The organism is Micromonospora okii, assembly GCF_020884795.1.
Taxonomy (GTDB): Bacteria; Actinomycetota; Actinomycetes; order Mycobacteriales; family Micromonosporaceae; genus Micromonospora; species Micromonospora okii.
In genome coordinates this window covers 205,586-262,781 of record NZ_BBZF01000016.1, presented here as the reverse complement: position 1 = coordinate 262,781, position 57,196 = coordinate 205,586, and the positions used below count along the sequence as shown (strand labels likewise).

The window sequence follows — 57,196 nt, the reverse complement described above, 5'->3', positions numbered from 1 at the left end:
GATCACGGGTTGCAGGTCCTGGCTGCCCCGCATGGTGATCTGCTTGAAGTCGTCCTGGTAGGCGGTCTGGTCGTCGCCCTGGTCGGTGAAGCTGCCGGTGGCCAGGGACTTGTAGAGCACCCCGCTGCCGTCCATCCGGTCGGCGAAGTGCTCGTCCGGGTGCTCGACCAGCAGCCGGGCCGTGGTCGGCCGGTCGTTGACCGTGAACGAGGAGTACGCGTACCGCTGGGCCGCCTCGCCCACGTCGGCGAGCAGGGACAGCGACAGCGCCTCGTTCAGCACGGTCGAGCCGCCGCCCATGCCGGAGACCCGGACGGCCACCTCCCGGTGCCCCTGGTACCGGCGGCCGTCGACGAACTCGTCGAAGCTGATCAGCCAGGGCAGCGTCTCGGGCTCCTCGGCCTTCAGGCCGGCGCGGGTCATCCCGCCGCCGGGCCCCCCACCGGGAAACCCGGCCCCGCCCTGCTGGGGAGCGCCGGTGTCGCCGCCGGTCTGGGGCCGGCCGCCGCCCGGGAAGTTACCCGGAGGGGGGTCGCCCGGCGGGAAGCCACCCGGCGGGAAGTCGCCGGGGGGAGGGCCGCCCGGGCCACGGGGGTCGCCGCCCCTGCGTGGCCTGGACTCGCCCTTCCAGGTCAGGGCGGCCAGCGTCGAGTTGCCCTTGAGCCGGATGCCGACGCTGGGCAGGGTGACGCCGTCGATCGTCACGTCCGCCTCGACGTACTCCTTCTCCCCCTCCTTCCAGTAGGCGTCGAGCATCCGCTCGTAGTCGGCGTCCCGGAAGGTCACCCTGACCGAGTGCGCGACGGTCGCGTCGAACAGGTCCGTCGTGCCGGCGACGTCCACCGTCACCGGGTCCGCCCCGGTGTCGCTGGTGCTGGTGACGTACGGGCGGACGCCCACGGTGCCGAACACCAGGGTCAGCACGGCGAGGAAGGCCGTGCAGGTGGTGAGCAGCTTCCAGTTCTGCCGCACCCGCACGGGCAGCCGTCGACGCAGGCCGGCGGGGAGCAGGGACCGGGTACGGGCTGGCCCGCCCATCACAGGTCCGTCTGGTCGTAACCGGTCAGCACCGTCACCCGCTGGCCGGAGCTCTGCTCGCTGAGCGCCGCGATCAGGTCGCCCGGCTCGGTGCCCTTCTTCAGCCGGACCGTGTACATCAGCTCGGTGAGCGCGCCGGCCCGGATCGACTCCAGGCTGACCAGCTCGAACTCGGTGGTGTAGCGCACCAGCACGTCCTGGATGTCGGCGGTGCGGTTGCCGCCGGCCGGGACCTGGACCTTGACCACCTGCCGCTGCACGTTCAGCGCGAACCAGTTGAAGCGGTACATCACCAGGATGATCAGGCTGATCGCGACGGCCGCGACGATCGCCAGCGTGTAGAAGCGGGTGCCGCAGGCCATCCCGACGCCCATCACCAGGAAGATGAACCCGACGTCCCGGGTCTCCTTGATCGCGTTGCGGAACCGCACCACCGACAGGGCGCCGACCAGGGCGAAGGCCCGCGCGATGTTGGAGCCCACCACCAGCATGATCAGCGAGATCAGCATGCCGAGGATGATCAGCGTCTGCACGTACGACTGGCTGTACGACACGTTGCGGTGGGTGGCCCGGTATACCCAGCCGATCCCGGCGCTCAGCAGGAACGACAGAGCCAGCGCGATGGCGATGTCGCCCACGCTGAACGTGCCGGACAGGTCCTGGAACGTGATGTCCATCGGTGTTCAGACCTCGCTTCTCGGGGTGACCGTCGCCAGGTCGGCGGCGGGGTTGTCGTCCTGGACGTGGAAGATCGAGCGCGGCGCCCGGCCGAACGCCTCGATGCTCTGGCAGTACTTGGAGACCCGCACCACCTGGAGCTCGGCGCGGGCGGTCAGGTCGGTGAGCCAGTAGGGCACCCGCTCGTTGGCCTTGATCTCGACGATCGAGAGCCGGGCCGGGACGATGAGCCGGTTCTCGGCGTCCGCGCCGAGGTGGAAGTCGCGGTCGCGGCCCCGGACCCGCTGGTCGATGGTGACCCGCAGCCCCAGGTCGGCGTCCTGCCCGACGAACGCCTCGCGCTGGTAGCCGGTCATCGCCACCGGTCGCAGGTCGAGCCCGGAGACGAGTTCGAGCACCTCGGAGACGAACGCCCGCTGGGCGGGGTCGTGCTCGACCGTCGTCCGCTCGTCGCAGAGCCGGCGGGCCTCCCGGTACGGCAGGGCGATGCGGCGCTTCTGGGTGACCCGGTTGACCCGCTGCTTGATCTCGACGTACACGGTGGTGTCGTCGTCGACGGTGGAGCGGTCGCCGTAGTGGCGGACCCGCAGCTTGCGCCGGAACTTCAGGCCCTCGATCTTCTCCCAGTAGAACCGCAGGTCGGGAGTGTCGTAGTAGACGCTCCACACGCCGTACCCGCCGTCGGCACCGTGGGTGTCCGGGGCCAGCCGCCCGGCCAGTTCCCGCCGTAGCGCCGCGATCCGCGTCGTGTCGACGAGGTACTTGATCTCGTACCGGTTGAAGGCGTGCAGCTTGCTCGGCGCACGCAGCGCGTGCCCGGCGTGGTCGGGTCCGGGGGTCGGGGGGCCCGGGTCCGGCGTCGGCCCGCCCCGCCCTGCCGGGTCCGGGGGGCGGGCGCGGCGGTTGAACCATGGGCGCATGAGGCTTTCTCCGGTTTCGACGGCCGTTCGGGGTCGAGGACGAAGAAACAGGGCCGATATGGAAACTGCGTGTGAACAACCTGTGGATGGGCTGTGTACGTTCCGGAGGCGGTCGATTCCGCCCGGTGCCGCCGCCCGGGCGTCCCCGGGCATCCACCCGCTGATCGGAATGGCGGTCTCGACCGATCGCCGGTCGGCTGAGAAACTGTGGGCCGGTCAGAAAGTGGGGGTGCGATGAGCAACGGGTGGGTGCTGCCCGACGAGGTGCTGCGGGACGCGCCGGCGTACACGCCGCGACCGGGGGAACTCGCCGATCTCGAGCTGTTGCTCACGGGGGCGTACGCCCCGCTCACCGGCTTCATGACCCGGGCGGACCTGGTGTCGGTCAGCCGGCGGGGGCGGCTCGCCGACGGCGCGCCGTGGCCGGTGCCGGTGACCCTCCAGGTGCCCGAGGGGCTCGCCAGGGGCCTGGACCCGAACGATCCGACGCGCCGGACGCTGGTGCTCGCCGACGGGGAGGGCGCGCCGGTCGCCGCGCTCGACGTGTACGACGTCTGGCAGGCCCGCGAGGGCGTCGCCGGGGTGGGCGGCCCGGTGCGCCGGCTCGGCGACGGCGGGCACGGCCCGTTCCAGCGGCTGCGCCGCAGCCCGGCGGAGATCCGGGCGATGCTGCCCCCGGGCCGGGTGCTGGGGGTCGTCGCCGACCGGCCGCTGCACCGCCCGCAGCTCGCCCAGATCGCCTACGCCTCGCGCACCCTGGGCGCGCACCTGCTGGTGATGATCCCGGTGGGCGAGGGACCGGTCAACGGGCTGCCCTCCGAGGCGCTGGTGCGGGCGGTCTTCGCCGCCCGGGACCGGATGCCCCCGGCGACCCTGGTCGCGGTGCCGCTGTCCCGCCGCACCGACGAGGTCAGCGACGTCCTGCTCCAGGCCCGGGTCTCCGCCGCGTACGGGGTGACGCACCTGCTCTCCAGCGGCGACGACCTCACCTACGCCGGGCTGCGGGTGCTGGTGCCCCGCGAGCTGGCCTACGACAACCGGGACGGGCAGTGGCGCTGGCGGGACGACATCCCCCCGCGCAACCGGCGGCTGGCGCTCAGCCAGGCCGAGATCGACGACACGCTCGACCGGGGCTTCCCGCTGCCCGAGTGGCACACGCCGCCGGCCGTGGCCAAGGAGCTGGTGCGGGCCCGCCCGCCCCGGCGGCACCGGGGCCTCGTGGTCCTGCTCACCGGGTTCTCCGGCTCCGGCAAGTCGACCATCGCCCGGGGGCTGGCCGACCTGCTGCGGGAGAGCGGCGACCGCACGGTGACCCTGCTCGACGGCGACGTGGTGCGCCGGGAGCTCTCCGCCGGGCTGACGTTCAGCAAGGCCGACCGGGACCTGAACGTCCGCCGGATCGGCTGGGTGGCGGCCGAGATCGCCCGCCACCGGGGCGTCGGCATCTGCTGCCCGATCGCCCCGTACGCGGCGGCCCGCGCGACGGCCCGGGAGATGGCCCACGCGGCGGGTGCCGGCTTCGTGCTGGTGCACGTGGCGACGCCGATCGAGGTGTGCGAGCAGCGCGACCGCAAGGGCCTGTACGCCCGCGCCCGCGCCGGCCTACTCACCGGCATGACCGGCATCGACGACCCGTACGAGGTGCCGAGGGACGCCGACGTGGTGGTCGACACCACGCACATCTCGGTCGAGGAGGCGGTGGACGCGGTCATGCACCACCTGACCGAGACCGGCTGGGTGGAGCCCCGCCTCCAGTCGACCTGATCCGCGCCGCCGTCAAGGCCGCCGCCCGGATGGTCGGTGCTCGCCGACCACGCCGGGCGGGACGCGGTCGGCTCGCCGACCACGCCAGGGCGGGGCAGGGTCGGCGTCTCCTCGCACGCCGGGCCGGGCGCGGCCGACGGGCCGGTCGGCGACGGCCGGTTGGCACCGGCCGCCCGGCGGGTACTCGGCGGGCGGGTCGGGGAGCTGCTCCTGGTCGCGCGGGGAGGCGGCACGAGCGGGCCGGCCGTGCCGACGAGGGAGGGGACGGCGGAGTGAAGCGTACGACGATCGAGCTGGCCGACGGCCGGGAGCTGATCTACTTCGACGAGCGGGACGACGCGGTCCGCGACCAGCCGGACCGGCGGGAGCTTCCGCCGCCGCCGCCCGCGTCCCAGCTCCGGTACGACCCGCTGACCGACGAGTGGGTGGCGGTCGCCGTGCACCGGCAGACCCGCACCTTCCTCCCCCCGGCCGACCAGTGCCCGCTGTGCCCGTCCCGGGGCGACCGGCTCAGCGAGATCCCCGCGCCGGACTACGACGTCGCCGTCTTCGAGAACCGCTTCCCGGCGCTGAGCCAGCGCGTCGCCGAGGAGCCGGCGGAGATCACCCCGTTCACGCCCGTCCGGCCGGGCCTGGGGCGGTGCGAGGTGGTCTGCTTCACCGACGACCACAACGCCTCGTTCGCCGCCCTCCCGCCGGGCCGGGTGCGCACCGTGCTGGACGCCCTCGCCGACCGGACGACCGCGCTGTCGGAGCTGCCCGGGGTGGAGCAGGTGTTCTGCTTCGAGAACCGGGGCGTGGAGATCGGGGTGACCCTGCACCACCCGCACGGCCAGATCTACGCGTACCCGTTCGTCACACCGCGCACCCGGGCGATGCTCGGCGCGGCCCGCCGCTACGCCGAGCGCACCGGCGGCAACCTCTATGCCGACGTGCTGGCCGCCGAGCGGGCCGCCGGCACGCGCGTGGTCGCGAGCAACGAGCACTGGACGGCGTACGTGCCGGCGGCGGCCCGGTGGCCGTTCGAGGTGCACGTCGCCCCGCACCGGCCCGCGCCGGACATCCCCGCGCTGGGCGACGCCGAGCGGGACGCCTTCGGCCCGCTCTACCTGGACGTGCTGCGCCGCTTCGACGGGCTCTTCGACGCGCCGATGCCGTACATCGCGGCCTGGCACCAGGCCCCGGTGCGCACCGACCGGGAGCTGGCGCACCTGCACCTCCAGCTCTTCAGCATCCGGCGGGCGAAGGACAAGCTGAAGTACCTGGCCGGGTCGGAGTCCGGTATGGGGGTCTTCATCAACGACATCGCCCCGGAGCGCGCCGCCGAGCTGCTGCGCGCCGCCGCCTGAGCGGGGACGCCGGGCCGGGAACGAGGCACGGGGGCGGAAGCAGGGCAGGGCAGGCGACAGGGCAGGGCCGGCGACAGCGCGAGGGGCGGAGACAGGGCGCGGGGGGCCCGGGACGGGCCCCCCGCAGGGAAGGGACGGCTGGCTGTGTGCGACAGCCGGGAAGGTTGGCTGATCGGCACTCGTGCCGCGAGGCGACCGGCGGTCAACCCTCCTGGACGCGACTGGCACCACGTCCGTCCTACTCAACGACCCACCCCACCCGGGGTGACGGCCCACCCGGACACGACGGAGCCCGCCGGCGGACGGCCGGCGGGCTCGGTCGGTGCTACGGGCGGATCAGGCGGCGAGCCGACGCGCCAGGTTCTCGTCCAGCGCGCCCATGAACTCGTCGGTGGTCAGCCACGGGGCGTCGCGCGAGATGAGCAGCGCGAGGTCCTTGGTCATCTGGCCGCCCTCGACGGTGTCGACGATGACCTGCTCCAGGGTGTTGGCGAACTCGGTGACCGCCGGGGTGCCGTCCAGCTTGCCCCGGTGGGCCAGGCCCCGGGTCCAGGCGTAGATGGAGGCGATCGGGTTGGTCGAGGTCTTCTCGCCCTTCTGGTACTGCCGGTAGTGCCGGGTGACGGTGCCGTGCGCGGCCTCCGCCTCGACGGTGCGACCGTCCGGGGAGAGCAGGACCGAGGTCATCAGGCCGAGCGAGCCGAAGCCCTGCGCGACGGTGTCGGACTGCACGTCACCGTCGTAGTTCTTGCAGGCCCAGACGTAGCCGCCCTCCCACTTGAGCGCGGCGGCGACCATGTCGTCGATCAGCCGGTGCTCGTAGGTGATGCCGGCGGCCTCGAACTCCGCCTTGAACTCGTTCTCGAACACCTCGGCGAAGATGTCCTTGAAGCGACCGTCGTACGCCTTGAGGATGGTGTTCTTGGTCGACAGGTAGACCGGGTAGTTGCGGTCCAGGCCGTACCGGAACGAGGCGCGGGCGAAGTCCCGGATCGACTCGTCGAAGTTGTACATGCCCATCGCGATGCCGCCGCCGGGGAAGTTGGCGACCTCCATCTCGACGGGGGCCGAGCCGTCGGCCGGGGTGTAGGTGATGGTCACCGTGCCCGGGCCGGGGACCACGAAGTCGGTGGCCTTGTACTGGTCGCCGTGGGCGTGCCGGCCGATGATGATCGGCTTGGTCCAGCCGGGCACCAGCCGCGGCACGTTGGACATGATGATCGGCTCGCGGAAGACGACGCCGCCGAGGATGTTGCGGATGGTGCCGTTCGGCGACCGCCACATCTTCTTCAGGCCGAACTCCTCCACCCGGGCCTCGTCCGGGGTGATGGTGGCGCACTTGACGCCGACGCCGTGCTCCTTGATGGCGTTGGCGGCGTCGATGGTGACCTGGTCGTCGGTGGAGTCGCGGTGCTGGATCGAGAGGTCGTAGTAGTGCAGGTCGACGTCGAGGTAGGGCAGGATCAGCTGCTCCCGGATCTGCTTCCAGATGATGCGGGTCATCTCGTCGCCGTCGAGCTCCACGACCGGGTTGTTTACCTTGATCTTCGCCATCCGCCGGCGCTCCTCTCGGGGGGACACGTGCTCAACAGTACGAGCGTACTGGAAACCGCCGGGGGCGCCCCAGCCGGCCTCGCCCCCGGGCGCGGGAGCGCCCGGAACAGGCGCGGTGGCATCCTTTCCGGATGCCACTGACGCACAGGATCGGGTCCGTCACGGTCACCGCGCTGCTCGACGGGGTGGGCCCCTTCTTCCAGCCCCGCGAGGAGGCGTTCCCCGGCGCCACGGAGGCGCAGTGGCGCGAGGCCGACCGGTGGGACCCGGGGACCGTCGGGCCGGACGGCGGCTGGCGGTTGCCGTTCCGCGCCTTCGCGCTGCGCGCCGGCGACGGGCCGGTCACCCTGGTCGACGCCGGCATCGGTCCAGCGGACGCGTTCGCCGCGACCTGGGCACCGGTGCCGGGCCGGCTGCCCGCGGAGCTGGCCGCCGCCGGCATCGACCCGGCGGAGGTGCGCACCGTGGTCCTCACCCACCTGCACACCGACCACGTCGGCTGGGCCGGCCCGCTCTTCCCGAACGCGGACCATCTGCTCCAGCGCGCCGAGCTGGCCGCGCTGGAGCTGTTCCACCCGGAGCTGCCGGCCCGGCTGCTGGAGCCGTTGCGCGCCGCCGGCCGGCTGCGGGTGCTCGACGGCGAGACCGCGCTCACCCCCGGGGTACGCGTGCTGAGCACGCCCGGCCACACCCCCGGCCACCAGTCGGTGCTGGTCGAGGACGGCGACGAGCGGCTCCTGGTCACCGGGGACCTGCTGGTGCACGCGATCCAGCTCGTCGACCCGGCGCTCCCCTACGCCCACGAGGAGGACCCGCCGACGGCCCGCGCCAGCCGCGAGTCCCTCCTGGGCACGCTGTCCCCGCTCCTCCTGGCGACCCCCCACCTGGGCCTGCCCTTCACCCCCCACCCCGAGCCGGGGCGGTCCTGACGTCGGCGGGTTCGGCCTCGGAGACAGCCGCCGACGCCACGATCGACGGGGCCGGGCGGCGGGGCGGGAACGGCGAAGGGGCGGCCGGCTCCCGCCGGCCGCCCCTTCGGCGGTGATGCTCAGGTCAGGTGGCGCTCAGCTCACAGGGAGGCGACGTCGCCCTGCTTGGCGCGGACGGCCTCGGCGGCCTCCTTCAGGGCGGCCAGCTCGTCGGCGTCCAGGTCGGTCTCCACGACCCGCTTCACGCCGGTGGCGCCGATCTCGGCCTCGACGCCCAGGTAGACGCCCGAGATGCCGTACTCGCCGTCGACCCAGGCGCAGACCGGCATGACCTCGCCGGAGTCCTCCGCGACGGCCTTGGCCATCCGGGCGGCGGCGGCCGACGGGGCGTAGTACGCCGAGCCCGTCTTCAGCAGCGCGACCACCTCGGCACCGCCGTTGCGGGTCTTCACGACCAGCTCCTCGATCTGCTCGGCCGGCATGGCCTCGCGCAGCGGCTTGCCGTCGACCGTGCTCTTCGACGGCACCGGCACCATCGTGTCGCCGTGCGAACCGAGGGTCAGCGTCCTCACCGACTTGACCGGCACGTTCAGCGCCTCGGCGACGAAGTTGGTGAACCGGGCGGTGTCGAGCATCCCGGCCTGGCCGAGCACCCGGTTCTTCGGGAACTGGGTGGCGATCTGGGCCAGCGCGGTCATCTCGTCGAGCGGGTTCGACACGACGATGACGACGGCGTTCGGGGCGAACTTGGCGACATTCTCGGAGACCTGCCGGACGATCTTGGCGTTCGTCTCCAGCAGGTCCATCCGGCTCATGCCCGGCTTGCGCGGCAGGCCGGCGGTGATCACCACGACGTCCGAGCCCTCGATGGCCTCGTAGCCCTCGCCGTTGGGGCCGGTGGTGACGCCGACGACCTTGGTCTCGAAGCCCTCTACGGCGCGCGACTGGTTGAGGTCCAGGGCGAGGCCGGCCGGCTTGCCCTCCACGATGTCGGTGATCACGACGGTGTCAAAGACGTCGTACTCGGCCAGGCGCTGCGCGGTGGTGGAGCCGTAGAAGCCGGCTCCGACGACAGTGACCTTCTTACCCATGGTCGTCCCACTCCCTGCTACCAGTCGGTTTTCCGGACCGTATCAGTCATCCCGGCACCGAACAGGGCAGGGTCCGTGACGGTCGACCGGATGGGGCGAACGTCACCGTCGGCCGGCTGCGGCGAGCCGGGCCGACGGGCGGTCAGCCGGCTGCGGCGAGCCGGGCCACAGCCCGGCCGATGGGCGGCGGTGGGCCGGCGGCTCAGCCGCGCTCGGCCCGCTCCACGACGTTGGTGAGCAGCATGGCGCGGGTCATCGGGCCGACGCCGCCGGGCATCGGAACGAGCTTGCCGGCCACCTGGGCCACCTCGGGGTCGACGTCGCCGGTGTAGCGGCCCTTGCCGTCCGCGCCGATCACCCGGGTGATGCCGACGTCGACCACGGTCGCGCCCGGGGTGACCATGTCGGAGGTGAGCAGGCCGGGGACCCCGGCCGCGACGATCACGATGTCCGCCGCGCGGGTGTGCGAGGCCAGATCGAGGGTGCCGGTGTGGCACAGGGTCACCGTGGCGTTCTCGCTGCGCCGGGTGAGCAGCAGCCCGAGCGGCCGGCCGACCGTGTTGCCCCGGCCGACGACCGCGACCTTCGCGCCGCGCAGCGGCACCTCGTGCCGGCGCAGCACCTCGACGATGCCGCGCGGCGTGCAGGGCAGCGGGGCGTCGTAGCCGAGCACCAGGCGGCCGAGGTTGACCGGGTGCAGGCCGTCGGCGTCCTTCTCCGGGTCGATCATCTCCAGCACCCGCTGGGTGTCCAGGTGGCCGGGCAGCGGGAGCTGGACGATGTACCCGTGACAGGCCGGGTCGGCGTTCAGCTCGGCCAGCACGTCGTCGACCTGCTGCTGGGTCGCGTCGGCTGGCAGCTCCCGGCGGATCGAGGTGATGCCCACCTCGGCACAGTCGCGGTGCTTGCCGTTGACGTACGCCTGGGAGCCGGGGTCGGCCCCGACCAGGACCGTGCCGAGCCCGGGGGCGATGCCCCGCTCCGCCAGTGCCTTGACCCGTGTCCGCAGCTCGTCCTTGATCTCCGCCGCGGTCGCCTTGCCGTCCAGGATCGTCGCCGTCACGCACAGATCGTCTCACGTCCGCCGGCCGCGCTCCCCGAGGACCCGCCCCCGGCAGTGAAAGGGGGCGGGCCCGGGGCGGCGGTCAGTGGAAGAAGTGGCGGGTGCCGGTGAGGTACATGGTGACGCCGGCCTCCTTGCAGGCGGCGACGACCTCCTCGTCGCGGATCGAGCCACCCGGCTGGACGATCGCCCGCACGCCGGCTTCGAGGAGGATCTTCGGACCGTCGGCGAACGGGAAGAACGCGTCGGAGGCGGCGACCGAACCGGCGGCCCGCTCGGCGCCCGCCCGGGTCACCGCGAGCTGCGCGGAGTCGACGCGGTTGACCTGCCCCATGCCGACGCCGACGGTGGCCCCGTCCTTGGCCAGCAGGATCGCGTTGCTCTTCACGGCGCGCACCGCCCGCCAGGCGAACGCCAGGTCGCGCAGGGTCGCCTCGTCGGCCGCCTCGCCGGTGGCGAGCCGCCAGTTCGCCGGGTCGTCCCCGTCGGCGTCGACGGCGTCGCGCGTCTGCACCAGCACGCCGCCGGTGACCTGCCGCCACTCCGCCGGCAGCGGGGCGTACGCCGGGGCGCGCAACAGCCGGAGGTTCTTCTTCGCCCGGAGGACCTCCACCGCGCCCTCGTCGAAGCCCGGGGCCACCAGCACCTCGGTGAAGATCTCCGACACCTGCCGGGCCAGCTCCACGGAGACGGGCCGGTTGACCGCGATCACCCCGCCGTACGCCGACACCGGGTCGCACGCGTGCGCCCGGCGGTGCGCCTCGGCGACGTCGGCCCCGACCGCGATCCCGCACGGGTTGGCGTGCTTGATGATCGCCACGGCCGGCTGGTCGGCGAAGTCGTTCGCCGCCCGCCAGGCGGCGTCCGCGTCGACGTAGTTGTTGTAGGACATCTCCTTGCCGTGCAACTGCTCGGCCTGGGCAAGACCGGCGGGGCTGGCCGGGTCGGCGTAGAGCGCGGCGGCCTGGTGCGGGTTCTCGCCGTAGCGCAGCACCGCCGAGCGGCGCAGCGACAGCCCGGCGAACTCCGGCCAGCCGCCCTCGTCCGGGGCCAGGGTGGTCGCGCACCACTCGGCCACGGCCACGTCGTACTCGGCGATGACGGCGAACGCGCGGGCGGCCAGCACCCGGCGCTGGGCCAGGGTGAACCCGCCGTCGCCGAGGGCCGTCACCAGGGCCGGGTACGCGGCCGGGTCGGTCACCACGGCGACGGAGGCGTGGTTCTTCGCGGCGGCCCGGACCATCGCCGGCCCGCCGATGTCGATCTGCTCCACACACTCCTCGACCCCGGCGCCGGAGGCGACGGTGGCCTGGAACGGGTAGAGGTTGGAGACCAGCAGGTCGATCCCCGCGATGCCGTGCTCGGCGAGCTGCGCGGCGTGCGAGTCCTTGCGCAGGTCGGCCAGGAGACCGCCGTGGATGCCGGGGTGCAGGGTCTTCACCCGGCCGTCGAGGATCTCGGGGAACCCGGTCACCGACTCCACCGGGGTCACCGGCACCCCGGCGTCGGCGATCGTCGACGCCGTGCTGCCGGTCGAGACGATCTCCACCCCGGCCCCGTGCAGGGCCCGGGCCAGCTCGACCAGGCCGCTCTTGTCGTACACGCTGACCAGCGCCCGCCGAATCGGGCGGCGGGCGTCCTCAGGGGAACTCACGGAACCGTGACCTTTCTTCCGGTGATCGTCCAACCTTCGCGGACCAGGCGACCGACCTGCTCGACGAGCTGCCGCCGCTCGGCCTCCTTGATGCGCTCCGTGAGCGTCTCCTCGTCGTCGTCGTCGCGCACCGGCACGGCGACCTGGGCGACGATCGGGCCGGTGTCCATGCCGGCGTCGACGAAGAAGAGGGTGGCCCCGGTGACCTTCACGCCGTAGGCGAGGGCGTCCCGGGGGCCGTGGATGCCGGGGAACGCCGGCAGCAGGGTGTTGTGCGTGTTGAGGTAGCGGTCGCCGAACGCGGCGAGGAACTCCGGGCCGACCAGCTTGAGGAAGCCGGCGGAGACCACCAGGTCGGGGCGGTGCGCGGCGACCCGCGCGGTGAGCGCGGCGTCCCACTCCGCCCGGGTCTGGTGGTCCTTCACCCGCTCGACGAAGGTCGGCACCCCGGCGGCGGCGGCCCGGTCCAGGCCGGCGATGCCGTCGCGGTCCGCGCCGACGGCGACGACCCGCGCCCCGTACGCCGGATCGGCGGCGGCGTCGAGCAACGCCTGGAGGTTGCTCCCGGAGCCGGAGACGAGGACGACGATGCGGGCGGCGGACGCGGGCTCGGTCACGCGGTCACCCTATCGGGCAGGCCGGGCCGCCCCCCGCGTGGGCAGGTCGGAGGGGTCGCCAGCAGCCGGAAGCCGGACAATCGGCGGACCCCCGTTGTCACCGCCACCCTGTACGCTGCCGGTCGCTCGGTGCCCGGCGCAGGCCAGGGCCCGCACCCGTCAGTGATCCGACACGCGCGTCGTGTCGACGGAACGAGAGGCTCAGACGATGCAGCCCGGCTACCACTCCCCCCAACCGCAACAGATCAATAACAACATGACGATGTCCATCGTGGCCGTCTTCCTCTTCTGGCCGCTGGCCATCCCCGCCATCATCAACGCGTCGAAGGTCAACCCGGCGCTCCAGCGGGGCGACTACGCGGGCGCCCAGGCGGCGGCGGCCGAGTCGAGGAAGTGGTCCAAGTGGGCCCTCATCGTCGGCATCGCCTGGTACGTGATCACCCTCGTCTGCTGCCTGCTGGGCGGTCTTGCGGGAATCATGGGTTCGGACACCAGCACGTCGAGCTACTGACAGCAGCCCTCAGGCAAGGAGCACCGTATGCAGCCCGGTCAGGACCCGTACGGCCAGCAGCCCCACGACCCGAACCAGCCGCACCACGACCCGTACGCCCCGCCGGCGTACGGTCAGCAGCCCACCTCGGGCCAGCCGTACGGGCAGGACCCGTACGCGCAGCAGCCCCCGTACGGCCAGCCGACCTCGGGGCAGCCGTACGGCCAGCCGACCTCGGGGCAGCCCGCCTCCGGGCAGCCGTACGGCCAGCCCGGCCCCGGGCAGCAGCCGTACGGGCAGGACCCGTACGGCCAGCAGCCGTACGGGGCGGCGCCGACCTACCCGAACGCCGGCTACCCGCAGCAGCAGGGTCAGCAGAACACCCTCGGCCTGGTGGCGATGATCCTCGGCATCGCGTCGATCCCGCTGGCCTGCTGCCCGTTCGTGGGCATCGCGGTCGGCATCGCCGGGGCGATCACCGGTTACCTCGGCCGGCAGAAGGCGGCCCAGGGCCTGGCCAGCAACGACAGCCAGGCCAAGATCGGCCTGATCTGCGGCGCGGTGGGCGTCGGCCTCGGCATCCTGGTGTTCATCCTCAACATCGTGGCGAACGTCAGCCTGCCCACCTCCTGATCCTGGCGGCACGCGAGGGGCGCTCCGGACCCGGGGCGCCCCTCGGCGCGTCCAACCCCGCCCCGCGCACGCCACGCCCACCCCGCGCACGCCACGCCCACCCCGCGCACGCCACGCCCGACCCCGCAGGCCACGCCATCCCGCAGGCCACCTCCCGCACCACGTCGGCCCCGCGCACCACGTCGGCCCCGCGCCCGGGCGGGCCGCGTGCGCCCCGTGAGAAGGGAACCCTTCTCTACCGTGGGGGTTAGGAAGGTGCCCTTCCTTTCCCCAGGGTGTGGGTGGCGGCGGCGCCGATCAGGGCGCCGGCCGAGACGACGGCGGCGGCCACCCCCGCCACCTGCCAGGCGACCGGGCCGGTGTCGGCCAGCCGGCCGCCGCCGAGCGGCCCGCCGGAGGCCGCCGCGAGCGCCCCGAGCAGCAGCCCGGCGACCGGGCCGGCGAGCGCCGCCGGGATCAGCACGGCCGGCCAGCGCACCTCGGCGCGCTCCTCGGCGGCCAGCCGCAGCAGCCGCCGGGCGAGCAGGCAGCCGGCGGCCATCGCGGCCAGCACGGGAACCGCGAGCAGGGCCGCGCCGTACCCGTCGATCGGCCCGCTGGGCAGGCCCGCCAGCAGCGGTACGGGCGGTAGCGCGCCCACGGAGACCTCGCTGGTGCGCACGGCGGTGTCGACGCCGACGGTGAACCCGGGGCCGAGCAGGTAGCTGGCCGACCAGACGACGGCGTTCGGCGCGTAGGCGAGGCTGAGCAGGGTGATGCCGGCCTGTCCGGCGACCCCCGTCCGGTACGCCCCGATCATGTCGGCGGCGTCGCCGCCGCCGGTGGCGACCGCCAGCCCGGCCGCCCCGGCTCCCGCCCCGAGCAGCAGCAGCGCGGCGACCAGGCCGGTGCGCACCCCGTCCCGCGCCGGGGCGGGCAACCGGGCGGCGAGCAGCCCGACCACCCCGGTGGTCCGCACCGCCCCGGCCAGGGCGGCGAGGGTGCCGACGAGTGCGAGGGTCGCCCCGGCGCGCAGCGGGTCGGCGTCGGCCGGCACGGCGGCGAGCGCGCCGAGCAGCGCGTACCCGATGCCGACCGCGACGGCGGCGGTGAGCGCCTGGCGGGGGGACCGTCCGCCGCGCGCGCCGATCGCCCGGCTGGCGTGCACGCCGGCCCGGGTCAGCCGCCACACGGCCAGCCCGGCGAGGGCGAGCGGGGCGAGGCCCAGCGGCCCCGCGTCGGTGTGCAGCGGGACGCCGTGGCCCAGCAGCCAGCCGGCCAGGCCGGCGTGCAGCGCGCCGACGACGGAGCCGGCGTCCTCGCTGAGTTGGACGAGCCCGAGCACCAGGGCGACCGGCAGGTAGGACGTGAGCGCCGCCCAGGTGGCGGCGACGCCGGCCGCCACGACGAGCGGGGCCCGGCCACGGGTGGCCTCCCCGGCCCGGGGCGCGACCGCCCGGGGACGCGGGACGCGGCCGGTGGGCCGGTCGTCGACCCCGGCGGGCGGACGGCGGGGCTGGTCAGGGGTGACGGAGGACATCGGCTCTACTCTGGCACGCCGCGCCGACGGGGGCAGTCCGATACCGCCCCCGACCGGCGGGAAGTTCCGTGATCCACCGACTCACCGCCCCCGATCGGGTCTAGCCTCGGCCCAGGACGCGGACCTTCTGTCGCGGCCGGAACCGCTCGGAGGAAGCCGTGAACGCTCCGTTTCCACCGCCACCGCCGCCGCCCGCCCAGGGCCGGGACCGCACCACGCTGTGGGGCGTGCTCGGCATCGTCCTCGGCCTGATCTGCTGCGGCATCCTCGGGATCGTCTTCGGATACCTGTCGGTCCGGGACGCCAGGCGGTACGGCAAGTCGCCGGTGCTGGGCTACCTCGCCATCGCGTTGGGTGTGATCAACATTATCGGCAGCGTGATCCTCAACGCCACCGGTAACTACCCGTTCTACGACAACAACACCTGACCGGACGGCGCGAGGGGGCCGACCGGCCCGGTCGACCCCCTCGGCGCGTCTCGCGGTGTCAGCGGGTGGACATGATCTCCCGCATCAGGTTGGCGGTCTCGGTCGGCGTCTTGCCGACCTTCACGCCGACGGCCTCCAGCGCCTCCTTCTTCGCCTCGGCGGTGCCCGCCGAGCCGGAGATGATCGCGCCGGCGTGGCCCATGGTCTTGCCGGGCGGAGCGGTGAAGCCGGCGATGTAGCCGACCACCGGCTTGGTGACGTTGGCCTTGATGAAGTCGGCGGCCCGCTCCTCGGCGTCGCCGCCGATCTCGCCGATCATCACGATCGCCTCGGTCTCCGGGTCGGCCTCGAACGCGGCCAGGGCGTCGATGTGGGTGGTCCCGATGATCGGGTCGCCGCCGATGCCGACGCAGGTGGAGAAGCCGATGTCACGCAGCTCGTACATCATCTGGTAGGTCAGCGTGCCGCTCTTGCTGACCAGGCCGATGCGGCCGGAACCGGTGATGTCGGCCGGGATGATGCCGGCGTTGGAGGCGCCCGGCGAGGCGATGCCGGGGCAGTTCGGCCCGATGATCCGGGTCCGCTCCCCCTTGGCCACGTTGTACGCCCAGAACGCGGCGGTGTCGTGCACCGGCACGCCCTCGGTGATCACCACGGCCAGCGGGATCTCGGCGTCGATCGCCTCGATCACGGCGGCCTTGGTGAACTGCGGCGGCACGAAGATGACCGTGACGTCGGCCCCGGTCTGCGCCATCGCGTCGGCGACGGTCGCGAAGACCGGCAGCGCGGTGCCGTCGAAGTCGACGCTCTGGCCCGCCTTGCGCGGGTTGGTGCCGCCGACGACGTTCGTGCCGGCGGCGAGCATCCGCCGGGTGTGCTTGGAGCCCTCGGAGCCGGTCATCCCCTGCACGATGACCTTCGAGTCCTTGGTCAGCCAGATAGCCATTGTCAGACCCCCGCAGCCGCCAGCTTGGCGGCCCGCTCGGCCGCGCCGTCCATGGTGTCGACCCGCTGCACGAGCGGGTTGTTCGCGCCGTCGAGGATCGCCCGACCGGCCTCGGCGTTGTTGCCGTCGAGGCGCACCACGAGCGGCTTGGTGACCTGCTCGCCGCGCTGCTCCAGCAGGGCCAGCGCCTGCACGATGCCGTTGGCGACCTCGTCGCAGGCGGTGATGCCGCCGAAGACGTTGACGAAGACGCTCCTGACCGACGGGTCGGACAGGACGATCTCCAGGCCGTTCGCCATCACCGCGGCGCTCGCGCCGCCGCCGATGTCGAGGAAGTTGGCCGGCTTGACGCCGCCGTGCCGCTCGCCCGCGTACGCGACCACGTCGAGGGTCGACATGACCAGGCCCGCGCCGTTGCCGATGATGCCGACCTCGCCGTCGAGCTTGACGTAGTTGAGGTCCTTCTCCTTGGCGGCCTGCTCCAGCGGGTCCACCGCGGCCTGGTCGACCAGGGCCTCGTGGTCGGGGTGCCGGAACCCGGCGTTCTCGTCCAGGGTGATCTTGGCGTCGAGCAGCAGCAGCTTGCCGTCGCCGGTCTTGGCCAGCGGGTTCACCTCGACCAGCGTGGCGTCCTCGGCGACGAACGCCTTCCACAGCCCGACGGCGACCTCGACGACCTGGTCGGCGACGTCGGCTGGGAACCCGGCGGCGGTGACGATCTCACGGGCCTTGGCCTCGTCCACGCCCTTGACGGCGTCGATCGGGGCCTTGACGACCCGGTCCGGGGTCTCGGCGGCGACCTGCTCGATGTCCATGCCGCCCGCGACGCTGGCGATGCAGAGGAAGGTGCGGTTCGCCCGGTCGAGCAGGTACGAGAAGTAGTACTCCTCGGCCACGTCCGCGGTCACGGTGATCATGACCTTGTGGACCGTGTGACCCTTGATGTCCATGCCGAGGATGTCGGTGGCGCGGGCCACCGTCTCGTCCGTACCCTCGGCGAGCTTGACGCCGCCGGCCTTGCCCCGGCCGCCGACCTTCACCTGTGCCTTGACGACCACTCGGCCGCCGAGGCGTTCGGCGATCGCGCGGGCCTCCTCCGGGGTGTTGGCGACGCCGCCGGCCAGCACGGGCAAGCCGTGCCGCTCGAACAGGTCCCGCCCCTGGTACTCGTACAGGTCCACGATTGCGCGTCCCGTCCCGTCTCCGCGGCGCGCCGTCGCGCCGCCACCAGCGTTTCGAAAACTTGTCTGACGCCTGCCATCAGTTGAAACAGGCCATTGGGCGCAGCCTAGCGAGGTGGGCACCGGCGGCAACCGAGCGGGTGCGGGGTGTGCCCTAATGCACAGCGGCGCGGCGGGCGGCGGGGACGCGCCCGGGGCGGGCGGGCCGGCGTGGGATTTCCACCGACGTTCTTCCCGCCGGTGGCGTAACCCCGCCGTCAGGGCCTCGTTGAGTCAGGTGTCGGAGCGCTGACCAGCGCGAAGACGGGAGCGGCCGATGCCCTGTCGGTCGAGGGGTGGCGGCGGGGCATCGTGCATAGAGGGGCCGGGCGTGTGAGGGGTGCGTCCGGCCCCTCACCCGTGCCCGGGCAAGGATGCCCCCGCCGGGTCAGGCGACCGGCTGGGCCACGTTGGCCCGCACCCACTCGACGATGGCCTGGGTGGTCGCGCCCGGGGTGAAGACTCGCGCGACGCCGAGGCGCTCCAGCTCGGGCAGGTCGGCGTCGGGGATGATGCCGCCGCCGAACACGACGATGTCCCGCGCGTCCCGCTCGGTGAGCAGCTCGATGACCCGCCGGAACAGGGTCATGTGCGCCCCGGAGAGCACGGAGAGCCCGACCGCGTCGGCGTCCTCCTGGATGGCCGTCTCGACGATCTGCTCCGGGGTCTGGTGCAGCCCGGTGTAGATGACCTCCATGCCGGCGTCCCGGAGGGCCCGGGCGACGACCTTCGCCCCGCGGTCGTGGCCGTCGAGGCCCGGCTTCGCGACGACGACCCGGATACGAGAGTTCATCAGCGGACACCTTTCGAGGGCGCTACGACGGTCACCTGAACGAACGGTAACCCGGCGGACCCCGGGCGCGGAATCCGGCCGGCCGGCCGAGGCGAGCGTAGGCGGTCCGGGCCCAGGTCGGACACCCGGTGACAGGTGTCACGCCGAGCGACGAACGGGCAGCTTCGGGGGCGTACGGCGACGTGACGAGACACCACAAGACAGGATGAAAAGGGGCAGATCGACACGCCAATTACCCGGTCTGCCTTGTGAGGGGCGTGGCGGTTGGCTACCGTGTCCACGGTTGTCATCAGGTCCACGGACGGGTGACGACGCGGACGACCGACGTTCACCAGAGCTTCACGGACGCCGACCGGCCGCATCGGATCCCCGACAACGGAGGGTGTGCGTGCGCCAGCGCCTGTCGTCTGAGCCCGATCGATATCGCGGTCGCCGCCGCGTACCCACCCCCCCGCGTAGCCGCTACGCCGCCGTCGTCACCACCGCGTTCGTGGGCGCCGGCATGGTCGCGCTCGGCGCGGCAGCCCTGCCGGACGCCAAGAGCGTCAACCCGACGGTCCTCGACGAGCTCCGGCAGGCCTCCCTCACCAGCCAGGACACCGCCGCCCGCGCGGACGCCGCCGAGCGCGCCTCCCGAGACAGCCGGGGAGGCAGCAGCGAGGCCTCCGAGCGGGACGTCTGGCTCCTGCCCCTGCAGAGCTACGACTTCAACACGCCCTACGGCATGCGCTGGGACAAGCTGCACACCGGCGTCGACCTGGTCGCCCCGGAGGGCACCCCGTACGTCGCCGTCCACAGCGGCACCGTCACCAAGGCCGGCTGGTACGGCGGCTACGGCTACGCGGTGATCGTCAAGCACGCCGACGGCACCGAGGCCATCTACGGCCACTCCTCCGCCCTGAGCGTGAAGGAGGGCCAGCAGGTCGAGGCGGGCGACCAGCTCGGGCTGGTGGGCAACACCGGCCACTCCTACGGCTCGCACCTGCACCTGGAGCTGCATGTCAACGGGGAGCCGCTCGACCCGGTGCCCTACCTCCAGGACCGCGGAGTGGACATCAAGATGCAAGTCGAGGCATTTTACAGCGACGTGTCGGGGTCCTGACGCTCCGCATCGCCCGTTGACCGCCCGGATCGACCGATCCGGGCGGTTCTTTTTGCCCTCTGCCGGCTAAATGTGTGCTACGACACCCGAGCAGATGTGACCGGCGTCATCGTCACCATGATCATTTATCGTGACGCAAGGGTCGACAGCGGGACGCAACGGACGGCGCACGCCCGGCGCGACCGCCCGGCCCGCCAACCCCCTACCCGCCCGGCACCGGCGCCAACCCCAGTATTTCGAGGTCCCCGACCCCTCGAAGACGTGGAAGGTTCCCGTGCAGGAAGAGAACATCCGCAACGAGAGCACCCCCGACGCCCCGGCCCGCCGCCGGCTGCGCGACCGGCGCGCCGGTCGCGGCCTGGTCATCGGCGCGGCGGCTCTGGTCGGGCTCGGCCTCGTCGGCGGCGCGGTCGCCACCACCGGCGGCGACGACACCCCCGCCCCGACCACCGTGGCCGTCGACGCCGCCGCCCGCGCCGAGGCCGCCGAGCGCGCCGACCGCGCCGTCCGCGAGTCGACCGCCCCCACCCCCACCGCGAGCCCCACCAGCGCGTCGCCGAGCCCCACCAGCGCGTCGCCGAGCCCGTCGAGCGCCAGCCCCACCCCGACGAGGAAGGCCACCGCCAGGCCCAAGCCGAAGCCCACCGCCAAGAAGACCAGCAAGCCCGCCCCGGCCTGGGTGATCCCGATGGCCGGCGCGCAGATCACCTCCTGCTACGGCCCCCGGTGGGGCACCCAGCACGCCGGCATCGACTTCGCCCTGCCCGCCGGCACCCCGATCCACGCCGCCAAGGCGGGCACCGTGGTGAAGGCCGGCGACGTCGGCGACGGCTACGGCATCTCCGTCTTCGTCGACCACGGCAACGGCTACCTGACCCACTACGCACACCAGAGCCGCACCACGGTCGCCGAGGGCGACAGGGTGAAGACCGGCCAGGTCATCGGCTACGAGGGCTCCACCGGCGACTCCACCGGCCCGCACCTGCACTTCGAGGTGCACCAGGGCGCGATGTGGAACCAGATCGACCCGGCGCCGTTCCTGCGCGCCCGGGGCATCGCCGTGGCCTGCTGAGCCACGCCCGAACGGGAACGGCCCGGCCCGGCAGCACGCCGGGCCGGGCCGTCGCCGGCTCAGAGCTTGTCGATCGGGGCGTGCCGCAGCACCAGCCACATCGTCTGGTCGCCGAAGTCGATCTGCGCCCGCGCCCCCGGGCCGTGCCCCTCCACGGCGAGCACCCGGCCCAGGCCGTACCGCTGGTGGTTGACCCGGTCCCCCGCCGCCACCTTGGGCCCCTGGGGCAGCTCGCTGGCCGTGGCCAGCCGGCTGCCGTCCACGCCGAGGCGCTTCGCGAGCTGCGCCGCCTTGGGCGTGCCCCCCGCGAAGCCGCCGGGGACGCGGTCCGCGCGCCCGCCGACGCCACCGCCACCGCCGCCCCACGAGGTGTACGTCCCCTCGGTGCGCTCCCAGCGGACCAGCTCCGGCGGCAGCTCCTCCAGGAACCGTGACGGCGGGTTGTAGGCCGGCTGCCCCCACGCCGAGCGGGTCACCGCGCGGGACAGGTAGAGGCGCTGCCGGGCCCGGGTGATGCCCACGTACGCCAGCCGGCGCTCCTCCTCCAGCTCCCGGGTGTCGCCGAGGGAGCGCAGGTGCGGGAAGACGCCGTCCTCCAGGCCGGTGAGGAACACCACCGGGAACTCCAGGCCCTTGGCGGTGTGCAGGGTCATCAGGGTGACCACGCCCGGGTGCGGCTGGGCGTCGTCGGCCTCGGCGTCGCCCGACGCCGAGCGGGGCTGGTCGGGGATCTGGTCGGCGTCGGCCACCAGCGCCACCTGCTCCAGGAAGCCGGCCACGGTGGCCCGCTCCCCCTCGGCCCCCAGCGCCTCGATCCGCTCGGTGTACTCCCGGGCGACGCTCACCAGCTCCTGGAGGTTGTCCACCCGGCCGGCGTCCTGCGGGTCGAGGCTCTCCTCCAGCTCAGTGAGGTAGCCCGAGCGGGTCAGCAGCGCCTCCAGCACCTCCTCCGGGGTGCCGGTGGCGGCCAGCTCCCGCGCCTCGTCGAGCAGCGCCACGAAATCGGCGATGCCGTTGGCGGCCCGGGTGGAGATGCCCGGCGCGTCCTTCGCCCGGCGTAGCGCCGCGCCGAAGGAGATCCGGTCCCGGCTCGACAGCGCCTCGACGCAGGCCTCCGCGCGGTCGCCGATGCCCCGGCGGGGGGTGTTCAGCACCCGGCGCAGGCTCACCGTGTCGTCGTCGTTGACCACCGCCCGCAGGTACGCCAGCGCGTCGCGGACCTCCTTGCGCTCGTAGAAGCGCACCCCGCCGACCACCTTGTACGGCAGGCCGACCCGGATGAACACCTCCTCGAAGACGCGGGACTGCGCGTTGGTGCGGTAGAAGACCGCCACCTCGCCCGGGCGCGCGGCGGCCTCGTCGACCAGCCGGTCGATCTCCCGACCCACCCAGTCCGCCTCGGCGTGCTCGGTGTCGGCGACGTACCCGACGATCTGCTCGCCCGCCCCGGCGTCGCTCCACAGCCGCTTCGGCTTGCGGGAGGTGTTGCGGTCGATCACCGCGTTGGCGGCGTTGAGGATGGTCTGGGTGGAGCGGTAGTTCTGCTCCAGCAGGATCGTGCGGGCGTCGGTGAAGTCCCGCTCGAACTCCAGGATGTTGCGGATCGTCGCGCCCCGGAACGCGTAGATCGACTGGTCGGCGTCGCCGACCACGCACAGCTCGGCCGGCTCGACCCCCTCGGTGCCGGAGACCAGCTCCTTGATCAGGGTGTACTGGGCGTGGTTGGTGTCCTGGTACTCGTCGACGAGGACGTGCCGGAACCGGCGGCGGTAGCCCTCGGCGACGTGCGGGTGCGACTGGAACAGGTGCACCGTCGTCATGATCAGGTCGTCGAAGTCCAGCGCGTGCGCCTCGCGCAGCCGCCGCTGGTAGAGCGTGTACGCCTCCGCGAGGGCCCGCTCGTTGGGGCCCTTCGCCCGCCCGGCGAACTCCTCCGGGTCGACCAGCTCGTTCTTCAGGTTGGAGACCTGGGCGGCCAGCCCGCGCGCCGGATAGCGCTTCGGGTCGAGGTCCAGCTCGCGGGCGACGAGCTGCATCAGCCGGCGCGAGTCGTCGGCGTCGTAGATCGAGAAGGTCGACTTCAGGCCGGCGTGCTCGTGCTCGGCGCGCAGGATGCGCACGCAGGCCGAGTGGAACGTCGACACCCACATCAGCCGGGCGCGCGGGCCGACGAGATCGGTCACCCGCTCCTTCATCTCGCCGGCGGCCTTGTTGGTGAACGTGATCGCGATGATCTCGCCGGGGTGCACGTCCCGGGCGGCGAGCAGGTACGCGATCCGGTGGGTGAGCACGCGGGTCTTGCCGGAGCCGGCGCCGGCCACGATCAGCAGCGGCGAGCCGGCGTGGATGACGGCGTCGCGCTGGGGCCCGTTGAGGCCCTCCACCAGCGCCTGCGGGTCGAGGCGGACGGCCGGGCCGGGCCGGCGCGGCGGTGCCGACGCGGGCGAGGGCTCGGGCGGGGACGCGGGGATGTCGAAGAGAGGCTGCATCGCAGGGCGAGTCTATGCCGCCGGGCGGACACTTCCCGACCGCGCGCAGCCGAAGAGACCAAGCCGTCACCCGACCGGCTCTGGCGCGCGGCGTCCCCCATCCATCACGATGGCCGGTGAAACCCCGGATCCTCCCCCGTACCCGATTTTGGGAGAACAACCATGAGTCAACCGCGCTCGCGCGGTCGGGCCGTGCTGCGTCACCTCGCCGCGCCAGCCCTCGCACTGGCCGTCGTCGCCACGCTGCCGGCCGCCACGCGGCCCGCGCCGGCCCCGGCCACCGACCCGGAGGCGGCCCTCACCCCGGTCTCGGTCTCCTACGCCAAGCCCCTCGGCCAGGAAGCCAAGGGCAACTTCCTCAGCTACAACGACTTCCACGGCGCCATCGACCCGCCCGGCGGCAGCGGCGCGACGGTGAACGGCACCCCGGCCGGCGGCGTGGAGTACCTCGCCACCTGGCTCAAGAAGCTCCGCGCCGAGGCCCGGGCCGAGGGGCGGACCACCACCACCGTCGGCGCCGGCGACCTGGTCGGGGCGACCCCGCTGGTCAGCGCCGCGTTCCACGACGAGCCGACGATCGAGCTGATGGACGAGATCGGCCTCCAGGTCAGCTCGGTCGGCAACCACGAGTTCGACGAGGGCGTCGACGAGCTGGTCCGGCTGAACAAGGGCGGCTGCCACCCCGTCGACGGCTGCGCCGACGGGGACGGCTTCGCCGGGGCGAAGTTCACCTACCTCGCCGCCAACACGGTCAGCAAGAAGACCGGCCTGCCGGTCCTGCCCCCGGTCGACGTGAGGCTCGTCGGCGGCGTGCCGGTCGGCTTCGTCGGCCTCACCCTGGAGGGCACCGCGGGCATCGTCAACCCGGCCGGCATCAGCTCCGTGCGGTTCGCCGACGAGGTGGAGACCGCCAACAAGTGGGGCGGCCTGCTCAAGCTCCTCGGCGTCAAGGCGATGGTGCTGCTGGTGCACGAGGGCGGCGCGCAGTCCCCGCCGCCGAGCACCCCGGGCGTCTCCGACTGCGCCAACTTCTCCGGCCCGATCGTGGACATCGTGCGCGGCCTGCGGCCCGAGTTCGGCCTGGTCGTCTCCGGCCACACCCACCGCTTCTACTCCTGCTCGCTGCCGAACTCCTCGGGAGCGCCCACCGTGGTCACCAGCGCCGGCAACAACGGCCAGATCGTCACCGACGTGGACTACTCCCTCGACCGGCGCACCGGCCGGTTCACCGGGATCACCGCCCGCAACGTGATCGTGGAGAACGGCGTCCGCAACGCCGACGGCACCTGGAAGGAGAGCGCCCCCAACGTCTACGTCCGTAACCCCGAGCTGGTCGACGCGGGCGCGAAGGCGCTGGCCGACAAGTACCGCGCGGCGGTCGCCCCGATCGCCAACCGGGTGGTCGGCCGGATCAGCGCGGACATCGGCCGCGACGCCCTGCCCAACGGCGAGATCCCGCTCGGCGACGTGATCGCCGACGCGCAGCTCGCCTACACCGCCGGCGACGGGGCGCAGCTCGCCCTGATGAACCCGGGCGGTGTGCGGGCCCCCCTGGCGTACGGGGCGTCGGCCGGCGGCGAGGACCCGGGCGAGGTGACGTACGGCGAGGCGTTCACCGTCCAGCCGTTCAACAACCTGATCGTCACCCAGACGTACACCGGGGCGCAGCTCAAGAACGTGCTGGAGCAGCAGTTCGTCGGCTTCAAGGGGCAGACCTCCCGGCGCATCCTCCAGGTCTCCGCCGGGCTGACCTACTCGTACGACAGCACCGCCCCGGCGGGCTCCCGGGTGAGCGCCCTGGCGCTGCACGGGACGCCGATCGACCCGGCGGCCAGCTACCGGGTCACCACGAACGACTTCCTGGCCAACGGCGGCGACGGCTTCACCGAGCTGACGGCCGGCACCGGCCGGACCACGGCGAAGGGGTTCGACGTGGACGCGCTCGTGGCGTACCTGGGCAGCGGCGCCCCGATCGCCCCGGGCCCGGGCAACCGCATCACCCGCCTCGGCTGAGGTGTAAGGAGGGGCACCTTGTTAACGCCTGAGGTAGAGAAGGTGCCCCTTCTCACCGCGAGTCCTTGCGGAGCGGGCCGGCGGGTCGGCATACTCGACGACGTGTTCGGTCAGCGCTTCTACTTTTACTACGGCACCGGGAGTCCGGCAGCCGTAGGTCGCGCCTGATCAGATCAGACCTACGAAAGCCCCGGGCTCTGGAGAGCCCGGGGCATTTTCGTCCCGGGATCCGGGCACCGGGCCCGACGTCCGAGGGGGACGGCGATGATGACAGACGTGGTGGAGCAGAACGGCAGCCTGGTGTGGTCCCGCGCGCAGGACGACCGGGGAATCGACGGCGCGGACGCGCGCAACGCGGGCCCGGGCGACTTGGGCACCGGGCCCTCGGACGCGGGCGGCCCCGGCGTGGGGAACACGGGCCGGGCAGCCGGAGACGCGGGCTCGGCGGCCGGGAAGCCTGGTTCGGCGGCCGGAGACCCGGGCTCGACAGCCGGGAACGCGGGCTCGGCAGCCGGAGAGCCTGGTTCGGCGGCCGGGGACGCGGGCTCCCTGGCCGGAGACCCGGGCTCCGCAGCCGAGGACCCGGGCGACGACGGGAGCGACGGACCGGCGGCGGCCACGGGGCCGACCCGGACCGGCACCGACGACTCGGCGGCGGCCACGCGGATCGTCGCCATCCGGGAGCGCATCGACGAGATCGACCGCACCCTCGTCGAGCTGTGGCAGGAGCGGGCCGCGCTCTCCCGGGAGGTGGGCACCACCCGGATGGCCTCGGGGGGCACCCGGCTGGTGCTGTCGCGCGAACGGGAGATCCTGGAGCGGTTCCGGGAGTCCCTCGGCGCGGACGGCACCCAGTTGGCCCTGCTCCTGCTCCGCGCGGGCCGCGGCCCGCTGTAACCTCCCACCCCCGCGGTCGCCCCGCTCCCCCGCTCGACGACCGCACAAGAACACGGAAAGCGTGGCCTCCGCCGCGTTGGAGGCCACGCTTTCCGAGAATCTGCGGGAACGTGAGGGGCGGGCGGGGCGGGTATGAAGAACCGCCTGCCGGCGTCGTGGGACGCCGGCAGGCGGTCGGGGGTCGTACGGTGCGGGGCCGGGTCAGCCCGTGAGGCTCACGCCTCGTGGGTGGCGACGATCTCGCGCTTCTCCGCGAAGTGGCAGGCGCTCGGGTGGTCCGAGCCGGAGCGGATCTCCAGCAGCGGGACCTGCTCGGCGCAGACGTCCTGCGCCTTCCAGCACCGGGTGCGGAACCGGCAGCCCGAGGGCGGGCTGACCGGCGAGGGGACGTCGCCGGTCAGCCGGATGATCGCCTTCTGGTCGCGCAGCGTCGGGTCCGGCACCGGCACCGCCGACAGCAGCGCCTGGGTGTACGGGTGGGTCGGCCGCTCGTAGATCTCGTCCTCGGTGCCGATCTCGACGATCTTGCCGAGGTACATGACCGCGACCCGGTCCGACAGGTGCCGGACCACGGACAGGTCGTGGGCGATGAAGACGTACGACAGGCCGAACTCGTCCTGGAGCTTCTCCAGCAGGTTCATCACCTGGGCCTGGATCGACACGTCCAGGGCCGACACCGGCTCGTCGCAAATGATGATCTCCGGGCGCAGGGCGAGCGCGCGGGCGATGCCGATGCGCTGCCGCTGGCCGCCGGAGAACTGGTGCGGGTACCGGTTGATGTGCTCCGGGTTCAACCCGACCAGGTCGAGCAGCTCCTTGACCTTCTGCCGCCGGCTGCCCCTCGGTGCCACGTCGGGGTGGATCTCGAAGGGCTCGCCGATCAGGTCGCCGACCGTCATCCGCGGGTTCAGCGAGGTGTACGGGTCCTGCATGACGAGCTGGATCTGCCGGCGCAGCCGCCGCAGCGCGCCACCGGACAGCTTGGAGATGTCCTGCCCCTTGTAGAGCACGCTGCCGGCGGTCGGCCGCTCCAGGTTCATCAGGACGCGGGCCAGCGTCGACTTGCCGCAGCCGGACTCGCCCACCACCCCGAGCGTCTCGCCGGAGCGCAGCTCCATCGAGACCCCGTCGACGGCCTTGACGTGACCGATGGTCTTCTTGAACACCACACCGCGGGTGACGGGGTAGTGCTTGACCAGGTCACGGACCTCGAGGATGTTCTCAGTCACGGTTCACCAGCTCCTCGGCGAAGTGGCACGCGCTGGCCCGGCTGACGCCGACCTGCAGCAGCGGCGGGACCTTCTCCCGGCAGACCGGCTGCGCCATCGGGCAGCGCGGGTTGAACGGGCAGCCCGGCGGGATGTTCATCAGGTTCGGCGGCAGGCCCTTGATCGTGCGGAGCTGCTGCCCCTTCTCGTCCATCCGCGGGATCGAGTCGATCAGGCCGATCGTGTACGGGTGCGCCGGCTTGGCGTACAGGTCGTACACGTTGGCTTCCTCGACGATCCGGCCGGCGTACATGACCGCGATCCGGTCCGCGACGTCGGCGACCACACCGAGGTCGTGGGTGATCAGGATCAGCCCCATCTGCCGCTCGCGCTGCATCTCCGCGAGCAGGTCCATGATCTGGGCCTGCACGGTCACGTCGAGCGCGGTGGTCGGCTCGTCCGCGATCAGCACCTCCGGGTCGAGCGCCAGCGACATCGCGATCATCGCGCGCTGCCGCATGCCGCCGGAGAACTGGTGCGGGTAGTTGCTGAACCGGCCCTTGGCGTTCGGGATCTTGACCTGGTCGAGCATTTCGATCGCGCGCTTCTTGGCGTCGGCGCGGCTGAGGCCACGCCGGACCCGGAACTGCTCGGCGATCTGGAACCCGACGGTGAAGACGGGGTTCAGCGCGGAGAGCGCGTCCTGGAACACCATCGCGATGCCCTCGCCGCGGATGCGGCGGCGCTCCTCGGCCGACATGGCGAGCATGTCCTTGCCGTGGAAGCGGACCTGGCCCCCGGTGACGAAGCCGGGCGGCGTGTCGAGGATGCCCATGATGGTCTGCGCGGTGACGCTCTTGCCGGAGCCGGACTCGCCGAGCACGGCGAGGGTCTCCCCCGCGTCGACGTGGTAGGTGACCCCGTTGATGACCTTGGCGACGCCGTCGCGGGTGCGGAACTCGACCCGCAGGTCCTCGACCTCAAGGAGGCGACCCGAGGGGCGGCCGGATCCGTCGGCGCCCGGCTTGGACTGCTCGGTCACGAGAATGTCGGACAACTCAATCTCCCCTAGCGCAGTTTCGGATCGAGGGCCTCGCGGACCGCCTCACCGAGCATCACGAAGCTGAGGACGGCGGTGACGAGGAACGCGGCGGGGAAGAAGAGCAGGAAGGGCGAGATCCGGATGTAGTTCTGCGCCTCGCTGATCATGATGCCCCAGGAGACGACCGGGCTCTTCAGGCCGATGCCCAGGAACGAGAGCGTGGCCTCCGCGCCGATGAACGAGCCGACCAGGATCGTGCCGTAGACCAGCAGCGGGGCCAGGCAGTTCGGCAGCAGGTGCTTGAGGATGATCCGGCCGGTGCCGGCACCGAGCGCCCGCGCGGCCACGATGTAGTCGGCCTCCTTGGTGGCCAGCACCGAGGAGCGCATGAGCCGCATCACGACCGGCCAGCTCAGCACGACCAGGGACATGACGACCAGGCCCATGATCTGCCACTCGTTGTTGTTCGAGTCGGCCCCGTTGAAGGTGGTCAGGATGACGATGGCACCGAGCACGAAGGGCAGGCCGAAGAAGATGTCGGCGAAGCGGGAGAGCAGGGCGTCGACCCAGCCGCCCCGGTAGCCGGCGATCATGCCGATGGTGCCGCCGATCAGCAGGGTGCCGATGGTGGAGACCAGCGCCACCAGGATCGAGGCGCGGGCGCCGTAGATGACCCGGGCGTAGACGTCGCGGCCCTGCACGTCGTAGCCGAACCAGGCGTCGCCGGAGGGCTTTACCTGACTGTTCGACAGCGATCCGTTGACCGCGTCGCCGCCGGTGAACAGCCACGGGAAGGCCGCCATCACCACGAAGACCAGGATGAAGGCCGCCGAGATCCAGAACAGCGGCTTGCGGCGCAGGTCGCGCCAGGCGTCGCCGAGCAGGCCGCGCGGCTTCTCCCTGCGGGCGTTCTCCGGCAGGCCGGCGTCGACGGGGGCGCCCGACCCGGCCTCGGTGGGCATGGTCGACGGCGGGGTCGTCACGATCGATGCGGAACTGGGGTCACTCATGCCGCCACCTCGCTGCGCTCGGTGCCGCGACGGTGGTCACGGCACGCTGCGTTCATGACTCGTACGCGAGTCTGCTCACTCATAGCGGATCCTCGGGTCCAGTGCGGCGTAGAGCAGGTCCACCACCAGGTTCATCAGGAGGTAGACGAGAACGAGGACCACCACGATGGAGACAACGGTAGCGCTCTCCTTGGTGACGATGGCCCGGAGGACGGCGCGGCCGATGCCGTTGATGCTGAAGATGCCCTCGGTGACGATGGCGCCGCCCATGAGGGCACCGAGGTCGGTGCCGAGCAGGGTGACGACCGGGATCAGCGAGTTGCGCAGCAGGTGGACGCCGACCACCCGGCGCATCGGCAGGCCCTTGGCGATGGCGGTCCGCACGTAGTCGGCGCGGCGGTTCTCCGCGATGCTCGTGCGCGCCACCCGGGCGACGTACGCCATGGAGGCGCTGCCGAGGACGAAGCCCGGCACGATCAGCTCCGACAGCCGCATCTCGTTGGAGACCGTGGGGTTGATGATGCCCCACTTGACGCCGAGCAGCCACTGGAGCACGAAGCCCACCACGAAGACCGGCAGCGCGATCAGGAACAGCGTCGAGACGAGGACCAGGTTGTCGAGGAAGCCACCGCGCCGCAGGCCGGTCAGGACACCGGCGCTCAGGCCGATGACCGCCTCGATCAGCAGGGCCACCAGCGCCAGCTTCAGCGTGTTCGGGTACGCGGTCGCGATGATGTCGGCGACCTCACGGTTGTTCCACGTGCTGCCGAAGTCCCCCTGGAACAGGTTCTTCATGTAGGTGGCGTACTGCACCCAGATCGACTCGTCGAGCTGGTACTTCTCGGTCATGAAGTTGATGTACGCGTCCGGACACCGGCGGTCGCCGCACTTGCCGGCGAACGGGTCGCCCGGCACCGACCAGACGAGCCAGTAGATCAGGAACGTCGTACCGATGAAGACCGGGACGAGTTGCAGTAGCCGTCTCAACAGATAACGGCCCATGGGGTGGTCCTCCTGACAGGGGGCGCGTCGGGCGAGAGGCGGCCGACACGGTGGTGGCAACGTGGCGAGCGGTGTTGTGCACCCCTCGCGGAACAACCCCGGGCCGGACCCACCGGTAGGTGAGCCCGACCCGGGGTCAGACCTGACGGATCAGAGCTCGACGGAGGTGATGTCAAGCTCGCCGACGTTGGTCAGCTCCATCTTCTTGATCTTCTCCGAGTGCCCCGACTGCTGCAGTTGGAAGTAGATCGGCATCGACGGAACGTCCTGGTCGATCAGCTTCACGGCCTCGCCGAACTTGGCGTGCGACGCCTCCAGGCTCGGGGCGGCGCTGGCCTCCTTGGCCAGGGCGTCGACCTGCTTGTTGCTGTACTGGCCGTCGTTCGAGGAGCCACCGGTCACGTAGAGCGGGTTGATCCAGTTCTCCACGTCCGGGTAGTCCTGCTGCCAACCGGCGCGGTACGGGCCCTTCATCTTGTGGGCGTTGATGTTCTGGCGGAACACCGCGAAGGTCGGCACGCCCTCGGCGCGGGCGTTGATGCCGAGGTTGGTCTTGACCTGCTGCGCAACGGCCTCCATCCAGTCCTTGTGGCTGGCGTCGGCGTTGTAGTAGAAGACCATCTCACCCTGGAAGCCACCGGCCTCGGCGAGGAGCTTCTTGGCCTCGTCCACGTTGTACTGGCAGGCGGTGCAGTTGCCGGCCTGCGCGCCCGGGGTCAGCGGGTTGGCCCAGCTGTCGGCCGGCTTGCGGTTGCCGAAGAAGATCTTGTCGGTGATCTCCTGCCGGTTGATCGACAGCGAGACGGCGCGACGCAGCTTCGGGTCGGCGAAGCGCTTGTCGTAGATCGGGAAGGCGATGATGCCCGTCGACGGGATGGTCGAGGAGACCGCCCGGTCGGTCAGGTCGGACTTCCACTTGTCGCCCGCGATGGCGGAGACGGGAACCTGCTGCTGGAAGTCCAGGTTGTTCGAGACCAGGTCGCTGTAGGCGGCCGTGTCGTCCTGGTAGATCTTGACCGTGACGTCCTTGATCTTCATCTTGTCACGGAGCTGGTAGTCGTCGAACCGCGTCAGCTTGAGCTGGACGTTGTTCTCCCACGACACGAACTTGACCGGGCCGTTGCCGATCGGCTTCTTGCCGAAGTCCTCGGCGCTGCCCGAGAAGAACGCGTCCGGCAGCGGCATGAAGGTGCTGTAGCCGAGCTTGGTCGGGAAGACGGCGGTCGGCGCGGCGAGCGTGACCTCGAAGTTCCAGTCGTCGACGACCTTCAGGCCGGACATCTCCTTGGCCTTCGGCTCCGGGGCCTTCTGCGGGCCGTCGGGGCCGTCCGGGTCGGCGGTGTTGACGTCCGCGAAGCCCTGGATGTCGGCGAAGAAGCTGGAGTTCTGCGCGCCGTTCGGCGAGTACGCGCCCCAGTTCCAGGCGTCCACGAAGTTCTTGGCCTTGACGACGGTGCCGTCGTGGAACTTCGTGTTCTGCTTGATCTTGATCTTGTAGACCTTGGAGTCGGTCGTCTCGATCGACTCGGCCAGAATGTTCTGCGGAGCACCACCGTTGTTGGGGTACTCGACCAGGCCGGTCCAGAGCCAGTCGATGATCTTGCCGCCGCCGGTCTCGGTGGTGCTCGCCGGAATCAGCGGGTTCTCCGGCTCGGTGCCGTCGACCGTGATCGCGCCGTCCGCGCTGTTGCCGGCGTCGCCGCCGTCGTCACTGCTGGAGCAGCCGGACGCGACGAGCGCGAAAGCCGCGCCCAGCGCGATCGCGCCACTCGCCCGCTTCGAGACTCTCATTCCGAGGGGCCTCCTCTTTCTGACCTGGTTCCGTCGTGAGTTTCACGCACGTGTGGGGGTGACACCGCCGGCGGCCCAACCACTGGCCGCCGGTATACCGCAGAGAAATCGGGACACCCCTGATGTACCGATCCGCCGGGCCACCGCACCGCCCCACGCGCGGCCCCGCGCAGGGTCGAACGACCACGAACCGTGACTCTTCGTCAGCGTCCGTGGGCCCGCGACCGTGCATGGGTGCCTCACGCCGGGGGTGAGGTGCTGCAACTGTGACACCTTCCCGACCGTTCCGTGAAGGTGCCGTTATCAAGCCGTTAGTTGCCCGCAGTGTTGCCGATACTCGAAAAAAGATCACGAAACTCGGCGGTCACACGGCTCTGACCAGCCAAGATACAACCACCGTTCGCGTTCCGGCCAACGGCCGCTCCCGGGCCTGTGAGCTTGCCCGCGCCCGTCCGGCCACCCGCCCGCGTCCGCCGCCCGGTGGCCGTATTTGCCCATCCGGTGGATGGCGGTGTCGACCGTGTCGTCACGGTCGCCGACCGGGCGGCGGAGGAAGTCACAGTGACCGATGTCATGGTCACGGGCAGTGACACGACCGAGGGGAGGGGCAGGTCACACCAGTCGGCGGTCCGCCGCCCACCGGGACAGCTCGTACCGATTGGACATCTGGAGCTTGCGCAGCACGTTCGACACGTGCGTCTCGACCGTCTTGATGGAGATGTACAGCTCCCGGGCGATCTCCTTGTACGCGTACCCCCGGGCGAGCAGCCGGAGCACCTCCCGCTCCCGGTTGGTGAGCTGGTCCAGCTCCGGGTCGGCCACCGGCGCGTCGGGTCGGGCGGCGAAGGCGTCCAGCACGAACCCGGCCAGGCGGGGGCTGAACACGGCGTCCCCGTCGGCCACCCGGCGGATCGCGTCGGTCAGCTCGTCCGGGGAGATGGTCTTGGTGACGTAGCCCCGGGCACCGGCCCGGATCAGGCCGATCACGTCCTCGGCTGCGTCGGAGACGCTCAGCGCCAGGAACCGCACGAGCGGGTGGCTGCGGCGCATCGCCTCCAGCACCGCCCGGCCGCCGCCGTCGGGCATGTGCACGTCCAGCAGCACCACGTCGGGGCCGGTGGCGGCGATCCGGGCGACGGCCTCGGCCACCGTGCTGGCCTCACCCACCACCTCGACGTGGGCGCCCAGCTCGGCGCGGACGCCCGCGCGGAACATGGCGTGGTCGTCGACGAGGAAGACGCGCAGCCGCTCGGGGCGGTCGCCCGCCCCCTCGACCGGCACCGTCGGCTGCTCAGCCATGGTCATCTGTCCCTTTCCGCCGTGGGCTGCTCGCGGGAGATCGGCAGGATCAACCGGACCTCGGTCCCCTCCCCGGGCTCGGAGCGGATCTCCGCCCGGCCGCCGTGCCGCCGCATCCGTCCGATGATCGACCCCCGGACGCCGTGCCGCTGGTCCCCCACCGTATCGGGGTCGAAGCCCTTGCCCCGGTCCCGCACGAAGACGCTCACCTGCTCCGGCTCCACCTCCGCGTACAGGGAGACGGTCCGCACCCCGGCGTGCCGGGCGGCGTTCACCAGCGCCTCCCGGGCCGCCGCGACCAGCGCGCCGACCCGCTCGTCGGTCTCCCGGTCGCCCACGATCACCGGCTCCACGGTGACGGCGAAGGTGTCCTCCACCTCGGCCGCGGCCTGCTCCAGGGCCGCCGCGAACCGCTCGGCGGGCGAGCCGGTCGGCTTGTAGAGCCAGTTGCGCAGCGAGCGCTCCTGCCCCCGGGCCAGCCGCTGGACGGTCGTCGGGTCGGCGGCGTTGCGCTGGATCAGCGCGAGGGTGTGCAGCACCTGGTCGTGCACCATGGCGGCCAGCTCCGCGCGTTCCCGCTCCCGGATGCGCCCCTCGCGCTCCGAGCGGAGCTGGTTGTACGTCCGCCAGAGCAGCGGGGCCACCACCACCCCCACCCCGGCCAGCCCGACCAGCGCGAAGATGACGCCGTTGAGCACCGCGTCGAGGTTCTGCGTCGGCGAGTAGACCGCCGCGACGCCGATGATGCCGACCGCGACCAGCACCCCGCCGCCGACGAACCGCAGCACGAACGCCCGGCGGTCGCTCTCCTGGACCACCGCGCCCAGCCAGGGCACCGGCAGCGACTCGCCCCACTGGCGGCGGCGCTCCGGCGCGGACTGGTGCCAGATCACCCCCGCGCCCACCGCGATGATCGCCACCAGCCAGCCGGCGGTGCCCCCCGCGCCGACCGAGTCGAAGACCATCACCTGGACCAGGAGCACCGCGAAGCCGATCGCCACGAACGGCAGCAGTTGCCCGATGTCCCGCCGGGGCGGCGCGGCGGTGTCCCCCGGACGCAGCGGGACGACCGCCCAGAACGCGGCGTAGAGAAGCAGCCCCAGCCCGCTGAGGCCGAGCAGCACCGTGAAGGCGATCCGCACCCGGACCACCGAGATGCCGAGGTGCTCGGCGATGCCGGCGGCCACCCCGGCGGCCATCCGGTGCTCGGGCGCCCGGTAGAGACGGGGCGGCGGGATCACGGTGCTGATCGCAGACTCTCCCTGTTCGGGGCGGCACGGCGGGCGGGTGGGCTTCGATCGTCACACGAGCGGACCGGCGCGGACCACGGGGACGTCCCCGACATCCGCGCCCCTCGGATCTCAGGGTGGGGTCAGGGTCGGTTCCTGAGGCCGCCGGCCGCTTCGGGGCAGCAGGATCGAGGCATGACCGAGGAAGCTGCCCCGCCGCCCCGCCCCGGTGCGGCACAGCCGGGCGGGCCCGCACCGGCGGGCCCGGCCCCCACCGCGTCCACCGGCGACACGGCACCACCACCACCGCCGCCCGGGACCGGCGGCGGTCCGGGGGCCCCGCCACCCCCGTCCGGGGGGTACGCGGGCCCACCGCCCCCGCCGCCGGAGAGCGCCGGCTTCACCTCCCGGTACGGGCTGGTCCGCCCCCGCGAGGGCCGCTACCTGGCCGGCGTCTGCGCGGCGATCGGCCGCGCCACCAACACGGACCCGGTGCTCTGGCGGGTGCTCCTCGCCGTGCTCGGGTTCTTCGGCGGCATCGGCATCCTGGTGTACGTCGCGGCCTGGCTGATCATCCCCGGCGAGGGCGACACGGCCTCCCCGGTCGAGTCGATGCTCGGCCGGGGCCGGTCCAGCATGTCCCCGGTCACCGTGATCGTGCTGAGCATCCTGGTGGCGGTGAGCTTCGGGTACATCGTCACCGACGCGTTCCGGGCGGTGCTTCTCGGCGCGGCCATCCTCGTCGGCGGCGCGCTGCTGCTCAACCGCGAGCACCGCAGCCCCGACAGGGGCGCGACCCCCGGCCCGGACGCGCCGCCCACCACTCCGCCGGGCCCGGTCCCCCCGGTCGCGTGGCCCGCGCCCGGCCTCTCCGTCCCGCCCACCGGCCCCGGGGGCGTTCCCGCGACGCCGCCGACCGCTCCCCCCGCCCCCGGCCACCCGGCCTGGCCGCCGCTGGCCGGCCAGCCGGCGCACGGGCTGCTCTACGAACGACCGGCCGGGCCGCCGTCCACCGCCCCGCAGCTCGCCGGCCAGCCGGGCCCGGGGCAGCAGCCCTGGGCCGCGATCCCCGGGCAGCCCGGCGCCGCGTGGTCGGCCGCCCCGCTCGGGCGGAGCGCCGAGCCGCCCGCCTGGCCGCCGGCGTCGGGCACGCCCTCCGGTCCCCTCCCCCCGGTCGGCGTGCCCGCGGCGGGCCGTCCGCCGGTCGCCGCGCCCCTGCCGCCGGCCGGCTACCGGCCCCCGTTCGCCCCGCACGGGCCGTACGCCGGGGGGCCGCAGCCGGCCGCGCCCCGGCCTCCGCGCCCGGTCAAGCCGCCGAAGCCGCCCCGGGAACGCTCCCCGCTGGGGGCCGCCACCTTCTCGCTGAGCTTCCTGGCGGTCGGCGTGGTGGCCGTGCTCGACCTGCTGGGCCTCGTCGAGGTGGGTCCGGCGGGGTACTTCGCGGCGGCCCTGGCGACCATCGGGCTCGGCCTGCTCGTCGGCACCTGGTTCGGCCGGGCGCGGTGGCTGATCGCGCTCGGTCTGGTCACCGCGGCGGCGCTCGGCGTCGCCACCGTCGCGGAGTCCTACGACCGGATCCGGGGCGTGGACGGCAACGTCACCTGGGCCCCCACCGACCGACGTGACCTGGCCGACCGGTACGAGAACACCTTCGGCGACGCCGTGCTCGACCTGCGCGGCATCGACTTCGACAAGCAGGAGACCCAGGTCACCGTCGCGATCAACGTCGGGAAGGCGACCGTCGTGGTGCCGCCGAACGTCGACGTCACCACGATCGCCGACGTCAACGCCGGTGAGGCCACCGTCTTCGGCCGCCGCTCAGGCGGGGTCGCGGGGCGCATCCGGGACAGCACCGACCTCGGCGCGGACGGTCCCGGGGGCGGCAAGCTCCGCCTCTACATCCACGTCAACGCCGGCAACCTGGAGGTGACCCGGTGAGGGCACACCGCACCGACATCGTGTCGCTCGGCTTCGGCCTGTTCTTCGTCGCCCTCGCCGCCTGGTGGCTGCTCGCCCAACTGCTCGGCCTGGCCCTCCCGCCGGTGGGCTGGTTCCTGGCCGGCGGGCTGATCCTGATCGGTGTGCTGGGCCTGGCCGGCGCCCTGCGCTCCGGCCGGGGCCACCGGACGGCCCGCGCCGAGGACCCGGCCCCCACGGGCACCGAGAACCCGGGGCCGGCCGCTGAGCCGAGCGCCGGGCCCGGTCCCCTCCCGGCCGGGCAGCCGAGCGCCGACGAGCCGGTCAGCGGAGCCGGCCCCCACCCGGCCAGGGAACCCAGCGCCGACGAGCCGGTCACCGGAGCCGGCCCCCTGCCGGCCGACGAGTGGCCGACCACGGCGGTCGCCGCCGACCGGCCCGAGGCGGTCGAGGACCGCCCGGTCAGCGGCGCGCAGGCCCCCCGCTGGTCCCCGGCCGACCCGCTCGACGAGGAGCCGACCGTCCCGCTGACGGACACCGGGGTCCCCCCGCCCGGGGAGCGGGAGGGCCGGAGCGGCTGACCACGACGGTGCGGGCGCTGTGGCCGGGCGCATATGCTGGCCGGTGGGATCTCGCCTCCGCCAGCCGCCCGGCCGCCCGGGCGCGCCCGCCCCGACCCGGCCAGGTCGCCGAGGTGTCCCACCGCGCTTGCCGTCCTACCCCGTCAGGAGTCCGTCCGACATGACCCAGTCCCCCGCCGTGCGCACCTCCGGCCAACCCGGTCCGGTCCGCATCGGCGAGCGTGCCGCCCGTACCCTCGTCAGCGAGCTCGCCCGGCGCAACGACCCGAAGGCCGCCCTACTGGTCGGCGCGACCCCCGACTCCGCGGTGCTGGCCGCGGCGATCGACGCCCTGCTGCCCGGCGACACGCTCACCGTCGTGCCGGCCGCGACGGCCACGGCGGTCGCGCTGCGCGAGCACGTGACGGCCCAGGGCCGCTGGGTCGCCGACCGGGTGCGCGTGGCGGACTCCCTCGCCGACGCCGACACCGCCGAGGTGGTGATCGCGGCCGAGCCGCTCGCCGGCACCGCCGAGGAGGCCCGCGAGGCCATCGACGGCCTGGCCAAGTACCTCGCCGACGGGGCGGTGCTCAGCCTCGCGGTGCCCGCCGCGCCCGGCCGCACCGCCGGCGCGGCCGGCGAGATGGAGCGCCAGGACGCGCTGCACGGCGTCGGGACGGACCTGGTGCTGCGCAACAACCCGCCGGTACGGGTGCACCGGCTCCGGTTCGCGCCGGCCGACGTGGCCGTGGCGGCCCGGCTCGCCCCCGCCCACCGGCCGTCCAGCGTCCCGGTGACCCGCAGCATGCACATCGACTCCAACGGCGTCGCGGCGGCCGGCATCGCCCTCGGCCTGGCCGCGCTGGCCCGGGCGGCCCGGCCGAAGTCGAAGCTCTGGCTGCTGCCGGCGCTGGCCGCCGCCCCGGTGGCCGCGTTCTTCCGCGACCCGGAGCGGGACGTCCCCGAGGACCCGTCGGCCGTCGTGGCGGCGGCCGACGGGCAGGTGCTGTCGGTGCAGCGGCTGACCGACGAGCGCTTCGGCGCCGGCGAGTGGCTGCGGGTCGCCGTCTTCCTGTCGGTGCTGGACGTACACGTCAACCGCTCCCCGGTGGCGGGCAAGGTGGTCGACTACTTCGTCGCCGACGGCGGCTTCGTCAACGCCATGAAGCCGGACGCCGAGCACAACGTGGCGGCGTACACGGTGCTGGACACCGACCACGGCACGGTGGTCGTCGCACAGCGCACCGGGCTGATCGCCCGTCGGATCGTGCAGCGTGCCCCGGTCGGGGCGCTGCTGGCGCGGGGGGAGCGCTTCGGCCTGATCCGGTTCGGCTCGCGGACCGACGTCTACCTGCCGGCCGACGCCGCCGACCCGCTGGTCGGCCCCGGTGACAAGGTGATCGGCGGCTCCACGGTCATCGCCCGCTGGCGCTGACCGGCCCCGCCGAGAGCATCGGCAGACGCGAAAAGGGGCGCCGCGAACGCGGCGCCCCTTTTCGGGTGGTTCGGTCTGTGGCTCAGGCGGTGCGACGCTGGTGCAGCCAGAGCACCGGGCCGCTGACCAGGTAGCCCACCACGACCAGGGCGAAGGTGAGCCGCACGTCGACCAGCGCGCCGACCACCGGGGCCAGCCAGAGCCACGGCGGCAGCTTCACCAGCCGGGCGAGCTTCGCGTACGGGAAGCTGGAGACCATCGCGAAGGCGAGCAGCGCCACCCCGGCGAGCTGCACCAGGCCGGGCAGCGGCAGGCCGAGGGCCACGGTCAGCGCCAGCACGGCTGCGGCCATCGTGGTCGGCACGCCGCAGAAGAAGCGGCCGTCCTTGGGCGAGACGTTGAACCGGGCGAGCCGGATCGCCGCGCAGCCGGCGACGAGGGCGGCGGCGACCGCTGCGGCGGCGGGCGGGGCCTCGCCGGCGAGCGAGGCGTAGACCACCACCGGGGCGGCGAGGCCGAAGGAGCACATGTCGGCCAGCGAGTCCATCTGGGCGCCGAACGGGCTGGCCACCCCGAACTTGCGGGCGAGCGCGCCGTCGAGCCCGTCGAACACGACGCAGGCGATCAGCAGGAGCGCGGCGAGGCGGACCTCGCCGTGCATGGCCACGAAGATGGCGTTGATGCCGAGCGCCAGGCTGGCCAGGGTGCAGGCGTTGACCAGGGCGAACTTGGCCCGGCGGGCCGTCGTCCGCTCGCCCGGCAGCAGCGGGATCGACATCGACTGCGCGTCGTCGTCGACCGGTGTGCTGGGGGCCAGGGCCGGGCTCACGGGCACGATCGCCGCGATCTCGGCGCGCTCGTACCGGTCGAGGCCGTAGCGGCGGCGCTGCCGGTCGAGGTAGCGGTGCTCGGGCGAGGCCAGGTCGGTGGCGGGACCGCCGTCGCGGCGGCCCACCCGGACGAGTAGCACCTGGCGGGCGAAGGTGCTGCTGCTGCGGCGCAACCGGCCCGCCCAGCGACGCCCTGCGGGACGCGGACTGTCAGTAGTACGACGCCGGCGCCATGGGGCTCTCGGCACGTTTCCTCCATCACCGGATCGGCTGGCCGCCACGGGGGCGGGAGTCCGGCTGTCTCGGCCGGACCGCTTCTGGCCCGGCAGCCTTCAAGCGGAGTACACCATTACATAGGGGAGTGGGGCTTGGCGATAGCTGCCGGCGGTACCTACATCTCCGTTGAACCGCGCGAACCGCCCTTTAATTCCCGATACCGGGCTTGACGCCCGTTCCTCCATCAACTCCCCCTACAGACTACCGGAGGCGGTCGATGGGGGCACGGCGGGCGGGTGCTATGCGACCGGATGTCCGGTTGCCAGGGCCGCGACCTCGGTCATGGCCAGCTCGGCGAGCCGTTCGGGTGGAAACCAGGCCGCCTCGGCGGTGGACCCACCGGCCAACTCGGTGACCCGCGCCTCAGTCGGCCGGTCGACCACCACCCGGTAGATCACCCGCACCCCGTGCCAGTCCAGCGGCCGGCCCTCCGGGCCCAGCGCCGCCGGGTCGTGTCGGCTGTGCACCGTCATGAGGTCGGTCACCCGGCCGAGCTGGCCGGCCTCCTCCACCAGCTCGCGGAGCAGCCCGGCAGCCGGCTGCTCGCCGTGGTCGGTGCCGCCGCCGGGCAGGTGCCACCGACCGGCCCCCGGGTAGCCCTCGGCGATCCGGGTGAGCAGCACCCGGCCGGCCGGGTCGGTGACCAGCCCGTACGCCGCGAACCGCTGCCGCCGGTCGACGGGCGGGGCCACCGGCCCGGGCGGCAGCCCCCGGGGCAGCCCCGCCGGCAGGGGCGACACCGGCAGGTCGAGCAGCTCGGCGGTGAACGGCATCAGCGGCACCCGCGCCGCCTCCTCGGGGGCGAACCAGCCCACCTCGTCGGTGCCGCCGTCCGCCTTCGGGCGCAGCTCGCCGCCCCGAGCCTCGACGTCGAAGACCAGCCGGTCGGTGTGCTGGGCGACGCCCGCCCGCCCTACGCCGGCCTCGTCCGGGAAGACGGCCACGTCGGCGACCGCCGCCCGGACCGCGGCGACCGCCACGATCAGCCCCGTCTCCTCGGCGAACTCGCGCACGACGGCGTCGGCGGGGTGCTCGGCGTGCTCGACGCCGCCGCCGGGCAGCCGCCACACCCCCGGGTACGGGCAGCCCGCCGCGCCCCGCGCCAGCAGCACCCGCCCGCGCCCGTCCCGCAGCACCCCGTACGCCCCGACCCGCCGCCGCTCCACCCGCTCCACCCGGCTCCGCCCCCGCTCCCGGACCACGTCGATCCGTCGATCATGAGGTTAGCGGCACCGGGAGGGCCCTACGGCGCCGTCGACCTCATGATCAACGGCGGGGGCGGGTGGGGGTCAGGTCAGGCGGGCGGCCTGGACCGCCTCGGCCGTCACCTCGGTCAGGCGGTCGGTGGGCAGGGCGCCCAGCTCCTCCCGGGCGAACCAGCGGGCCTCGCAGGTGGAGCCGCCGACGTCGGTGACCGTGGGCGGGGCCGGCTGGTCGACGGCCACCCGGTAGAAGGCGCGCACGCCGTGCCAGTCGATCGGGTAGCCCTCCGGGCCGAGCGAGGCGGCGTCGCGGTGGCTGGCCACCCCGAGCAGCTCCACCAGGCGGCCCCGCTGGCCGGTCTCCTCGACCAGCTCCCGGATCAGCGCCGCGCCGGGCTGCTCGCCGTAGTCGGTGCCGCCGCCGGGCAGGTGCCAGCAGCCGGCGCCCGGGTACCCGTCGGAGACCCGGGTCAGCAGCACCCGGCCGGCGGGGTCGGTCGCCACCGCGTACGCGGCGAAGCGCTGGGCCCGGTGCAGCCCGTCCGGGCCGGGGACGGCGTAGAAGGAGGGGAACTCCGGGGGCTCGTCGGGGACCACGTCGGCCGAGGAGGCCGGCAGCCCGAGGGCGCGCGCGGTGAACGCCCGCAGCGGCAGCTCGCGGGCCTCGGCGAGGGTGAACCAACGGGCCAGGTCGGTCGTGCGGCCGACCCGGTCGGTGAGCGTGCCGCCGCGCACCGAGACCTGGTAGAGGAGGCGGTCGGTGTGGATGGTGATGCCCCGCTCGGGCAGGGCCCGCATGTCGGCCAGCACGTCGGCCAGGCCGCGGACGGCGACCGAGAGCCCGGTCTCGGCGGCGGTCTCCCGCACGACCGTGTGGTTCGGGTCCTCGCCGTGGTCGACCGCGCCGCCGGGCAGCGACCAGGTGCCGGGGGTGCCGGAGCGCTCCGATGCGCGGACCAGCAGCACCCGGCCCTCAGAATCAGCACAAACTGCGTATGCCGCGATCTTGCGGAGCGGCTCCAGCATGGTGGTCACGGGGGGAAATTCTCCTCCGCCCGGGTTACCCGCATCGAAAATAGTCAGATTCCTGACTGAATACTTGATCATCAGGGGCAGTTCAGGGTATCGATCCGGGCCGTCACCGAGGTCGGCGCGTCGGCCCGCGCGGAAAGTGGAGGCATGACCTACACACCGCCGCAGCAGGCCCCGTACAAGCAGCTCCGCCGCCCCACCACGGACCGGATGGTGGCCGGGGTGGCCAGCGGCATCGGCCGCTACTTCACCGTCGACCCCACCCTGGTCCGGGTGGTCTTCGCCGTCGCGACGCTGGTCACCGCCGGGGTGGCCGCGCTCGCGTACCCGATCATGTGGTTCCTGATGCCCGAGGAGCCGGCCGACGCCCCGGCCTGGCCGCACCCCGCGCCGGACGGGCCGGGGCCGCCGCCCGGCGCGTGAGGCGCGGCGTCACTCCCACTCGATGGTGCCCGGCGGCTTGCTGGTGACGTCCAGGACCACCCGGTTCACCTCGGCCACCTCGTTGGTGATCCGGGTGGAGATCCGGGCGATCACGTCGTACGGCAGCCGGGACCAGTCGGCGGTCATCGCGTCCTCGCTGGAGACCGGGCGCAGCACCACGGGATGCCCGTAGCTGCGCCCGTCCCCCTGCACCCCGACGCTGCGCACGTCGGCCAGCAGCACCACCGGGAACTGCCAGACGCCCCGGTCCAGGCCGGCGGCGCTCAGCTCCTCACGGGCGATCAGGTCGGCCCGGCGCAGCAGGTCGAGCCGCTCCCGGTCGACCGCGCCGATGATCCGGATGGCCAGGCCGGGGCCCGGGAACGGGTGCCGCCAGACCATCGCCTCCGGCAGGCCGAGCTGGAGGCCGAGCGCGCGGACCTCGTCCTTGAACAGCGTGCGCAGCGGCTCGACCAGGGAGAACTTCAGATCCTCCGGGAGGCCGCCGACGTTGTGGTGGCTCTTGATGTTGGCGGTGCCGGTGCCGCCGCCGGACTCCACCACGTCGGGGTAGAGGGTGCCCTGCACCAGGAACTCGACGTCGCCGTGCGAGGCGATCTCCCGGGCCGCGGCCTCGAAGACCCGGATGAACTCCCGGCCGATGATCTTCCGCTTCTGCTCGGGGTCGGTCACCCCGGCCAGCGCGTCGAGGAAGCGGTCGGCCGCGTCGACCACCTTGAGCCTGATGCCGGTGGCCGCGACGTAGTCCTTCTCCACCTGCTCGGCCTCGCCGGCCCGCAGCAGCCCGTGGTCGACGAAGACGCAGGTGAGCTGGTCGCCCACGGCCCGGTGCACGAGCGCGGCGGCGACCGCCGAGTCCACCCCGCCGCTCAGGCCGCAGATGACCTCCTTGTCGCCCACCTGCTCGCGGATGCGGGCCACCTGATCGTCGATGATGTTCTCGGGCGTCCAGGTGGGCTCGATGCCGGCGATGTCGTACAGGAACCGGGTGAGCATCTCCTGGCCGTGCGCGGTGTGCCCGACCTCCGGGTGGAACTGCACCCCGGCGCGGCGACCGGCCAGGTCCTCGAACGCGGCGACCGGCGCGCCGGCCGACTCGGCGGTGACCGTGAAGCCGGCCGGGGCCTCGGTGACGCAGTCACCGTGGCTCATCCAGACCGGCAGGTCGGCCGGCAGGTCGCGCAGCAGCACGCCGGGTTCGAGCAGGCGGGGGCGCAGCGGGGTGCCGCCGTACTCGCGGTTGCCGGTGCGCGCCACGGTGCCGCCGAGCGCCTGGGCCATCGCCTGGAAGCCGTAGCAGATGCCGAAGACGGGGACGTCCGCCGAGAACACGCCCGCGTCGATCTGCGGGGCGTCGGGGGCGTAGACGCTGGCCGGGCCGCCGGACAGGATGATCGCGGCCGGGTTCTTCGCCAGCATCTCGGCCACCGGCATCGAGTGCGGGACGATCTCCGAATAGACCTTCGCCTCGCGCACCCGGCGCGCGATGAGCTGGGCGTACTGGGCTCCGAAGTCCACCACGAGGACGGGACGAGGCGTGCTCATGTGCAGGAAGCCTACCGACAGTCACCCCTGTCCCGGTGAGAGGGGAACCCTTCTCTACCGCAGGGGTTAAGAAGGTGCCCTTCCTTTCACGCCCGCAGGGCGCCCGGGGCGTGCGCCGGCACCGCCGGCCGCGCCGGCGGCACCGGCTCGATCCGCCGGTACGGCTCGCCGAGCGGCGGTCGCGGGTCCGCCTCGCCCCTGTTCGGCCAGAGCGACATCGCCCGCTCCGCCTGGGCGGTGATGGTCAGCGACGGGTTCACCCCGAGGTTCGCCGAGACGGCCGCCCCGTCCACCACGTGCAGCCCCGGGTGCCCGAAGACCCGGTGGTACGGGTCGACCACCCCGTCGGCCGGGGTGGCCCCGATGACCGCCCCGCCGAGCAGGTGCGCCGTCATCGGGATGTCGAACGGCTCGGTGAGCGACCCGCCGGGCGTGCCGCCGATCTCCTCGGCCATCAGCCGGGCGGCGGCGTTGCCGGCGGGGATCCAGGTCGGGTTGGGGGTGCCGTGGCCGGGGCCGGAGACCAGCCGCCGGCCCAGCGGCCCGCGCCGCCAGCGGGTGGTCAGCGAGTTGTCGGCGGACTGCATGACCAGCGCGATGATCGTCCGCTCCGACCAGTTGCGGACGGTGAGCATCCGGGCGGCCGTCCAGGGCTGCCGCAGCAGCACGCCCACCCAGCGCAGAACCCGGTGCGGGCCGCCGTCGACCAGCAGCGACTGGAGCAGGCCCATGACGTTGGAGCCGCGCCCGTAGCGGACCGGCTCGATGTGGGTCTGCGGGTCGGGGTGGAAGGAGCTGGTGATGGCCACGCCCTCGGTGAAGTCCAGCCCCTGGGCGCGGGCCTTCGCCGGGGGCACCGACGCGCCGAGGATCGCCTCGGAGTTGGTCCGGGTCAGCTCACCGAGGCGACTCGACAGGTGGGGAAGCGCGCCGGTGGCCTTCATCTCGTGCAGCAGCCGCTGGGTGCCGAGCGCCCCGGCGGCGAGGACCACCTGGTCGGCCTGGAACACCTGGCGGCGCTTGCGCACCCAGGCCCCCGTGCGGACGGTCTCCACCCGGTAGCCACCGCCGTCGGCCGGGCGCACGGCGGTCACCGTGGTCAGCGGATGCACCCGCACGCCGAGCCGTTCGGCCAGCCACAGGTAGTTCTTCGGCATGGTGTTCTTCGCCCCGTGCCGGCAGCCGGTCATGCAGGCGCCGCAGTGGCTGCACCCGGTGCGCTCCGGGCCGACGCCGCCGAAGTACGGGTCGGCGACCCGCTCCCCCGGGCGGCCGATGTGCACCCCGACCGGGGTCGGGTGGTAGGTGTGCCCCACCCCCATCCGCCCGGCCACCGCCCGCATCACCCGGTCCGCGCGGGTGTCCTGCGGGTACGTGGTGACGCCGAGCATCCGCTTCGCCTGGTCGTAGTGCCGGGCCAGCTCGTCGCGCCAGTCGGTGATGTCCCGCCACTGCCGGTCGTCGTAGAACGCGTCGAGCGGCTCGTAGAGGGTGTTCGCGTAGACCAGGGAGCCGCCGCCCACCCCGGAGCCGGAGAGCACCAGCACCCCGCCGCCCTGCCCGCGGTCGGCGGAGCGGAGCAGGGTGATCCGTTGCAGGCCGTAGCAGCCGAGCTTCGGGGCCCAGAGGAAGCGGCGCAGCCGCCACGAGGTCTCGGGGAACTCGTCGTCGGCGAAGCGGCGACCCGCCTCCAGCACGCCGACCGTGTAGCCCTTCTCGGCGAGCCGCAGCGCGGTGACGCTGCCGCCGAAACCCGAGCCGATGACGAGCACGTCGTACCGCATCACCGCATCATTACCGACGAGTAGCTATCGCGCCAGGGCCAGTTTTCGCGGCATCATGCACACCGCCGCAACCGCTTCCCACGGTCGCAGCGTTGTACGGGCGGGGGTGTGTGACATGACCGGACACGCGCAGACCGGGCGTCGGCGGTGGCGAACGGGGCTGGCCGTCCTGCTGGCGGCCGTCGCGGTGGCGGCCGGCGCGACCGTGGCGCTCCGGCTGGCCGCCGACCGGCAGCCCGAGCCCGGTGCGCGGCCGGGCAGCGCCGCGCCCACGCCCTCGGCGGTCGCGCCGAGCCCGACCCCGCCGCCGGGGGCCGGCGTCACCGGCCCGCTCAACCTGCTGATGGTCGGGGTGGACACCCGGGTCAGCGTGCCCGGGTGGGAGCCGCACGGCGACGCCGTGCTGATCGCGCACGTGACGAAGGAGCTGGACCGGGCGTACCTCTTCTCGCTCCCCCGCGACCTGCTCGTCGACATCCCGGCCTACCCCAGGGCCGGGTACGACGGCGGCAGGACCAAGCTCACCAACGCGATGAGCTACGGCAGCCGGGTGCCCGGCAAGCCGAAGGAGCCCAGCGTCGCCCAGGGCTACGAACTGCTGCGCGGCGTCGTCAGCGGGTACACCGGGCTGCGCGTCGACGCCGGGGCGGTGGTCACCTTCCAGGGCTTCGAGAAGCTGGTGGACGCCGTCGGCGGCGTCGACCTCCACATCGACCAGCGGACCGTGTCGCTGCACCGGCGGCCGGACGGCCGGCACCGCGACCCCGCGCCGGGCGGCGGTGGGTACACCGGCCCGCAGATGGTCTACGAGACCGGCGAGCGGCACCTCAACGGCTGGCAGGCGTTGGACTACGCCCGGCAGCGCTACGGCCTGGCCAACGGCGCCTACGACCGGCAGCGCCACCAGCAGCAGCTCCTCCGGGCGCTGGTGGCGAAGCTCCAGGCCGAGGGCCTGCCCCGGCAGCCGGACCGGGTCGAGCAGGTCGTCGCCGCCCTCGGCGACACCCTGCTCTACGCGGGCGGGCCCCGCATCGTCGACCTCGCGTACGCCCTCGGCGGGCTCCCCGCCGACCGGCTCGTCCTGGTCGCCCTGCCCGGCGAGGGGGTGGGCCGGGGCAGCGTCTACCGGGGCGAGCAGCTCGAACCCGTCGGCCGGGAGTTCCTCACCGCCCTGAAGGAGGGCCGGGCGGAGAAGTACCTGGCCGACCACCCGGAGCTGGTCGTGCGGCGCTGACGGCGCGGGGCGGGTCAGCGGGGCGCGGGGCGCTCCGGCCGCTCGGTGCCGTGGAGCCAGGCGTCGAAGAGGGCGTCGAGCTGCCGGCCGGCGACCCGCTCGGCGAACGCGACGAAGTCCGCCGTGGTGGCGTTGCCGTCGCGCCGGTCGGCCCCCCACGCGCGCACGATCTCGAAGAACGCCCGGTCGCCGACGGTGGTCCGCAGCGCGTGCACCGTCATCGCCCCGCGCCGGTACACCGAGCTGCTGAACAGGTTCTCCGGCCCCGGCTTCCCCGGCGCGACCCGCCAGAGCTGCTCGGACGCGCCGAGGTACTCCGCGTCGAACGACTGCTGCGCCGTCCGCCCGCCCCGGTGCTCCTCCCACAGCCACTCCGCGTACGTGGCCATCCCCTCGTTGAGCCAGATGTCGCGCCACCGGGTCAGCGTCACGCTGTTGCCGAACCACTGGTGGGCCAGCTCGTGCGCGACCACCCCGGTGTTCTCGCCCCGCTGGAAGAAGCTGGCCGCGTAGACCGGGCGGCTCTGCGTCTCCAGCGCGTACCCGATGCCCGGCTCGGAGACGACCACCCCGCCGTACGCGCCGAACGGGTACGGCCCGAAGACGCCCTCCAGGTAGTCGGCCACCTCGACGGTGCGGGCGATGGAGGCGTCGGCGGCGCCCTGGGGCACCTTCGTGGTGACGGCGCTGAACACCGGCCGCCCCTTGTGCTCGCCCTGGGTCACCCGGAACTCGCCGATCGCCACGGTGCTCAGGTAGCTGGCCATGGGCGAGCGCTCGGCCCACTTCCAGGTGGTCCAGCCGGCGCGGGTGCTCCGGCCCACCGGCACCCCGTTGCTGACGGCGGTCAGCCCCTCCGGCACGGTGATCTCGAATTCGTACGTGGCCTTGTCTGAGGGGTGGTCGTTGACCGGGAACCAGGTGCTCGCCGACTCCGGCTGGCCGAGGGCCACCGCGCCGTCGGAGGTGGCCCGGAAGCCGCCGGAGCCGAGGGCCTCGTTGCGCAGCGGGGCCGGCTCGCCCTCGTAGTCGACCTCGGCGCTGAAGCCGTTGCCCGAGGGCAGCCCGGCGGCGGGGGTGACCACCAGCTCGTCGCCGGTGCGGGCGTGCCGGGCGGGCGCGCCGTCCACGGTCACCTTCCGCACGGTGAGCCCGGCCAGATCGAGGTTGAACGAGGAGAGGTCGGCGGTCGCCGTCGCCTGCACGGTGGTGGTGCCGGTGAGGCGGTCCCGCGCCGGGTCGTACCGGATCTTCACGGTGTACCGGGTCACGTCGTACCCGGCGTTGCCGTACCGGGGGAAGTAGTCGTCGCCCACCCCGGGCGCGCCGGCGGTGAACTGCCGGGGCCCGCTCGACGGCGGGGTGGACTCCCGCGCGGCCGGCTCGGGCGGGGCCGGGGTGCAGGCGGCCAGCCCGACCGCCCCGGCCAGCAAAAGGCCGACGCCGAGGCGCGGTCCCCGCAGGCGCAGAGTCATCACGTCGTCCTCCCGGGGACCTCGACCCACCCTACCCACCGCCCTTCCACCCCGGCCCTCGGACACGGAACGAGTGGCCATCCGGGCCGGAATGGCCACTCGTTCCGGGTAGGTGCGGGCACGGGTGGGGTGCGTCAGGTGGGGAAGGGGCTGGTGGGTGGGTCAGCGGTCCAGGACCAGGCCGACCTTCTGGAACTCCTTGAGGTCGCGGTAGCCGCACTTGGCCATCGCCCGGCGCAGGCCGCCGAAGAGGTTGAGCTGGCCGTCCGGCTCGTCGGCCGGGCCGAACAGCAGCCGCTCCATCTCGCCGAGCGGCTCGCCGGCCACCTCGAACGCGCCGCGCGGCAGCGACGGGTGGCTGGCCGCCGAGTGCCACCACGCGCCGCCGGCCGGGGCCTCCTCGCACAGCGACAGCGGCTCGCCGAGCATCACCGCGTCCGCGCCGCAGCCCAGCGCCTTGGCGATGTCGCCGGAGGTCTGGATGTCGCCGTCGGCGATCAGGTGTACGTACCGGCCGCCGGTCTCGTCCAGGTAGTCCCGACGGGCCGCGGCGGCGTCGGCGATCGCGGTGGCCATCGGCACCCGGATGCCCAGCACCGACTCGGTGGTCGACCAGTCGTCGCCGCCGATGCCGACGATCACGCCGGCCGCGCCGGTGCGCATCAGGTGCAGCGCGGTCTTGTAGTCGGTGCAGCCGCCGACGACGACCGGCAGGTCGAGGTCGGCGATGAACTCCTTGAGGTTCAGCGGCTCGTCGGTGGTGGAGACGTGCTCGGCCGAGACGATCGTGCCCTGGATGACCAGGATGTCCACACCCGCGTCGAGGATCACCGGGGCGAGCGCCAGGGTGTGCTGCGGGGAGACCCGCACGGCCACCGTGCCGCCGCCGGCCCGCAGCTCGCGCACCCGCTCGGCGATGAGGTCGGGGCGGATCGGCTCGGCGTACACCTCCTGGAGCCGCTTGGTGGCGCGGGCGTCCTCGCCGAGGGCGGCCAGCTCCTCCAGGATCTTGGTCGGGTTCTCGTACCGGGTCCACAGGCCCTCGACGTTGAGCACGCCGAGCCCGCCGAGCTGGCCGAGCCGCACGGCGGACGCCGGGCTCATCGTCGCGTCCGAGGGGTGCCCCACGCACGGGATGCCGAACTGGTAGGCGTCGAGCTGCCAGGTGGTGGAGACGTCGTCGACGTCCCGGGTGCGGCGGCTCGGCACGATGGCGATGTCGTCCAGGTGGTAACCGCGCTGGGCTGTCTTGCCCAGGCCGATCTCGACCACGTCACGCATGGGGGCTCCAGGTGGCTAGAGGGGTGGCGGTCAGCGGGAGTGGTAGTTGGGCGCCTCGACGGTCATCTGGATGTCGTGCGGGTGGCTCTCCTTGAGCCCGGCCGCGGTGATCCGGATGAGCTGGCCGCGCCGGTGCAGCTCGGGGATGCTCTCCGCGCCGACGTACCCCATCGCGGCCCGCAGCCCACCGATGAGCTGGTGGGCGACGGCGGAGAGCGGCCCCCGGTAGGGCACCTGGCCCTCCACGCCCTCCGGGACCAGCTTGTCCTCGGCGAGGACGTCCTGCTGGAAGTAGCGGTCCTTCGAGTACGACTTGGCCTGCCCCCGCGACTGCATCGCGCCGAGCGAGCCCATCCCCCGGTACGCCTTGTACTGCTTGCCGTTGATGAAGATCAGCTCGCCGGGGCTCTCCTCGCAGCCGGCCAGCAGGCTGCCGAGCATCACCGTGTCCGCGCCGGCCACGAGGGCCTTGGCGATGTCGCCCGAATATTGGATGCCGCCGTCGCCGATCACCGGGACGCCGGCCGGGCGGGCGGCCCGCGCCGCCTCCATGATCGCGGTGATCTGGGGTACGCCGACGCCGGCCACGATCCGGGTGGTGCAGATCGCGCCCGGGCCCACGCCGACCTTCACGCCGTCGGCGCCGGCGTCGACCAGGGCCTTCGCCCCGGCGTACGTGGCCACGTTGCCGCCGACGATGTCGATGGCGACCTCGGACTTGAGCTGGCGGACCATGTCGAGCACCGCCCGCTGGTGACCGTGGGCCGTGTCGACGATGATCACGTCCACGCCCGCGTCGACCAGCGTCCGCGCCCGCTTGTACGCGTCGTCGCCCACGCCGACGGCGGCGGCCACCCGCAGCCGGCCGGCGTCGTCCTTGGTGGCGTTCGGGTACTGCTCGCTCTTGGTGAAGTCCTTCACGGTGATCAGCCCGCGCAGCTTGCCCGAGCCGTCGACGATCGGCAGCTTCTCCACCTTGTGCTGGCGCAGCAGGGCCAGCGCCTCGTCCTTGCTCACCCCGACCGGGGCGGTGATCAGCGGCGTCCGAGTCATGATCTCGCGGACCCGGGTGTTCGGCTCGGAGACGAAGCGCATGTCCCGGTTGGTGACGATGCCGACGAGCTGGCCGTCGCCGTCGACCACGGGGACGCCCGAGATGCGGTACCGGCCGCAGAGCGAGTCGACGTCGCTCAGGGTGTCGTCGGGGCTCGCGGTCACCGGGTTGGTGATCATGCCGGACTCGGAGCGCTTGACCAGGTCGACCTGGAGCGCCTGGTCCTCCAGCGAGAGGTTGCGGTGCAGCACGCCGATGCCGCCCTGGCGGGCCATCGCGATCGCCATCCGCGCCTCGGTGACCGTGTCCATCGCGCTGGACAGCAGCGGGACGGTCAGCTCGACGTTGCGGGTCAGCCGGGTGCGGGTGTTGACCCGACTGGGCACCACGTCCGACTCGCCCGGCTGGAGCAGGACGTCGTCGAAGGTGAGGCCGAGCGGGACCACGCGGGCCGAGCCGGCGGGCAGCTCCGGCAGGTGGCCGCCCAGCTCGCCGGTGTCGGCGCCGGCCGGAAGATCGATGCTGGGCGAATTGTCCACGTTTGCTCTCCTGAGCTGGGTCGGGCGGGCTTCGGCGAGGTGGCGGGCGCGGGCATCCGGCGCACTCACCGGTGACGGCGCGTCGGTGCCATCGTACCCATCGGCCATGGCCACCCCCGCCGGTCCCGGGCCACCGGACGACGCTGCGTGACGTTCTCCCGGGTCGTTCGCCGACGCGGGGTGATCGACCGGACGGGGGCGGGCGTCGCGCGGTCGCGGGGACTACGGTGAGGGGGTGCACGACGAGCCCATCGACCCGTTCAACGGCGACCCGGCCGATCCGGCGGCGGAGCTGCACGATCCGGACGACGACGCCGCACCCGACCCGCTGACCGAGGTCGAACGGGCCGACGTGCTGGAGGACCTGGCCGATCTGGAGATCTACCAGGCGCTGCTCGCGCCCGTCGGGGTCCGTGGGCTGGTCATCGAGTGCGAGGACTGCCGCGAGCCGCACTACTTCGACTGGGACCTCCTGCGGGGCAACCTGCGCCACCTGCTCAACTCCGGCCGCCCCCGGGTGCACGAGCCGGCCTACGACCCCGACCCGGACCACTACGTGACCTGGGACTACGCCCGGGGGTACGCCGACGGCGTGCACGACACCCTCACCGAGGGCACCGAGGACGACCCCGAGCCGGGCGCCTGACCCAGGGTCGCCGTTGCCGGCGGGGCGGTTCAGGGAGCCGGGCCAGCGGGGCGGTTCAGCCCACCAGGCCGGCGGCCCGACGGTCAGCGCGGCGGGGCGGTTCAGGCCACCAGGCCGGCGCGGAAGCCGGCGGCCACCGCGTGCGCCCGGTCCCGCGCGCCGAGCTTGCGGAACAGCCGGCGGGCGTGGGTCTTCACCGTGTCCTCCGAGACGAACAGCTCCCGGCCGATCTCGGCGTTGCTCTTGCCCTCGGCCATGCCGAGCAGCACCTGCAACTCCCGCTCCGTGAGCCCCACCCCGCCCCGGCCGGCGCGCGCAGGCGCGGGCCGCTGGGCCGCCGCCGGGTCCCCCTCGCCGCCGGCCGCCTCCGGCTCGTCGTCCCCGCGCTGCACCGGCACCACGGACGGCACGCCGCCCGGCCCCTCGGGCCCCGCCGGCCAGGCCGGGCCGGGCCCGTTCGGGGTACGGCCGCCGGGCGCGGGTCGCGCCGGCCCGCCGACGGAGGCGGCGTCCCGGGCCGGATCCGTCACCCGGTGACGGGTGGCCCGGCCGGGTGCCGAGAGCAGCAGCAGGGCCTTGGCCACCGCGCTGGTCAGGTCGTGGTCGGTGCCCTGGATCAGCCCCCGGGCCCCCGCGCCGATGGTCGCGGCGGCGGCCTCCGACTCCTCGGCGCCGAGCAGCAGCACCGCGGCCTGCGGCGCGCGGGCCAGCACCCGGCGCACGAAGGCGGCGCTGTCCGGCCGGGTGAGGGCCGTGTCGGCGAGCACGACGTCCACCGGCCCCTCCGCCAGCCGCAGCATCACCTCGGGATCGGAGACGGCGGTACGGACGGCGGCCGACAGTCCGAGCCGCGCCGCCGCAGAGTTCAGTTGCTGCGCGGCGAGCGGTGTCCGAACGCACACGAGAACGGTACGCACAGTGGTCTCCTCTCCGACTCCGAGCAGACCACGGGGAGGTCGGCTCGGGTGGGGGTTCCCGGCAATCCTCCGAACTTTTCCGACATGTGGGGCATATGCCGCGTGTTGCCCGAGCTTTCCGATCTCAGGAAGTGTGAGCGGCGGTGGAGTGGGGTACCGGGGAGCCCGAGCCGGAAACGGTGCGCCAGCGCGGCCGCCGCCCGGACACCGGTCAACTGAGTATCTCCGCGGTGCCGCGCGGGAGGAGGGGTGCTGATGTCGAACGTACGCAGGCTGCCCGGACCCATCGTCGACCTCTGGGACTGGCAGCGGCTCGGTGCCTGCCGGGGCCGCGACAGCGCCCAGTTCTTCCACCCCGACGGCGAGCGCGGTTCCTCCCGCCTGCGCCGCGAGTCCGGCGCCAAGGCGGTCTGCCGGGCCTGCCCGGTGCGCGCCGAGTGCGCGGCGCACGCCCTCTCCGTCCGCGAGCCGTACGGCGTCTGGGGCGGCTTCAGCGAGGCCGAGCGGCTGCGGCTGCTCGCCGTGGGCTGGGAGGACCTCGCCGACCGCCGGCACAGCCGGGTCGACGTGGCCCGCCTGGAGGCCCGCCTCGGCCGCCCGCACAAGTCCACGGTGCCGGCCCAGCGCAGCGTCGCCTGACCGGACCCGCAGCGCGCCTGACCGACCCCGACGCCCAGGAGCCGACACCGCGACCAGAACCACCCGGCCGAAGGCCGACACCGCGACCAGAACACCGACGCCGCGCCCCGGACCCCGGGGCGCGGCGTCGTGTCACCCCCCGGCGCGGCGTCGTGTCACCCCCGGCCGGCCCGGACGCGCGCTCCCGTCGGCCGGACGCGGGCCGGGTGACGCCGCCGGACGGTGGGACCGCCAGGGACGCGTCAGGGCACGCCGTCGGTGACGGCGTGCCCTGAGCGGTGTCGTACGGGTCGGGTCAGAAACCCGGGCCGTGCTGGTGGCCGTGGCCGTGCGAGTGGCCGTGGCCGCCCGCTGCGGCCGGCTCGGCCTTCTCCGGCTTCTCCACCACCAGGCTCTCGGTGGTGAGCAGCAGGCCGGCGATCGAAGCGGCGTTGGAGACCGCGTTGCGGGTCACCTTCACCGGGTCGATGATGCCGGACTTCACCAGGTCGACGTACTCGCCGGTGGCGGCGTTGAGGCCGTTGCCCCACTCCTGGCCGGCGACCTTCTGCACCACGACGTAGCCGTCGTGGCCGGCATTCTGCGCGATCCAGCGCAGCGGCTCGACCAGCGCCTTGCGCACGATCGAGACGCCGACCTTCTCGTCACCGGTGAAGCCGAGGTCGTCGTCGAGCGCCGGCAGGATCTGCGCCAGGGCGGCGCCACCGCCGGGCACCGTGCCCTCCTCGACGGCGGCCTTGGTCGCGGCGATGGCGTCCTCGATGCGGTGCTTGCGCTCCTTCATCTCGACCTCGGTCGCCGCGCCCACCTTGATGACCGCGATGCCGCCGGAGAGCTTCGCCAGCCGCTCGGCCAGCTTCTCCCGGTCCCACTCGGAGTCCGAGGCCTCGATCTCCTTGCGGATCTGCGCGACCCGGTCGGCGACCTCGCCGGCCTTGCCACCGCCGTCGACGACGGTGGTGTTCTCCTTGTCGACCACGACGCGCCGGGCGGTGCCGAGCACGTCCAGGCCGACCTGGTCCAGCTTGTAGCCCAGCTCCGGGGCGACCAGCTCGGCGCCGGTGAGGATCGCCATGTCCTGGAGCATCGCCTTGCGGCGGTCGCCGAAGCCGGGGGCCTTCACCGCGCAGACCTTGAGGGTCTTGCGGATCGAGTTGACCACCAGCGTGGACAGGGCCTGACCCTCGACGTCCTCCGCGATGATCAGCAGCGGCTTGCTGTTCTGGAGGACCTTCTCCAGCAGCGGCAGCAGCTCCTCGATCGCCGAGATCTTCTGCGTGGTGATCAGGATGTACGGGTCCTCCAGGACCGCCTCCTGCTCCTCCACGTCGGTGACGAAGTTCGGCGAGATGAAGCCCTTGTCGAACTGGAGACCCTCGGTCACGTCCAGCTCGGTGGCGAGGGTGGAGCCCTCCTCGACGGTGATGACACCGTCGCGGCCGACCCGCTCCATCGCCTCGGCGATCAGCTCGCCGATCGTGGCGTCCTGCGCGGAGATCGTCGCGACGTGCGCGATCGACTCCTTGCCGGTGACCTCCACGGCCCGGTCGAGCAGGGCCTCGGAGACCTTGGCCGCCGCCGCGTCGATGCCGCGCTTGAGGCCGGACGGGTTGGCCCCGGCGGTCACGTTGCGCAGGCCCTCGCGGACCATGGCCTGGGCCAGCACGGTCGCGGTGGTGGTCCCGTCGCCGGCGACGTCGTTGGTCTTGGTCGCCACCTCCTTGACCAACTGCGCGCCGAGGTTCTCGTAGGGGTTGGTGAGCTCGATCTCCTTGGCGATGGTCACGCCATCGTTGGTGATCGTGGGCACACCGAATTTCTTGTCCAGGACGACGTTGCGCCCGCGCGGGCCGAGAGTGACCTTGACCGCGTCCGCGAGGGCGTTGACACCGTGCTCCAGCAGGTGCCGGGCGTCGTCCGAGAAGCTCAGGATCTTCGCCATGAATGTCCCTTCGAGGCGTCGCTGCCCCGGCCCGGCGAGCCGGACCGGGGCAGCGACACTGATCGGTTGGTTACTTCTCGATGACCGCGAGGACGTCGCGGGCGGAGAGCACCAGGTACTCCTCGCCGGCGTACTTGACCTCGGTGCCGCCGTACTTCGAGTAGATGACGGTGTCGCCGACGGCGACGTCAACCGGGATGCGGTTGCCCTTGTCGTCGATCCGGCCCGGGCCGACAGCGAGGACGGTGCCCTCCTGCGGCTTCTCCTTGGCGGTGTCGGGGATCACGATGCCCGACGCCGTGGTGGTCTCAGCCTCGTTCGCCTGGACCAGGATCCGGTCCTCGAGCGGCTTGATCGCAACCTTGGTCGCGGTAGTCACGGGCTTACCCTCCTGGGGTACTGGTTTCGTTGCCGGCCGGCGGGGCCGACCAGCGTCAATTAGCCACATGCCACCGGGCGGGGCCGTCGTCGCGGGTGCCGGTCCGCCTGGCGTTCAGCCACCGGGCGCGGGGCCCGGGAGCTGGCACCCTCAGGGTGAGAGTGCTAATCGCAGGTTATGCCGTCGCTAGCACTCCGTCAAGGAGAGTGCCAGCGCGCCGCCCGCCGTGTCGCACGCCGAGGCGGCCCGCGCAGCCCCGGACCGGGCCGGGACAATGACCGGGTGGATCTCGACCAGTTCGCCGCACTGCGTACCCCCGAGGGGTCGGCCGCGCTCGCCGCGGCGGCCGGGGTGGCCGGCGGCGACCCGCTGACGGCGGCGTCGGCGCTCCGCTCCGCCGGGCTGCCCGCCGGGCTGGCCGCCGCCGCGCTGACCCAGGCCGAGCTGCGCCGCCGGGCGGTCGGCAAGTTCGGCCCCGCCGCCGCCGGCATGTTCCTCACCCGCGCGGGGCTGGAACAGGCCACCCGGGGGGTGGTGGCCGACCGGCGGGCCGAGCGGCTGCGCGCCGCCGGGGTGCGCACGCTGGCCGACCTGGGCTGCGGCCTCGGCGCCGACGCGCTCGCCGCCGCCCGCGCCGGAATCCGCGTGTACGGGGTGGAGGCCGACCCGGTGACCGCCGCGATGGCCGCCGCGAACGCCGAGGCCGCCGGGCTGGCCGACCGGTTCACCGTGGAGTGCGGCGACGCCACGGCGTTCGACGTGTCCCGCGTCGACGCGGTCTTCTGCGACCCGGCGCGGCGCAGGGCGGGCACCGGCCGGCGGATCTTCGACCCGAACGCCTACTCGCCCCCCTGGGACTTCGTCACCGGCCTGGCCGAGCGGGTGCCGCGCACCGTGGTCAAGGTCGCCCCCGGCCTCGACCACGCGCTGATCCCGGCGGGGGCGGAGGCGGAGTGGGTGAGCGTGGGCGGCGACCTGGTCGAGGCCGCCCTCTGGTGCGGCCCGCTCGCCGGGTCCCCCCGCCGCGCGACGGTGCTGAAGGAAGGGCACCCTTTTAACGCTTCCGGTAGAGCAGGGGCCCCTTCTTATCAGCCCCCCGCCTCCGGCGGGCAACCTGCCGGCCCCGACGGTCAGCCCGCCGGCTCCGGCCACCAGCTCACCGGCTCCGGCACCGCCGAGGCGGCGGTCGGCCCCGTGCGCCGTTACCTCCACGACCCCGACCCGG

At 73.3% G+C, this 57,196-nt stretch carries 49 protein-coding genes and 1 pseudogene (1 of these 50 only partly in view); 19 read left to right on the top strand and 31 right to left on the bottom strand.

The features are described from left to right. The 3 genes in view from LPU43_RS13185 to LPU43_RS13175 are tightly spaced (at most 6 nt apart) and all read right to left on the bottom strand, a layout consistent with a single transcriptional unit that may run on beyond the window. Positions 1-1,038, bottom strand: the 5' portion of a protein-coding gene (locus LPU43_RS13185) for a CotH kinase family protein (protein ID WP_229400668.1). It extends 681 nt beyond the left edge of the window; 1,038 of the gene's 1,719 nt are visible here — the first part of the coding sequence; it begins with the start codon at positions 1,036-1,038; its stop codon lies beyond the left edge, outside the window. Next, on the bottom strand, positions 1,038-1,715 hold the full coding sequence (locus tag LPU43_RS13180; protein ID WP_229400667.1) for a DUF4956 domain-containing protein: 678 nt from the start codon (positions 1,713-1,715) through the stop codon (positions 1,038-1,040). Before LPU43_RS13180 ends, LPU43_RS13185 begins: the two co-directional genes overlap by 1 nt. Before the next feature lie 6 nt (positions 1,716-1,721). Then, entirely contained in the window at positions 1,722-2,636 is a 915-nt protein-coding gene (locus LPU43_RS13175) for a polyphosphate polymerase domain-containing protein (protein WP_229400666.1), read from the bottom strand. A gap of 234 nt (positions 2,637-2,870) precedes the next feature. Between LPU43_RS13175 and cysC the strand changes: the two genes are divergently transcribed. From cysC to galT, 3 genes are read left to right on the top strand one after another with little or no spacing between them, the layout of a single operon-like run. Next, positions 2,871-4,400 (top strand): adenylyl-sulfate kinase, encoded by a 1,530-nt coding sequence (gene cysC / locus LPU43_RS13170; RefSeq protein WP_229400665.1) that lies wholly within the window; start codon positions 2,871-2,873, stop codon positions 4,398-4,400. A gap of 36 nt (positions 4,401-4,436) precedes the next feature. Then, positions 4,437-4,676, top strand: coding sequence for a hypothetical protein (locus LPU43_RS13165; RefSeq protein WP_229400664.1), 240 nt, complete (start codon positions 4,437-4,439; stop codon positions 4,674-4,676). Then, entirely contained in the window at positions 4,673-5,749 is a 1,077-nt protein-coding gene (galT, locus tag LPU43_RS13160; RefSeq protein WP_229400663.1) for a galactose-1-phosphate uridylyltransferase, read from the top strand. Before LPU43_RS13165 ends, galT begins: the two co-directional genes overlap by 4 nt. A gap of 336 nt (positions 5,750-6,085) precedes the next feature. Here galT and LPU43_RS13155 read toward each other — a convergent pair whose 3' ends face one another. Further along, on the bottom strand, positions 6,086-7,303 hold the full coding sequence (locus tag LPU43_RS13155) for an NADP-dependent isocitrate dehydrogenase (protein ID WP_229400765.1): 1,218 nt from the start codon (positions 7,301-7,303) through the stop codon (positions 6,086-6,088). A gap of 131 nt (positions 7,304-7,434) precedes the next feature. Here LPU43_RS13155 and LPU43_RS13150 point away from each other — a divergent pair, with 131 nt between their 5' ends. Then, positions 7,435-8,232, top strand: a complete 798-nt coding sequence (locus LPU43_RS13150) for an MBL fold metallo-hydrolase (RefSeq protein WP_229400662.1) — start codon at positions 7,435-7,437, stop codon at positions 8,230-8,232. A 140-nt stretch (positions 8,233-8,372) separates the two neighbouring features. On the opposite strand, the gene LPU43_RS13145 is transcribed toward LPU43_RS13150, so the two are convergent. From LPU43_RS13145 to purN, 4 genes are all read right to left on the bottom strand, one after another. Continuing rightward, positions 8,373-9,323 carry a malate dehydrogenase gene (locus LPU43_RS13145; protein WP_229400661.1) on the bottom strand — a complete coding sequence of 317 codons (951 nt, stop codon included), beginning with the start codon at positions 9,321-9,323 and terminating at the stop codon, positions 8,373-8,375. A 202-nt stretch (positions 9,324-9,525) separates the two neighbouring features. Continuing rightward, on the bottom strand, positions 9,526-10,386 hold the full coding sequence (locus tag LPU43_RS13140; protein WP_229400660.1) for a bifunctional methylenetetrahydrofolate dehydrogenase/methenyltetrahydrofolate cyclohydrolase: 861 nt from the start codon (positions 10,384-10,386) through the stop codon (positions 9,526-9,528). 82 nt (positions 10,387-10,468) lie between these two features. Then, the gene (purH, locus tag LPU43_RS13135; RefSeq protein WP_229400659.1) at positions 10,469-12,040 is read right to left on the bottom strand and encodes a bifunctional phosphoribosylaminoimidazolecarboxamide formyltransferase/IMP cyclohydrolase; all 1,572 of its coding nucleotides are present in this window, start codon (positions 12,038-12,040) and stop codon (positions 10,469-10,471) included. Continuing rightward, entirely contained in the window at positions 12,037-12,657 is a 621-nt protein-coding gene (gene purN / locus LPU43_RS13130) for a phosphoribosylglycinamide formyltransferase (RefSeq protein WP_229400658.1), read from the bottom strand. The genes purH and purN overlap by 4 nt, the downstream gene beginning before the upstream one ends. A gap of 256 nt (positions 12,658-12,913) precedes the next feature. Between purN and LPU43_RS13125 the strand changes: the two genes are divergently transcribed. Both LPU43_RS13125 and LPU43_RS13120 read left to right on the top strand, forming a co-directional pair. Beyond that, positions 12,914-13,168 (top strand): CD225/dispanin family protein, encoded by a 255-nt coding sequence (locus LPU43_RS13125; protein WP_229400657.1) that lies wholly within the window; start codon positions 12,914-12,916, stop codon positions 13,166-13,168. A 27-nt stretch (positions 13,169-13,195) separates the two neighbouring features. Beyond that, positions 13,196-13,780 (top strand): DUF4190 domain-containing protein, encoded by a 585-nt coding sequence (locus tag LPU43_RS13120; RefSeq protein ID WP_229400656.1) that lies wholly within the window; start codon positions 13,196-13,198, stop codon positions 13,778-13,780. Positions 13,781-14,027: 247 nt separating this feature from the next. Here the strand turns inward: LPU43_RS13120 and LPU43_RS13115 are convergent, their stop codons facing one another. After that, positions 14,028-15,299 carry a cell division protein PerM gene (locus tag LPU43_RS13115; protein WP_229400655.1) on the bottom strand — a complete coding sequence of 424 codons (1,272 nt, stop codon included), beginning with the start codon at positions 15,297-15,299 and terminating at the stop codon, positions 14,028-14,030. Between the two features lie 158 nt (positions 15,300-15,457). Here LPU43_RS13115 and LPU43_RS13110 point away from each other — a divergent pair, with 158 nt between their 5' ends. After that, positions 15,458-15,727, top strand: a complete 270-nt coding sequence (locus tag LPU43_RS13110; protein ID WP_229400654.1) for a DUF4190 domain-containing protein — start codon at positions 15,458-15,460, stop codon at positions 15,725-15,727. 58 nt (positions 15,728-15,785) lie between these two features. Here LPU43_RS13110 and sucD read toward each other — a convergent pair whose 3' ends face one another. The 3 genes from sucD to icmB all read right to left on the bottom strand — a co-directional run bounded on the left by sucD (position 15,786) and on the right by icmB (position 18,686). Further along, complete coding sequence (sucD, locus tag LPU43_RS13105; RefSeq protein WP_229400653.1) at positions 15,786-16,673, bottom strand: succinate--CoA ligase subunit alpha; 888 nt, start codon at positions 16,671-16,673, stop codon at positions 15,786-15,788. Positions 16,674-16,675: 2 nt separating this feature from the next. After that, positions 16,676-17,854, bottom strand: a complete 1,179-nt coding sequence (gene sucC / locus LPU43_RS13100; RefSeq protein WP_229400652.1) for an ADP-forming succinate--CoA ligase subunit beta — start codon at positions 17,852-17,854, stop codon at positions 16,676-16,678. 427 nt (positions 17,855-18,281) lie between these two features. Then, the gene (gene icmB, locus LPU43_RS13095; protein ID WP_229400651.1) at positions 18,282-18,686 is read right to left on the bottom strand and encodes a coenzyme B12-dependent isobutyryl CoA mutase small subunit; all 405 of its coding nucleotides are present in this window, start codon (positions 18,684-18,686) and stop codon (positions 18,282-18,284) included. A gap of 388 nt (positions 18,687-19,074) precedes the next feature. On the opposite strand from icmB, the gene LPU43_RS13090 reads away from it, so the two are divergent. Then, positions 19,075-19,788, top strand: a complete 714-nt coding sequence (locus tag LPU43_RS13090) for a M23 family metallopeptidase (RefSeq protein ID WP_229400650.1) — start codon at positions 19,075-19,077, stop codon at positions 19,786-19,788. Between the two features lie 274 nt (positions 19,789-20,062). Beyond that, positions 20,063-20,860, top strand: a complete 798-nt coding sequence (locus tag LPU43_RS13085; RefSeq protein ID WP_373321700.1) for a M23 family metallopeptidase — start codon at positions 20,063-20,065, stop codon at positions 20,858-20,860. Positions 20,861-20,919: 59 nt separating this feature from the next. On the opposite strand, the gene pcrA is transcribed toward LPU43_RS13085, so the two are convergent. After that, positions 20,920-23,349 (bottom strand): DNA helicase PcrA, encoded by a 2,430-nt coding sequence (pcrA, locus tag LPU43_RS13080; protein WP_229400649.1) that lies wholly within the window; start codon positions 23,347-23,349, stop codon positions 20,920-20,922. A 162-nt stretch (positions 23,350-23,511) separates the two neighbouring features. Between pcrA and LPU43_RS13075 the strand changes: the two genes are divergently transcribed. Together LPU43_RS13075 and LPU43_RS13070 are read left to right on the top strand one after the other, a co-directional pair. Beyond that, positions 23,512-25,362 (top strand): bifunctional metallophosphatase/5'-nucleotidase, encoded by a 1,851-nt coding sequence (locus LPU43_RS13075; RefSeq protein ID WP_229400648.1) that lies wholly within the window; start codon positions 23,512-23,514, stop codon positions 25,360-25,362. Positions 25,363-25,911: 549 nt separating this feature from the next. Beyond that, entirely contained in the window at positions 25,912-26,259 is a 348-nt protein-coding gene (locus tag LPU43_RS13070; protein ID WP_305074145.1) for a chorismate mutase, read from the top strand. Positions 26,260-26,474: 215 nt separating this feature from the next. On the opposite strand, the gene LPU43_RS13065 is transcribed toward LPU43_RS13070, so the two are convergent. From LPU43_RS13065 to LPU43_RS13035, 7 genes are all read right to left on the bottom strand, one after another. Continuing rightward, entirely contained in the window at positions 26,475-27,488 is a 1,014-nt protein-coding gene (locus LPU43_RS13065) for an ABC transporter ATP-binding protein (protein WP_229400647.1), read from the bottom strand. Beyond that, complete coding sequence (locus LPU43_RS13060) at positions 27,481-28,509, bottom strand: ABC transporter ATP-binding protein (protein ID WP_229400762.1); 1,029 nt, start codon at positions 28,507-28,509, stop codon at positions 27,481-27,483. The genes LPU43_RS13065 and LPU43_RS13060 overlap by 8 nt, the downstream gene beginning before the upstream one ends. Before the next feature lie 26 nt (positions 28,510-28,535). Next, a complete protein-coding gene (locus LPU43_RS13055; RefSeq protein ID WP_229400646.1) occupies positions 28,536-29,519 on the bottom strand; it encodes an ABC transporter permease in 984 nt (327 codons plus the stop codon). Positions 29,520-29,594: 75 nt separating this feature from the next. Next, entirely contained in the window at positions 29,595-30,521 is a 927-nt protein-coding gene (locus tag LPU43_RS13050) for an ABC transporter permease (RefSeq protein WP_229400645.1), read from the bottom strand. Between the two features lie 150 nt (positions 30,522-30,671). Continuing rightward, positions 30,672-32,312: a peptide ABC transporter substrate-binding protein gene (locus tag LPU43_RS13045; RefSeq protein WP_229400644.1), complete on the bottom strand. Its 1,641-nt coding sequence runs from the start codon at positions 32,310-32,312 to the stop codon at positions 30,672-30,674. 612 nt (positions 32,313-32,924) lie between these two features. Then, the gene (locus LPU43_RS13040) at positions 32,925-33,611 is read right to left on the bottom strand and encodes a response regulator (RefSeq protein WP_229400643.1); all 687 of its coding nucleotides are present in this window, start codon (positions 33,609-33,611) and stop codon (positions 32,925-32,927) included. Between the two features lie 2 nt (positions 33,612-33,613). Further along, a complete protein-coding gene (locus LPU43_RS13035) occupies positions 33,614-34,852 on the bottom strand; it encodes an ATP-binding protein (RefSeq protein ID WP_255685389.1) in 1,239 nt (412 codons plus the stop codon). Positions 34,853-35,035: 183 nt separating this feature from the next. Between LPU43_RS13035 and LPU43_RS13030 the strand changes: the two genes are divergently transcribed. The 3 genes and pseudogenes from LPU43_RS13030 (at position 35,036) to LPU43_RS13020 (ending at position 38,752) form a co-directional block, all read left to right on the top strand. Beyond that, positions 35,036-36,778, top strand: coding sequence for a PspC domain-containing protein (locus LPU43_RS13030; protein WP_229400642.1), 1,743 nt, complete (start codon positions 35,036-35,038; stop codon positions 36,776-36,778). After that, positions 36,775-37,017, top strand: a pseudogene (locus tag LPU43_RS28910) (hypothetical protein); the annotation flags it as partial. The gene LPU43_RS13030 and the pseudogene LPU43_RS28910, both read left to right, overlap by 4 nt. 481 nt (positions 37,018-37,498) lie before the next feature. Further along, the gene (locus tag LPU43_RS13020) at positions 37,499-38,752 is read left to right on the top strand and encodes a phosphatidylserine decarboxylase (RefSeq protein WP_229400641.1); all 1,254 of its coding nucleotides are present in this window, start codon (positions 37,499-37,501) and stop codon (positions 38,750-38,752) included. Positions 38,753-38,834: 82 nt separating this feature from the next. On the opposite strand, the gene LPU43_RS13015 is transcribed toward LPU43_RS13020, so the two are convergent. The 3 genes from LPU43_RS13015 to LPU43_RS13005 all read right to left on the bottom strand — a co-directional run bounded on the left by LPU43_RS13015 (position 38,835) and on the right by LPU43_RS13005 (position 42,095). Continuing rightward, positions 38,835-39,755, bottom strand: coding sequence for a CDP-alcohol phosphatidyltransferase family protein (locus tag LPU43_RS13015; protein WP_229400640.1), 921 nt, complete (start codon positions 39,753-39,755; stop codon positions 38,835-38,837). Positions 39,756-40,097: 342 nt separating this feature from the next. Next, positions 40,098-41,060 carry an NUDIX hydrolase gene (locus tag LPU43_RS13010; RefSeq protein ID WP_229400639.1) on the bottom strand — a complete coding sequence of 321 codons (963 nt, stop codon included), beginning with the start codon at positions 41,058-41,060 and terminating at the stop codon, positions 40,098-40,100. An 87-nt stretch (positions 41,061-41,147) separates the two neighbouring features. Next, a complete protein-coding gene (locus LPU43_RS13005; RefSeq protein WP_229400638.1) occupies positions 41,148-42,095 on the bottom strand; it encodes an NUDIX hydrolase in 948 nt (315 codons plus the stop codon). A gap of 144 nt (positions 42,096-42,239) precedes the next feature. On the opposite strand from LPU43_RS13005, the gene LPU43_RS13000 reads away from it, so the two are divergent. After that, positions 42,240-42,515 (top strand): PspC domain-containing protein, encoded by a 276-nt coding sequence (locus tag LPU43_RS13000; protein WP_229400637.1) that lies wholly within the window; start codon positions 42,240-42,242, stop codon positions 42,513-42,515. A gap of 9 nt (positions 42,516-42,524) precedes the next feature. Here the strand turns inward: LPU43_RS13000 and guaA are convergent, their stop codons facing one another. Both guaA and LPU43_RS12990 read right to left on the bottom strand, forming a co-directional pair. Then, entirely contained in the window at positions 42,525-44,081 is a 1,557-nt protein-coding gene (guaA, locus tag LPU43_RS12995) for a glutamine-hydrolyzing GMP synthase (protein ID WP_229400636.1), read from the bottom strand. Between the two features lie 86 nt (positions 44,082-44,167). Continuing rightward, positions 44,168-45,865: an FAD-dependent oxidoreductase gene (locus LPU43_RS12990; protein ID WP_229400635.1), complete on the bottom strand. Its 1,698-nt coding sequence runs from the start codon at positions 45,863-45,865 to the stop codon at positions 44,168-44,170. A 115-nt stretch (positions 45,866-45,980) separates the two neighbouring features. Between LPU43_RS12990 and LPU43_RS12985 the strand changes: the two genes are divergently transcribed. After that, entirely contained in the window at positions 45,981-47,099 is a 1,119-nt protein-coding gene (locus tag LPU43_RS12985) for an LCP family protein (RefSeq protein ID WP_229400634.1), read from the top strand. 14 nt (positions 47,100-47,113) lie between these two features. Here the strand turns inward: LPU43_RS12985 and LPU43_RS12980 are convergent, their stop codons facing one another. The 3 genes from LPU43_RS12980 to guaB all read right to left on the bottom strand — a co-directional run bounded on the left by LPU43_RS12980 (position 47,114) and on the right by guaB (position 51,448). Continuing rightward, positions 47,114-48,568, bottom strand: a complete 1,455-nt coding sequence (locus tag LPU43_RS12980) for a M1 family metallopeptidase (protein ID WP_373321708.1) — start codon at positions 48,566-48,568, stop codon at positions 47,114-47,116. A gap of 168 nt (positions 48,569-48,736) precedes the next feature. Further along, positions 48,737-49,855: a GuaB3 family IMP dehydrogenase-related protein gene (locus tag LPU43_RS12975; protein ID WP_229400632.1), complete on the bottom strand. Its 1,119-nt coding sequence runs from the start codon at positions 49,853-49,855 to the stop codon at positions 48,737-48,739. Between the two features lie 30 nt (positions 49,856-49,885). After that, complete coding sequence (gene guaB, locus LPU43_RS12970) at positions 49,886-51,448, bottom strand: IMP dehydrogenase (protein ID WP_229400631.1); 1,563 nt, start codon at positions 51,446-51,448, stop codon at positions 49,886-49,888. Between the two features lie 235 nt (positions 51,449-51,683). Between guaB and LPU43_RS12965 the strand changes: the two genes are divergently transcribed. Beyond that, positions 51,684-52,094, top strand: a complete 411-nt coding sequence (locus LPU43_RS12965) for a DUF5319 domain-containing protein (protein WP_229400630.1) — start codon at positions 51,684-51,686, stop codon at positions 52,092-52,094. A gap of 101 nt (positions 52,095-52,195) precedes the next feature. Here LPU43_RS12965 and LPU43_RS12960 read toward each other — a convergent pair whose 3' ends face one another. Then, a complete protein-coding gene (locus tag LPU43_RS12960; RefSeq protein ID WP_229400629.1) occupies positions 52,196-53,011 on the bottom strand; it encodes a response regulator transcription factor in 816 nt (271 codons plus the stop codon). 255 nt (positions 53,012-53,266) lie between these two features. Between LPU43_RS12960 and LPU43_RS12955 the strand changes: the two genes are divergently transcribed. Further along, positions 53,267-53,650 (top strand): WhiB family transcriptional regulator, encoded by a 384-nt coding sequence (locus tag LPU43_RS12955; protein WP_229400628.1) that lies wholly within the window; start codon positions 53,267-53,269, stop codon positions 53,648-53,650. A 295-nt stretch (positions 53,651-53,945) separates the two neighbouring features. On the opposite strand, the gene groL is transcribed toward LPU43_RS12955, so the two are convergent. Together groL and groES are read right to left on the bottom strand one after the other, a co-directional pair. Beyond that, complete coding sequence (gene groL, locus LPU43_RS12950) at positions 53,946-55,592, bottom strand: chaperonin GroEL (protein ID WP_229400627.1); 1,647 nt, start codon at positions 55,590-55,592, stop codon at positions 53,946-53,948. A gap of 70 nt (positions 55,593-55,662) precedes the next feature. After that, complete coding sequence (gene groES, locus LPU43_RS12945; RefSeq protein ID WP_229400626.1) at positions 55,663-55,971, bottom strand: co-chaperone GroES; 309 nt, start codon at positions 55,969-55,971, stop codon at positions 55,663-55,665. Between the two features lie 282 nt (positions 55,972-56,253). On the opposite strand from groES, the gene LPU43_RS12940 reads away from it, so the two are divergent. Further along, on the top strand, positions 56,254-57,196 hold a 943-nt coding region (locus LPU43_RS12940), incomplete at its 3' end, for a DUF8688 domain-containing protein (RefSeq protein WP_229400625.1).

What these genes read in the sequence shown, in the direction of transcription:
- LPU43_RS13050 (WP_229400645.1), bottom strand. Translation starts at nt 30,521, where the DNA reads ATGGGCCGTTATCTGTTGAGACGGCTACTGCAACTCGTCCCGGTCTTC.
- LPU43_RS13055 (WP_229400646.1), bottom strand. Translation starts at nt 29,519, where the DNA reads ATGAGTGACCCCAGTTCCGCATCGATCGTGACGACCCCGCCGTCGACC.
- LPU43_RS12975 (WP_229400632.1), bottom strand. Translation starts at nt 49,855, where the DNA reads ATGCGTGACGTGGTCGAGATCGGCCTGGGCAAGACAGCCCAGCGCGGT.
- LPU43_RS13030 (WP_229400642.1), top strand. Translation starts at nt 35,036, where the DNA reads ATGACCGAGGAAGCTGCCCCGCCGCCCCGCCCCGGTGCGGCACAGCCG.
- sucD (WP_229400653.1), bottom strand. Translation starts at nt 16,673, where the DNA reads ATGGCTATCTGGCTGACCAAGGACTCGAAGGTCATCGTGCAGGGGATG.
- LPU43_RS13175 (WP_229400666.1), bottom strand. Translation starts at nt 2,636, where the DNA reads ATGCGCCCATGGTTCAACCGCCGCGCCCGCCCCCCGGACCCGGCAGGG.
- LPU43_RS13040 (WP_229400643.1), bottom strand. Translation starts at nt 33,611, where the DNA reads ATGGCTGAGCAGCCGACGGTGCCGGTCGAGGGGGCGGGCGACCGCCCC.
- LPU43_RS13075 (WP_229400648.1), top strand. Translation starts at nt 23,512, where the DNA reads ATGAGTCAACCGCGCTCGCGCGGTCGGGCCGTGCTGCGTCACCTCGCC.
- LPU43_RS12985 (WP_229400634.1), top strand. Translation starts at nt 45,981, where the DNA reads ATGACCGGACACGCGCAGACCGGGCGTCGGCGGTGGCGAACGGGGCTG.
- cysC (WP_229400665.1), top strand. Translation starts at nt 2,871, where the DNA reads ATGAGCAACGGGTGGGTGCTGCCCGACGAGGTGCTGCGGGACGCGCCG.
- LPU43_RS13120 (WP_229400656.1), top strand. Translation starts at nt 13,196, where the DNA reads ATGCAGCCCGGTCAGGACCCGTACGGCCAGCAGCCCCACGACCCGAAC.
- LPU43_RS13180 (WP_229400667.1), bottom strand. Translation starts at nt 1,715, where the DNA reads ATGGACATCACGTTCCAGGACCTGTCCGGCACGTTCAGCGTGGGCGAC.
- LPU43_RS13150 (WP_229400662.1), top strand. Translation starts at nt 7,435, where the DNA reads ATGCCACTGACGCACAGGATCGGGTCCGTCACGGTCACCGCGCTGCTC.
- LPU43_RS12990 (WP_229400635.1), bottom strand. Translation starts at nt 45,865, where the DNA reads ATGCGGTACGACGTGCTCGTCATCGGCTCGGGTTTCGGCGGCAGCGTC.
- icmB (WP_229400651.1), bottom strand. Translation starts at nt 18,686, where the DNA reads ATGAACTCTCGTATCCGGGTCGTCGTCGCGAAGCCGGGCCTCGACGGC.
- LPU43_RS13000 (WP_229400637.1), top strand. Translation starts at nt 42,240, where the DNA reads ATGACCTACACACCGCCGCAGCAGGCCCCGTACAAGCAGCTCCGCCGC.
- LPU43_RS13145 (WP_229400661.1), bottom strand. Translation starts at nt 9,323, where the DNA reads ATGGGTAAGAAGGTCACTGTCGTCGGAGCCGGCTTCTACGGCTCCACC.
- LPU43_RS13020 (WP_229400641.1), top strand. Translation starts at nt 37,499, where the DNA reads ATGACCCAGTCCCCCGCCGTGCGCACCTCCGGCCAACCCGGTCCGGTC.
- LPU43_RS13045 (WP_229400644.1), bottom strand. Translation starts at nt 32,312, where the DNA reads ATGAGAGTCTCGAAGCGGGCGAGTGGCGCGATCGCGCTGGGCGCGGCT.
- pcrA (WP_229400649.1), bottom strand. Translation starts at nt 23,349, where the DNA reads ATGCAGCCTCTCTTCGACATCCCCGCGTCCCCGCCCGAGCCCTCGCCC.
- groL (WP_229400627.1), bottom strand. Translation starts at nt 55,592, where the DNA reads ATGGCGAAGATCCTGAGCTTCTCGGACGACGCCCGGCACCTGCTGGAG.
- LPU43_RS13115 (WP_229400655.1), bottom strand. Translation starts at nt 15,299, where the DNA reads ATGTCCTCCGTCACCCCTGACCAGCCCCGCCGTCCGCCCGCCGGGGTC.
- LPU43_RS12955 (WP_229400628.1), top strand. Translation starts at nt 53,267, where the DNA reads ATGTCGAACGTACGCAGGCTGCCCGGACCCATCGTCGACCTCTGGGAC.
- guaA (WP_229400636.1), bottom strand. Translation starts at nt 44,081, where the DNA reads ATGAGCACGCCTCGTCCCGTCCTCGTGGTGGACTTCGGAGCCCAGTAC.
- LPU43_RS13155 (WP_229400765.1), bottom strand. Translation starts at nt 7,303, where the DNA reads ATGGCGAAGATCAAGGTAAACAACCCGGTCGTGGAGCTCGACGGCGAC.
- LPU43_RS13125 (WP_229400657.1), top strand. Translation starts at nt 12,914, where the DNA reads ATGACGATGTCCATCGTGGCCGTCTTCCTCTTCTGGCCGCTGGCCATC.